The organism is Pseudomonas sp. GD03862, from assembly GCF_029840855.1.
Classification (GTDB): domain Bacteria; phylum Pseudomonadota; class Gammaproteobacteria; order Pseudomonadales; family Pseudomonadaceae; genus Aquipseudomonas; species Aquipseudomonas alloputida.
In genome coordinates, this window is the sequence record NZ_JAOCDI010000001.1 from 57,672 (window position 1) to 115,342 (window position 57,671).

The following is a 57,671-nucleotide window of genomic DNA, read 5'->3' on the forward strand; positions in this document are numbered from 1 at the left end:
GCGGCAAGCCAGGCTACTTCGTCGCGCCAACACTGTTCACGCATACCGGTCCCGACATGCGCATCAACCGGGAAGAAGTGTTCGGACCGGTCGCCAGTGTGATTCGCGTCACCGATTACGAAGAAGCGCTGGCCATAGCCAATGACACCGAATTCGGTCTTTCTGCAGGCATTGCGACCACCAGCTTGAAGTACGCCACACACTTCAAGCGGCACGCCCAGGCCGGAATGGTGATGGTCAACTTGCCTACGGCAGGTGTTGACTATCACGTGCCGTTTGGCGGCCGCAAAAACTCAAGCTATGGCCCACGAGAACAAGGACGTTATGCACAGGAATTCTTCACCACCGTGAAGACTGCCTATGTAGCTTCTTGAGTTCCAATAGCCTTGCGCCGGCGGGCGCAAGGCCTCTGTCGACCACATCCCCACGCCCTGAAAGACGGCCTGGTGGGAAAGTGTTGCCGAAAGTAATGACGTACCTCAACTTAATTACAATCAACGAGGCGTTCCATGAAACTTGCACTCTCTCTACTTTCGCTTGCGCTATCGACTTGCTTTCCCATGTCGGCCGCCGATGCCGAAGAACTGACCGGCACATTGAAGAAGATCAAGGACAACGGGGCAATCGTCTTAGCCTACCGTGATACCGCAATCCCATTTTCGTATGTCGGGATTGGGCAGAAACCCATGGGGTACTCATGGGATATCGCGTTGGCCATTGCCGAACAGGTGAAGAAAGAGTTGGGCATGCCAGACCTGCAAATACGCTCCAACCTGGTCACGGCACAGACACGCATCCCTTTGTTACAGAACGGTACTGTCGATCTTGAGTGTGGTGCCACCACCAACAACTCTGAGCGGCGTATGCAGGTAGACTTCTCGACGGACATTTTCGCAGTCGGCATCCGTCTTCTCACGCGCAAGAGCTCCGGCGTGATCGACTATCCGGACCTTGCTGGCAAGAACGTGGTAACGGCCGCCGGGTCGACATCTGAGCGCCTGATCAAAGCGCTCAATGCTGATAAAGATATGCGCATGAATGTGATCTCGGCGAAAGATATTGGCGAGGCTTTCATCATGGTCGAGTCGAACCGAGCGTCGGCGTTGATGATCGACGATGTGCTTCAGGCAGGCCTGAGAACGCGGGCAAAGCAACCGGACGACTGGGTCATCACGGGGACGCCGATCTCCTTTGAGAATTACGGCTGCATGCTGCGCAAGGATGACCCGCGATTCAAACGTGTGGTCGATAGGACCATCAAGGAGCTCTATTCGAACAAAGCCATCGAGCCGCTGTATGCGAAGTGGTTCACCAGCCCAATCCCACCCAAGTCCATGAACCTGAACTTCCCGATGAATGATGCGCTGAAGGTGTTGTACAGCACGAATCAATAACTGTTGTGCATGGACCGGGCGAGCAGTGCCAGTATGAACGTCTTGAAGCCGCCCGCGGGGGCATTTTCCACGTCGGACTGGCGCTGATCACACCTGTGGTATCAATCTGTTAACCCGGCCTTTTCCAGCACCTTGTCCAACCAGGATTGATCCAACGCCCCAGTTGCAATTTCAGCTTTTACCCGCTCTTCATGGGCTTCATGAGCGCGGGCCTGGGACAGCACCTGCTCGGCTACCGCCTGTGGGAATGCCACGACGCCATCTTCGTCACCGACGATGATGTCGCCAGGGTTCACCACCATGCCTCCAACTGACACCGGTACGTTAATTTCGCCTGGGCCGGTTTTGTAGGGGCCGCAATGCACTACGCTGCGCGCATAGCAGGGGCTGGAGCGGAAGGAATCCACATCGCGAATCGCGCCATCTACGATGAACCCCACGCAGCCGCGTTGTTCGGCGTACAGCTTGATGAGTTCGCCGATCACCGCATTGTTGGTGTCGCCTTGGGCGTCGATCACCAGCACGTGGCCCGGTTCAAGCAAGGTCAGGGCCTTGTAAATGTACAGATTATCTCCGGGACGAGTCTTGATGGTCAGTGCGGTACCCACCAGCTTGCCCGTCATGTTGTAGCGGGTAAGGCCCCGAGCGCCGATGTGGCGACCAAGGTTGTCGCTGATGTGCGGGGTGACTACCGAAGCGAACGCTTCAATGAGCCAGGCGGGGGCCAGAGCGGGTGAAGCGAGGATTCGGGACCCGGGTAATGACATGCTCAATCTCCTGGATGAAGGGTAACCATCGTGATGTGCGGCGATGTTAGGAGAGAAAAGCCTTTGCTTTTAGCGATATTTTTTTATAAAAAATAATCGCCTCAGGTGATGATAAGTCGGTTGAAATCACACGCATGCTGGGCGAGGCGCGTCACTTCCACCGCCAACCCCTGATATCGGTCGGCCCTATGAACACAGACATAATTGATGGTTGGTAGTGGCTGCTGCGTGTGAATCACCTTCAAGCGCCCTTGGCCGATCAGTGTGTCCATGCAGGCGAGCGGCAGGTAGCTGATGCCCACACCTGAGATGGTCAGGCCAACTTGTGCAACGAGGTAGTTGCTGGTCAGGGTCTTGCCCAAGCGGATGTCATGCTCGGCCAGCCAGCGCTCGTAGGTCCGGCCAGTCCCGGAACTGCCGCCCTGAGTCAATACGGTGAAGGTCGACAGAGTGTGTAGGTCGATGGCGCCTTCGCCTGGATACAAGGCTGGTGCACACATCCATGCGTTTTCAACGGCCTGCAAGGGCGTGCTGATGAAGCGCGGATCATGGAAGATGTCGGGCACCACGATGAGGTCGAGCTCATCGTCTTCCAGCCGACGCAACAGGTCGGTGCTGAGTTCAATGGAGGGCTCCAGATCTACCCGTGGGTAGGTCTGATGAATGCGCTCCACCAGGGAGGGCAGCCAGGTCAGCGCGGTGAGTTCCGTCACCCCAAGGCGAAACCGCCGGATCAAGGTTTCCTTCGAACTGATGCGTTCAAGCATGTCGTCACGCCGGCGGAGCATATCCACCGCGCAGCCATGCAGTTCGATGCCCTTCTGTGTAAGCCGAGCACTGCGCTTAGAGCGATCGAAGATCGATACACCGAAGGCGTCCTCGAGCTCCTGTACCCGCTTGGAGATCGCCGACTGCGACATATTCAGTTTAGCGGCCGCGGCCTCGAAACTGCCCAGCTCGACAATCCAGTAAATGGCTTCGATCTGCTTAAGAGTGATCACGTGTGTTCCTCGGCGAGACTGCTGTAGGACGAGTGGGGTGCTAATTGTCCACCAAAAGTGATGATTAGAGTTGAGTTTTTGTCGCTTTTTTTCTTCTATTGCCGTGCCTAGATTACCCGCCGAATTACAACAACAAGGGTGTGCAGATTATGTCGACCGCTGAAGTGGCCCATGCCAAAGGGCGCAGCAGTTACCGCTGGATCGTTGCCGGAATGATTTTTTCCATCTACACCATCGCAGCGGCGGACAGGGCCAATCTGGGTGTCGCGCTACCATTCATCCGGCAGGAGTTCGAGATGAGCAACGCCCAGGCTGGCGGGCTCATGAGCCTGTTCCTGCTGGCCTACGCACTGGCGCAGATTCCGGCCGGGCTGGCGTTCAGCAAATATGGCGTCAGCCGTATCCTGCCCGGGGCAATGATCATGACCTCTGCGCTGACCGGTCTGGTCGGCACGGCAGGCTCGCTGTTGGCATTGAAGCTTTATCGCCTGGGCCTGGGCGTGGCGGAGGGCCCATTACCGATCAGCATGACGACCACCATCAACAACTGGTTCCCGCCTCGGGAAAAAGGCATTGCGTCAGGGATCTTTTTGTCGGCGGTGAAGTTCGGTCCGGTCATCGTACCGCCCCTGTGCGCCGTGATTATCTCGGTGTGGGGCTGGCGCGAGGTGTTCTACTTTTTTGCGGTACCCGGGATCCTGCTATCGATCGCCTGGTATTTCATGGTCGCTGATCACCCCTCCAGGAGCCGCTTCGTCAACCAGGCTGAACTGGATTACATCAGCGACCCGACGGCGGTCGGCGGCACCCAGGCACGCGCTCGCAGCAATGCCGGGCGAGCCACAGCAGTTATCTTCCGTCGGCTGGATGCCTTCATACGTCGCCGCGAAGTTTCGCAGCTTGAAACCCGACGCGAGGTTTTTGGCTCTTGGCAAATCTGGGGCAGCGCGCTGAGTTACTGCTTCCAGTTGGGTGTTTCTAGCGTGCTGCTGGCCTGGATCCCGACCTACCTGATGACCGTCAAGGGCTTCTCTGTGATGAACATGGGTCTGGTTTCGGCGGCCCCGTGGGTCGGCGCTGTGCTGGGCAACCTATTGGGCGGCTACTGTTCGGACCGCTGGCTGGCCGGGCGTCGCAAGCCCGGGATGCTGCTGTCGGCGCTGGGCACCTCGGTGATGATGTACCTTTTGATCAACTCGCCGGCTGAGCCGTTGGCGTATGGGCTGCTGCTGATGACCACGGGCGTGGTGCTGAGCCTGGGCTTTTCGTCCTATATGGTCTACCCGATGGCGCTGGCCAGTAAACAGACGTTTCCGATTGCCAATGCCATCGTCAACATGGTTGGCCAACTGGGCGCCGCAGCCACGCCATTCCTGACCGGTCTGTTACTCGACAGCTATGGCTGGAGTTACGTCTTCTCCTACCTGGCGATCGGTTCGTTCGCCAGTTTCGTGTTGCTGTTGACCATCATCGAGCCGGCGCCCCGCGCTACCGCATCCTGAATCGAGCCGGTACCGACTCCCGCCATTTAATTACCGTTCCAAGGAGCTGCAGATGACTACCGAAGACAAAGAACTGGTCGCGTTGTTCGAAGGCCTCGACACCCCGGGCGTATCCGATGCCATGGACAAACTGGGCTTGCCGGGGCACTGCTTTGGCGTGATGCCGTTGGTCGACTACAAGCAAGTGGTGGTCGGCCCTGCATTCACCGTCCGCTATGTGTCTGCCAGTGTGCCGCCCGGGACCGTGGGTGATTTCATCGAGGAGGTGGGCGAGGGCGATGTGGTGGTGATCGACAATGACGGCCGCACCGATTGCACCGTCTGGGGCGACATCATGACCCAGTACGCCGGCTCGCGGAAAATCGCCGCGACTGTGATCGACGGCGTATGTCGGGATGTCAACAAGGCATTGGGTGATGGCTACCCGCTGTTCACCAAAGGCCGATTCATGCGCACCGGCAAGGACCGGGTCGAGGTGGGCGCGGTCAACGAGCCGGTGTCCATCGGCGAGGCGCGGGTGTGCCCCCGGGATATCGTCGTGGCTGACGCCAATGGCGTGGTAGTGGTGCCACGCGGACGTGCCCGTGATGTTGCCCAGCTTGCCCGCCAGATCGAAGCAGTTGAAGCCGATATTCGCGCCGCGATCAGCCAGGGTAAAACTTTAAAGCAGGCCCGCGAAGACCTCGGTTACCACACCCTACAGCGCAAAGGGTAAGGCCACGAGAGCCTGCCGCAGGCAGGCCCGCTCACTCAGGCAGGCGCGCTTCAATACAGGCGAGCCTCCTGTTTTCCCCGCGACTAATTGCGTCAACACTGCGTCGTCCTGCATAGCTGAAATGCCGGGATTGAATAGCAGCCATTTGTTCATCCCAGTAGAATTCTGCAGTCGCGCGATGCGCTTTGCGCGCAACAGTGCCCCTCGAAACACGTTGGCGAGGGTACTCACCCGCGTCGATCTTCTCCGTACATGAAGGCCGTTTGTGAACGCTCCTCTACGCCTCCCCGGACCCGTCGGCATCATTTGCCTGGGAGTACTCCAGATCATGGTCTGGGGTGGGTCCTTCTTTATTTTGGCGGTGATGGGTGAGCCCATCTTGCGCGAGACCGGCTGGGATGGCCACTGGGTCTATGGAGCGCTGTCGCTCAGCTTAATGGTGTCCGCACTGCTTGCGCCGCTGGCCAGCCGCCTGGTGGTTCGCTACGGTGGTCGCCTGCAGATGGCCGCGAGCGGAATCGTGGTGGGGGCGGGGCTGTTGATCGTAGCAAACGCTCACAGCCTGCAAGTGTTCCTGCTCGCCTGGGTCGTCATTGGCGTCGGCATGGCCATTGGTCTTTACGAAGCCCTGTTTGCCACTCTCGGCGCCTTGTACGCCGAGCGGGCGGGCAGGGCTATCACTGGCATCACCTTGATCTCTGGTTTCGCCACCACCATCACCTGGCCGTTGGTGGCGTTCGCAATAGAGCAGTTCGGCTGGCGAGTTACCTGTACCGCTTATGCGGTGATGCTGATTGTCGTGGTCGCGCCTCTGTACCTCTGGGTACTGCCTGCGGGCCCGCACGGGGCCACAAGCAAGCCTGTGGCGGCGGCGACTGATGTCAGCGTGGAACGACGTCAGTACCTGCTGCTTATGTGGATCTTCGCGATTGGCGCAATCATCATGACTGCGGTTTCAGTGCAACTGGTGGCAGTGCTGCAGGGGTTGGGCCACAGTCTGGCTACGGCGATCGCCCTGAGTGCGCTATTGGGGCCCAGCCAAGTGGCTTCGCGCGTGCTGCAGATAGTCGCCCGCAAACGTCACCCGATTTGGACCGCATTGGTGTCTTCAGTGCTAGTGGCCGTGGGCGTGGCACTGGTTGCGCTGGCGCCTGGCGCAACGGCACTGGGGCTGTTGCTTTACGGCTGCGGCAATGGCCTGCGGGCCATTGTCCGGGGTTTGCTGCCCCTTGCGCTGATGCCGCCGGCGCAGTACGTCGCGCTGATGGGCAAGATGTCGCGGCCTTCGCTCATCGGTCAGGCGCTGACGCCGCTGGTCGGTGGCTACCTACTTCAGCACTTTGGTGCCATGGGTGTGCTAGCAACGCTCGCCGCCTTGGCCGCCGTCAATGTCGTGCTGGTGCTACTGGTCATGCGGTCACTGCCGGGCCGGCCTGCGTGAGCGCCAACCATCAAGGAGTCAATTGCAATGTCACAATTGGACCGTGAAGAACTCCTAATCGATGGGCCGGTGGGCAAGCTCCACTTGCTGCTCGACCATCCATCAACTTCACCGAAAGGGGTGGTTATCGTCAGCCATCCGCAGCCGTTGTTGGGCGGCAGCCCTCGGCACATCGTGCCAGTGACCCTTGCCAGACAGTTGTGCGCCTGTGGCTGGCTGGTGGTGCGGCCGAGTTTTCGCGGCGTGGGGTTAAGCGAGGGCAGTCATGATGGCGGCATCGGTGAGACTGCGGACAGCCAGGTGGTGCTCAAGCACATGGCGGGAATCATGCCAGGGCTGCCCATCGCCTTGATCGGTTTCTCCTTCGGCGCCTATGTGTTCGCCAGGCTGGCCAGCGCAGCGGCGGGAGAGTTTGACGCCTTGGCCCTGCTGGGGCTGCCGGTCGGCGATGTACCAGGGGGCCGCCATTACCCGGCGCCGGACCTGCCCGACGATTGCCTGCTGGTGCACGGCGGGTGTGACCAGATGGCACCCCTGGTCAGCCTGATGGACTGGGCCGCTGGCGAACACCGCCGCGTATCGGTATACGCCGGCGCCGACCACTTTTTCAAAGGCTGCCTGAGCCGGGTCGGAGAAGAAGTCTGCCGCTACCTGCAGGACAAACGGCCCGAACGCCCGGCTTAGACGGCCATGCCTGCCAGGCATAGCTGTTAGACCTGTGGCCCCTCTTCCCCCAAAACGAGGCTATGCAAAGCTGTACCCGAGTTGGCAAAACAATAACAACATGGGTAGCGATCATGAATGCAAACATGAGCACGGCACGTCCGTTGACGCGCAAAGAGCGTACAACCGCAATTGTGGGTGTGTGTTCCGGCAACTTGGTGGAGTGGTACGACTTCTTCATCTACGCCTACACGTCGATCTACTTCGCATCACTGTTCTTCCCTGCTGGCGACCAGACCAGCCAACTACTGGCAACGGCCGGTATCTTTGCTGTCGGCTTCTTTATGCGCCCGCTGGGTGGCTGGATTTTCGGCTATATCGCCGATACCCGTGGGCGCAAGATCTCGATGATCATCTCGGTGTTCATGATGTGCGGTGGCTCGCTGATGATCGCGGTCATGCCCACTTATGCCACGGTAGGTGTCGCAGCACCCGTTCTGCTAGTGATAGCCCGCCTGATGCAAGGGTTGTCGGTGGGCGCAGAGTACGGCACCGGCGCCACTTATATCAGCGAGGTATCCCGCGCCGGGCGGCGATCGTTCTACGGCTCGTTCCAGTACATGACGATCATTGCCGGGCAACTGCTGGCGCTGCTGACCGTTGCGGTGCTGCAACTGGTGCTGTCGGAGCAGGACCTCAAGGCTTGGGGCTGGCGGGTGCCGTTCCTGATTGGCGCGCTGGCTTCGATCGTAGTGGTGATCCTGCGCCGTACCATGCGCGAGACAGCCACTGAAGAAGGAATGAAGAGCAAAGAATCTGGCTCGCTCCGAGGCCTGATGCAACACCGTCGCGCGGTGCTGCTCACTTTCACCATCACCATTGGCTGCTCGCTGTACTTCTATACCTTTACCGCTTACATGCAGAAATTCCTGGTAGTGAGTGTCGGCATCCCGGCCCCCACAGTGAGCATCATCATGGCTTGTGCATTGGTGATCTTCATGCTGGCGCAGCCGGTGTTCGGCATGCTCGCTGACAAAATCGGCGTGCGCCGCAACATGATCTTGTTCGGCCTGCTATCCACCTTCCTGGTAATCCCGTTGCTGTCTGCGATCAAGACAGTGCAGGACCCGCTCGCAGCCTTTGGGCTGGTGCTTGCCGGGTTGCTGATCGCAGCCTTCTATACCCCGGTCACCGGTGTGCTTAAGGCAGACTTCTATCCGCCGACTGTGCGCGCGCTGGGTGTGGGCTTGCCTTACGCAGTAGGGGCCGCGATGTTCGGCGGTTCGGCCGAGTATGTGGCGCTGTCCTTCCGCTCTGTGGGAATGGAACAGTACTTCTACCTGTACGTGGCCGCGATCGGCGCCATCACCCTGGTGTCGGCCCTGCTGATGCCAGATCTTGGCAAACACGGTTACCTCGATGGGGACGGCAAGGTCGAAGAGAACATCGGCGTACGCAAGTTCATGGGGCGTAAATCCCTGCCTACCCACCCCAGCCATTGAGGCAAGGCGAGCATGACTACTGAAAGGAAGAAGATCGTGCGCTTCGACGTCTGGTATCACCCGGTGATGGCTCAGATCCTCGAAGCTTCGCCCGATGTCGTGCTGCAAACCGTCGCCCGTGACCAGCCGCCTGCCGTCATCCTGCAGGCGCTGCGCAACTGCCAGGTGTATCAAGTACCCTCGGCGCGGGACGAGCTCCCGCGGCAGTGGTGTGTCACCGAAGCGCTGCTCCGCCAGTTGCCTGACCTGCTCTGTGTCTCGACCAATGGTGCAGGCTTTGACACAGTGGATGTCGAAGCTTGCACTCACGCGGGTGTCCTGGTCGTCAACCAATCGGGCGCCAACGCCCAGTCGGTGGCCGAGGCCACGGTGGGGTTGATGCTCGATTGCGCGCGGCGGATCAGCGAATCGGACCGGCGCCTGCGCCGGGATCGCGGGTTTTCTCGCGAAGACCTGATGGGTAGCGAGTTGTGCGGCAAGAGCTTGGGTCTCATCGGTATCGGTGAGATTGGTACACGTGTCGCACGCATAGCCCAGGCCCTGGGCATGCAGGTGCTGGCCCATGATCCCCTGCTGAGCGCGGAACAGATCGACCAGCGGGGCGCTACCAGTTGCACGTTGCAGAGCCTGTTACAGCACAGTGATGTAGTCTCACTGCATTGCCCACGTCTGGCTTCGACTTTGAACCTCATGAACGCGTCGGCTTTCGCAGCGATGCGCAAAGGGGCGGTATTCATCAATACTGCACGTGGCGGCTTGCATGACGAGGTCGCCCTTTATGACGCGTTGGCCTGTGGCCATCTTGGCGCAGCGGGAATCGACGTTTGGGACCAAGAGCCGCCTGCGTTGGATCATCCTCTGCTTGGCCTTGAAAACGTGGTCGGCCTCTATCACACCGCAGGCGTCACCCGCGAGGCCCGCAAGCGCATGGGCACGTGGGCGGCAGACCAGATTCTGCAGTTGCTGCGCGGGGAGCCGGGGCCACGCATGGTCAATCCGCAGGCGTTTGAAGCGTTCCGGCAACGGCTGCAGGCCAAGAACCACCGCGATACCTGATGCCGCTTGAAGCTGGCTCTGGCGGGCGCTGATCCGCCAGAGCATGTCCTCCCCACCTTGGTGTCCCGCTTATGGCCTTATCGCGGGCTGTCACATTCAAGGCAGTTTGTCAGGCGGGGCATTCCTCGGGCTGGAGCAAGGCATTGCACATCCGCAAGATGTGCTGCTCGATCCAATTTTCATCGAAGGCCGTATTGCCTACCCGCAGACTGTTGCCGCTTTCGATGATCGCCAAGATGGCAACGGCAGTTCGGTCAGGGTCGCTCACGCAGTACCTGCCGATAGCGCACCCCCCCTCGATAATCTGGCGCAGTGGCTCGGCCAGTTGCCCCATTGCCCGCTCCAGCCAGAGCCTGTGGCGGTCGTCCAGGTGCCTGACTTCGTGACGAAGGACCATCTCCTCCTGGGGAAGGGCCACTTGCCGTGCCAGCGCAAAACGCACATAAGCATGCAGATCTTGAGATTGGGCGCCGTTTTCCCAGGCCTGCTTGCGGCGTTCGATGATGTCGAGCACTACATTGAGCAGCAGATCCTGTTTGCAATCGACGTGATGGTAAAGGCTGCCGGGAAGAATGCCGACGCGCAGGGCCAGCTTTCTCATGGTCATGGCGGTATAGCCAATCTCGACCATCAGTTCGGTTGCAGCCTGGGTCAGGGAGGAGGGACAGGCACGGGCAGCTTCAAGCATAGGCCGGCAACCTCGAAAGTGCGCGCAGCACCCGGCAGAGCAGGCGCTTGCAGTGGCGCCGGGGCCGGGATGTACCAGTGAGCAGATACATGGGGCACCTCTCTGGATAGGTGCCCCCGATACCGCTCACCGCTGCGCGTCAGAACAGAGGTGGTGTGCGGTGCCGGGAGCGATAACGGAGGCTTCAGCCGGCTTGGAGCAGCATGGCCCGGGCGCGAAGGATCACGGGCGCGTCGACCATCTGGCCATCGAGGGTGAATACGCCGGCGCCAGTTTCAGCTTGTTCAACCACCCGCTGCGCCCAGTCCAGCTCGGCAGCCGAGGGCTTGAGCGCGGCGTGAATCACGTTGACCTGACCTGGATGGATGCACAGAGCGCCGGCAAAGCCCATGTCCCGGGCGAAACGCACCTGGCGCTGCAGCCCGTCGGTGTCCTGAATGGCAGGGAACACGCCGTCCAGCGGCGCGGCAAGCCCGGCGACACGGCTGTGCAGCAGCACCGCATAGCGGGCATGGTCCAGTACCTGTTCGGCAGCGGCACTGCCAGTGTTCAGCCCGAGATCAAGGCCCAGGTCCAGGCTGCCGAACGACAGACGGTCGACGCCTGGCACCGCCGCCAGGAGGGGCAGCGCGGCAAGGCCCTTGGCACTTTCGATGATTGGCCATACCGCTTTGCCAGTGGCATGGGCACGTTCGATCTGGCCGACGGTTTCCGCTTTCGGCAGCAGGATGCCAACGACGCCGGTGTGGCGCTGACACAGCGCCAAGTCGGCCTCATGGGCCCAGTGGCCCGGCGCGTTGACGCGCACAAGCACTCGGGCCTGGGGTCGATCGCTGAGAAACTGCTCAAGGTTGTCGCGCGCCTGTTCCTTCAGCGCCTCTTCAACGGCATCCTCAAGGTCAACGATGACTCGATCTGCGCCACTGACCAATGCCTTGGGTATGCGCTCTGGGCGGGTAGCTGGCACGAACAGCGCGCTGCGTACGATCTCTGCGTTCATGGGCGTACCCCCTGGACGAATTCGATTTCGCCAAACTGCGCCTGACCGGCCTGATTACCCGCCCAGACCTGCGCCTTACCGTCACCGGTCAACCGCCCGCCGACTTGGAACGCATCCGGGCAGATCAGCGGGCGCACACCGCGATAGCTGAAGCGGCGGACGTTCAGTTGCGGGTTCGCGCGCACGAAGGCGCGCAGGTTCAGGGTAGCGATCAGTGGACCGTGGACCACCAGACCCGGGTACCCTTCGGTTTCGGTGACGTATGGCCAGTCGTAATGGATACGATGTCCGTTGAAGGTCACCGCCGAGTAGCGGAACAGTAGCGTCGGATCTGGCTGCACGCTTTCGCTCCAATCGCCGTGGGGCATCGGCTCGGTGCCGCCAAGCTTGGGCGGTGAGGGCTCGCGGTAGACGATGTCCTGCTCTTCAACAAATGCCCGCTGCCCGTCCTGTACATATTCATGCTGCACGGTGACGAACATCAGGGAGCCGGTGCGCCCGTGCTTCTCCTCGACATTGAGGATGGTCGAGCGGCGGGACACCTGAGCATCGATCCGCAGCGGGCGGATGAACTCCAGGCGCCCCCCGGCCCACATGCGGTTGCGGTTGTCTGCCGGGGGCAGAAAACCGCCCCGCGCCGGATGGCCATCGCCACCTAGGCCGACCGCTTCGACAGGCTCTTGGAAAAACGCCCAGTGCCAGAGTGCGGGTAAGGCATCACCAGGGGCGGGTGCCGGCTCGCTCAAAGTGGCAGCTATGCGCTTGACCAGGTTATGGCTGATGCAGTCATGGACAGTCTCGCTACGGCCAATCCATGTTTGGGGTGCAGGTGTACTCATTTTTTATTGTCCTTTACAGCGTCGAAGTCAGTTCCGGTACGATCTCGAACAGGTCGCCGACCAAACCGTAATCAGCTACCTGGAAGATAGGTGCTTCTTCATCCTTGTTAATCGCGACAATGACCTTGGAGTCCTTCATGCCGGCCAGGTGCTGAATAGCGCCGGAGATACCCACTGCAATGTACAACTGCGGCGCTACGATCTTGCCAGTCTGACCGACCTGCATGTCGTTGGGCACGAAGCCTGCGTCTACCGCTGCGCGCGAAGCACCAACCGCAGCGCCGAGCTTGTCGGCCAGGCTATACAGGTGGCTGAAGTTTTCACCGTTGCCCATGCCACGACCGCCCGACACCACGATCTTGGCGGCCGTCAGTTCGGGACGGTCGGACTTGGCCAGTTCTTCGCCGACAAATGCCGACAGGCCTGCATCTGCAGCGCCTGCCAAGGCCTCGATTGGCGCGCCGCCGCCTTCTGCCGGTACGGCCTCAAAAGCGGTGGAGCGCACTGTGATGACTTTTACCGCAGCGCTGGACTGGACGGTGGCAATGGCGTTACCGGCGTAGATCGGACGCTTGAAGGTGTCAGCGGATTCGACCGAAATGATCTCGGAGATCTGGTCGACATCCAGCAGCGCAGCTACCCGTGGCAGGAGGTTCTTACCGTTGCTGGTGGCCGGGGCCAGCACATGGCTGAAGTCGCGACCTAGGTTGGCCACCAAGGGTGCCACGTTTTCCGGGAACTGATGGGCGTAGGCGGCATCATCAGCCAGCAGAACTCTGGTCACCCCAGTGCACTGCGCGGCAGCGAACGCCACACCGGCTGCGTCCAGTCCGGCTACGAGCACCACGATGTCAGCACCGATCTGGCGAGCGGCGGCTAGGGTGTGCAGGGTAGGGCCGGCAAGGGTGCGATTGTCGTGTTCAGCAACTACCAGAATGCTCATCAGATCACCTTCGCTTCGTTCTTCAGCTTTTCGACCAGTTCGGCCACCGATTTGACCTTGATGCCTGCGCTGCGGGCAGCCGGGGCTTCAACCTTCAGGGTCTTGTTGGTGGAGGCGAGGGAAACCCCCAGCGCGTCTGGAGTCACAGTTTCCAGCGGCTTCTTCTTGGCCTTCATGATGTTCGGCAGCGACGCGTAGCGTGGCTCGTTCAGGCGCAGGTCGGTGGTGACGATGGCTGGCAGGTTCAGCGCAACGGTCTGCAGGCCGCCATCGATTTCACGGGTGACGTTCAGCTTGTCGCCAGCGACTTCGACCTTGGAGGCGAAGGTGCCCTGGGCGTAGCCGGTCAGCGCGGCCAGCATCTGGCCGGTCTGATTGTTGTCACTGTCGATAGCCTGCTTGCCGAGGATCACCAAGTGCGGCTGCTCTTTGTCGACAACGGCTTTAAGTGCCTTGGCGACGGCCAGAGAGCTCAGTTCGTCAGCGGCTTCGACCAGGATGGCGCGGTCGGCACCCAGGGCCAGGGCGGTACGCAACTGCTCCTGGGCAGCGGTCGGACCGACGGAGACAACGACGATCTCGTTCGCGACGCCTTTTTCCTTCAGGCGTACGGCTTCTTCCACGGCGATTTCGCAGAAGGGGTTCATGGACATCTTGACGTTTGCAAGGTCGACGCCGGAGTTGTCCGCCTTGACGCGAACCTTGACGTTGTAGTCGACCACTCGTTTGATTGCGACGAGCACTTTCATAGGCAGGGATACTCTGTGTTTAAGCGATGGCAACGGGCGTGAAAAAAGAGGGGTCAGATGACCCCTGAAGCGCGCAGTTGCTGAATACGTTCAAGGGGCAGTCCGAGCCCGGTAAGGATGCTTTCGCTGTGCTGGCCCAGCGCGGGGACCGGGTCCATGCGCGGTGCATAGGCGTTGCTGGTGGCGGGCGGCAACAGGCTGGGTACTGAACCGGCGGCGGTGTCGATCCGCCGCCAGCGGTCGCGGGCCTGCAGTTGCGGATGGGCCCAGACACCCTGCATATCATTGACCTTGGCATTGGCGATGCTTGCCCCATCGAGGCGCCCGATGACCGTGTCGAAGTCCAGCGCAGCAAAGGCCTCGACGATCAGTCCGCGCAGCGCATCGCGATTGGTCACGCGCTTGAAGTTGGCGCTGAAGCGGTCATCACTGGCCAGTTCTGGTTGCTGCAGCACCTGTTCACAGAAAAGCTGCCACTCCCGCTCGTTCTGCAGGCCAAGCATGACTGTGCTCCCGTCACCTACCGGGAACGGGCCGTACGGATAGATGGTGGCGTGCGCCGCGCCGGCACGTGGCGGTGGTGCGGCACCTTCGTAGGCGTAGTAGAGCGGGTAGTTCATCCACTCCACCAAGGCCTCGAGCATGGACACTTCCACCTGGCTGCCGATGCCGGTCTTTTCCCGCAACAGGACCGCCGAAAGGATACCGGTATAGGCATACATGCCAGCGGCGATATCAGCGATCGAGTTGCCGGCCTTGGCCATCCCGTCTTCCCCCGGCCCACCGGTGACCGACAGGAAGCCGCCTTCGCTCTGAATCAGCAGGTCGTAGGCTTTTTTCTGTTCATAAGGGCCGCCCGCGCCATAGCCGGAGATATCGCAGACGATCAGCCGCGGGAATCGCGCGTGCAGCGCCTCGAAGCTCAGTCCCAGGCGAGCGGCCGCACCCGGTGCCAGGTTCTGCACCAACACATCGGCCTGCTCTAACAGTTGGTCGAGAATATCGCCGGCGATATCCTGCTTGAGGTCCAGGGCCAGGCTCTCTTTCGAGCGGTTGGTCCACACGAAATGCGAGGCCAGACCGTTGACCCGCTGGTCGTAGCCCCGAGCGAAGTCGCCACTGCCGGGGCGCTCCACCTTGATGACTCGGGCGCCCAGGTCGGCCAACTGGCGGGTGCAGAAGGGCGCCGCGATCGCGTGTTCGAGGCTGATGACGGTAATGCCGTCAAGGGGGCGTATGGGCTGGCTCATGCTGGTTGTCTCTCTTGTTATGGCAGGCCCCCGTGGTTAACGGGGGCGGTCCGGATCAGAACGAACGTGGCAACTCCAGGAGGTGTTCGGCCACGTAGGACAGGATCAGGTTGGTCGAGATTGGCGCGACCTGGTACAGGCGGGTTTCACGGAACTTGCGCTCGACGTCGTATTCGTTGGCAAAGCCGAAGCCGCCGTGGGTCTGTAGGCAGGCGTTGGCCGCCTCCCAGCTGGCCTTGGCGGCCAGGTACTTGGCCATGTTGGCGGCCGCCCCGGCGTTGCGCCCGCTGTCGTATTCGGCGCAGGCGCGCCAGCGCATCAGGTCGGCGGCTTCGATCTCGATATGCGCCTCGGCGATGGGGAACTGCACGCCCTGGTTCTTGCCGATCGGCCGGCCGAACACCTCGCGGTCACGGGCGTACTGACTGGCTTTCTCGACAAACCAGCGGCCATCGCCGATGCATTCGGCGGCAATCAGGGTGCGCTCGGCGTTGAGGCCGTCGAGGATGTAGCGGAAGCCTTTGCCTTCTTCACCAATCAGGCTACTGGCCGGGATTTCCAGGTTGTCGAAGAACAGCTCGTTGGTTTCGTGGTTCACCAAGTTGGCGATCGGCTGCACGCTCAGGCCGTTGCCGATGGCCTCGCGCAGGTCGACCAGGAAGATCGACATGCCATCGACCTTTTTCGTGACCTCGGCCAGCGGGGTGGTGCGTGCCAGCAGGATCATCAGGTCGGAGTGCTGCACCCGCGAGATCCACACCTTCTGACCATTGACTACATACTTGTCGCCCTGGCGAACGGCGGTGGTCTTGATCTTGGTTGTGTCGGTGCCGGTAGACGGCTCGGTCACGGCCATCGATTGCAGTCGCAGTTCGCCGCTGGCCAGCTTGGGCAAGTAATAGCGCTTCTGCTCTTCGCTGCCGTTACGCAGCAAGGTGAACATGTTGTACATCTGGCCGTGGATGGTGCCGGAGTTGCCGCCGCAGGCATTGACCTCTTCAAGAATTACCGAAGCCTCGGCCAGGCCCAGGCCGGAACCGCCGAACTCCTCGGGAATCATCGCCGACAGCCAACCCTCGTCGGTCATGGCTTTGACGAAGGCTTCAGGGAAGCCCTTTTCCTCATCGATCTTGCGCCAGTACTCGGCGGGGAAGTCGCCACACAGCGCACGCACACCCTCACGAATGGCATTGAGTTCTTCGTTGTTGTTGTCGTTCATCATCATTCTCCAAATCGGGGCGGGCCGGCAGCGTCATCGTGGTTCGGCCGCCGACCGGCCCTTTAACACGGTCAGATGGGCTGGAAACCCAGAGCAGCGCGGAAGCGGTTCTTGATGTAATGACCATCGCGCGGCGGCAGTACCCGTGGGGGGTTCTCGGCCTTGATTTTTACCGTCGCCAGCTTGACACCATCACGGGTGGCGAAACGCTCGCGCAAGGCATGTACACCGTCCATCTCACGGATTTCCTGAGTCCAGGAAAAACCGCAGGTTTCGGCGACCCGGTCCAGCTGGATGCCGAACCCGGCGTGGCTGACCTGCATGCCGGTCTCACCGAAGTGGCCGTTATCCAGCACCACGATGGTCAGGTTCTTGGGCTGCTGCAGGGCAACCGTGGCCAGGGCGCCAAAGCCCATCAGCAGTTCGCCGTCACCGGTGACCACCACCACGCTTTTGTCCGGCTGCGCATTGGCCAGGCCCAGCCCCACGGTGATGGCGCTGCCCATGGCGGCCCAGAGGTAGTAGTTGTTGTCGTGATCGCCCGCGGCCATCACATCATAGGAGGCCGAGCCCAGACCTGTGACCACAAGCACATCGTTGCGATCGGCGAGCAGGGTACGGACGACTTCACGGCGGCAGAGCACGTGGTTGGCGCTTACTTGACCCATTTCTTTTCTCCGATCAGACGCTGGCCAAGCAGCAGGGCAGTGGCGGCATCGCCATTGAAGGCCATGGTGGCGGCACCATGGAGAAGGGGCGCCACATCCTCAGGCTTGTCAGCGCGCCAGGTCATCACCTTCATCAGGTTTAGAGAGGCTTCGGTGGCTTGGCCCATGGGGTTCTGCCAGGCATTGAACTCCGCCCAGTCGCCGCGCATGGTCACCACCATCAAGAGTGGAAAACCGGCGCAGTTCTGCAGGGCAAGGGTGTTGATGCAGTTACCGACGCCGCTTGACTGCATCAGCAGAGCGCCGCGCTCTCCGCCCAGCCAGGCGCCGGCCAGGTAACCGATGCCTTCTTCTTCGGTGGTGAGCACAACGGCCTTGATATCAGGGTCGGCGTAGGACATGCGGATGGCTGCCGAGTGGCCGGCATCCGGGACGAACACGACGTGTTTGACGTCGTGGGCCTTAAGGACACGGAACACGTCCTCTTGCCAGTTCTGTTCAGCTTCTTGCGATGACATGGGTATCTCCCGGCAGTGCTGCTTTTGTTTTTCCACATGATGGGGGGAGTTGCTGTGCACGACGACTACCGTTTTTTTCTTTGAGATATGCCGGGTCGGCATAGGTTGGCCCGTGGGATGGCGGGTCAGCGTTCCGCGCGACCAGCTGCCGCATAAAGTCAGGCATGGCTCGCGCAGGAGAGGTTGCCTCTATAGAAAGCGGGCATAGCTGATAGACACATGCAGTGCTTATGGGCCGCAGGCGAAGACGTTAGGTTGTCCACTCGGTTGCGGCCGTGCCGCTGTCGAATCAAAACAACAATAAGATCGAGGGTTGTCCATGATGCTTCGTTACCTGCGCACACTCGCCGGGTGGCTCACTGCTGAGCCGCCATTGGCCGATACGCCATCCTCGCCCTGCCGGTTCCGGCACCTTGCACTGTCCTACTTCGTTCCGTAATGCACTGCTCAGGCGGTGACGGATCCTATTGCTTGAATACAGGTGCTCAATGAGACTCAAATTACCGTTGGCGGGCTGGATACTGCTGGCCATGTTTCTCGGCGTGGTGATCGGCTACGTCATTTTTCTCACCAGCCCGGACAAAGCCGCTGCTGCCCATACTGCCGGTTACATTTCAGTGATCTCGGACGTGTTCCTGAGGTTAATCAAGATGCTGATCGGGCCGCTGGTGTTTTCCACCCTGGTGGTGGGCATCGCCCACATGGGCGATGCCGGTGCGGTAGGCCGGGTGTTCGGCAAGGCCATGATGTGGTTCTTGACGGCCTCCCTGCTGTCGCTGGCGGTCGGTCTGATGATGGCCAATATCCTGCAGCCGGGGCTGCATCTGGCGCTGCCCTTGCCGGACGTCAGTGAAACCACTTCGCTGCAGACCTCGGCCTTTACCCTCAAGGCCTTTGTCACCCACCTGGTACCCAGGTCATTCGCCGAAGCCTTGGCCAACAACGAGATCCTGCAGATCGTGGTGTTCTCACTGTTCTTTGGGGTCGCCCTGGCGGCGCTGGGGGAAAAAGCCAAGGGCCTGGTACGCCTGACCGATGAACTGGCGCAGGCCATGCTGCTGATCACTGGCTACGTCATGAAGCTGGCGCCCTTGGCTGTCATGGCGGCCATGGCTGCCACGGTGGCAGTCAATGGCTTGTCGATCCTGGCCACGTTCGCCGTGTTCATGCGCGACTTCTATCTGGGCTTGGTCTTATTGTGGGTGTTGCTGGTGCTGGCCGGGGCGATGTTCCTGGGTCGGCGGGTGTTCGCCTTGCTGGCACTCATCAAGGAGGCGTTTCTGCTGGCGTTCGCCACAGCCAGTTCCGAATCGGCCTATCCGAAACTCCTCGCGGCGCTGGACCGCTTTGGGGTCAGCCGCAAGATTTCCAGCTTCGTGATGCCCATGGGTTACTCCTTCAACCTCGACGGCTCGATGATGTACTGCACCTTTGCCGTGCTGTTCATTGCCCAGGCGTACGGTATTGAGATGACCCTCGGCACGCAAATCCTCATGCTGCTGACCTTGATGCTGACCTCCAAGGGGCTCGCCGGGGTGCCTCGGGCATCATTGGTGGTGATTGCCGCGACGCTTGTTCAATTCGATATTCCCGAAGCGGGGCTGCTGCTGATTCTGGGCATCGACACCTTCCTCGACATGGGGCGCTCGGCCACCAACGCCGTGGGTAACTCGATCGCCACTGCGGTGGTTGCCAAGTGGGAAGGGGAGTTGCAGGAGCCGGACGTGCAGTCGGCCCCCCCGCGCGCCACTGCCTCGGGCGCAGAACGGCCAATGGTTTGAGGTCAACGCTTGCCCCACGTTTGAAGTATCCATCTAGGCTGGCCTCACCCCGGGGCCAGCCCGCTCCGTATCAAATGGGTTCTAACTGCTATGCTCAAATGCTATAGCTGGTGCCCCAGGCCGTCTTTAGACTGTCAAATACGCCGCTCCAGCGGCACTCCCTTCCCTGCAAGTGGTTGATCGATGGACGTAACGCAACTCAAAACCCTGATCCATGTGGCGGAGCTTGGCAGTTTGAGCAAGGCGTCGGATCGCCTGCACGTGGCGCAACCGGCATTGAGCCGGCAGATCCGGCAGTTGGAAAAGGAACTGGGCGTCTACCTGTTCGAGCGCCACGGCCGTGGCATGGAAATCACCGCAGCGGGGCTGGAGGTGCTTGAGCGGGCCACCCGAATCATGAATGAGCTGGAGTCCATTCGTACCTCGGTAGCCGGCGGGCGTGCGGCCTTTCGCGGCATGGTCGCCATCGGTACCACGCCGACGATCGCCGAGATCGTCACGGTTCCGCTGGTCAAGCGCATCAGCGATACCCACCCGGATCTCTCCATCCGCTTTTCATCGGCTTTCAGCGGCTATCTGCTGGACTGGTTGCAGCGGGGCGAACTGGAACTGGCCATCTCCTACGATCCGCAGCCCCTGCATACACTGCGCATCGAACCGGTGATGATGGAAAACCTGGTACTGGTTGGCCCTCCCGATTCTGGGCTGAATCTCGATAAGGCGGTCCCTTTCGCACAGTTGGCCAGGGAACCGATGGTCTTACCCAGCCCCCGTCACGGGCTACGCAAGATCATGGACCAATGTGCCCTGGAGCGCGGCTTCAAGGTCAGCACTAGCGTCGAGGCGGATTCATTCGGCGCGATGATCGACCTTGTGCGCAATGGCTTTGGTTACACCGCGTTGCCCTTGGCCTCGATCTACTCGCGCTTGAACGACGGCACGCTATGCGCGGCACCGCTGGTAGACCCTACGCCCATGCGAAAACTGGTGCTGGTGCTGCCGGCCGATCGCCAGGTGAGCCCGGCTACCCGCTATGTCGGCCAGACTTTCGTCGACATTGCCTCGGAGCTGGTGGCCGAAGGTATCTGGGCTGGGCATATGCTCTGACGCAGCGAGCTATTCAATTGAGGCATAACTGCTAGAGGGGACCGGGTCTGGCCGCTATCCAGGTGAGGGCGTAGCTTTGCTCGGGAATAAAAGTCAGTGCGCTTTCGCTGACTTGTAAAATAATAGATCCCAGAAGGTACCCCCCCATGATGCGCGTTTCATCGCCTTGCGTTTTGTCGCCCGCTTTTTCCCACCACGACTCCAAACCGATCAATCGAACGTAAACCGACGCTGTCGTTCCTGCCTTGCGTTTGCCTTAGATCTGGAGTTACCCCATGCACGCCAACAATAACAATCCCGCTGCGCCTGATATCCGCAACCTGACCAACCGCCAACGGATCCGCGCCATTCTCGGTGCCTGCTCCGGCAACCTGGTGGAGTGGTACGACTTCTTCATCTACGCCTACACCTCGATCTACTTCGCGGCCTTGTTCTTCCCTAAGGGCGACCAGACCACGCAGTTGCTGGCGACCGCCGGAATCTTCGCCGTGGGCTTCTTCATGCGTCCGTTGGGCGGGTGGATCTTCGGCTACCTGGCCGACACCCGTGGTCGCAAGTTCTCCATGATCATCTCTGTGTTCCTGATGTGTGGCGGCTCGCTGATGATCGCCGTATTGCCCACTTATGAGTCCATCGGCATGGCAGCACCGGTGCTGCTGCTGGTAGCCCGCTTGATGCAGGGGCTCTCGGTCGGTGCTGAATACGGCACCGGGGCCACCTACATCAGCGAAATTTCCCGCAAGGGCAAGCGCTGCTTCTTTGGCTCGTTCCAGTACTTCACCATCATCGCCGGCCAGTTGCTCGCGCTGTTGACGGTGGTGGTGCTGCAAAATGTGCTGCCAATCGAGGAGCTCAAGGCCTGGGGCTGGCGGATTCCGTTCTTCATCGGTGCGGTCAGCGCGCTGGTAGTGGTGTACCTGCGCCGCTCGATGCTTGAGACCGCCCATGCCCAGGGCGCAAAACACAAGGAAGCCGGCTCGATCAAGGCACTGATGAAACACAAGAAAGCCGTGCTGCTGACCATTGCCATCACGGCCGGTTGCTCGCTGCATTTCTACACCTTCTCCACCTACATGCAGAAGTACTTGGTGGTGTCGGCCGGCTTCGACCCCTCGACGGTCAGCTTCATCATGACAGCCGCACTGGTGGTGTTCATGTGTCTGCAGCCGGTGTTCGGGATGATGGCCGACCGGATCGGCTCGCGTAACAGCATGATTGCCTTCGGCCTGCTGTCGAGCCTGTTGATCGTGCCGTTGCTCACGGGCCTGAAGAGCGTCAACAACCCGTACGAGGCTTTCGCGCTGGTCATGCTCGGGCTGCTGATTGCAGCGTTCTATACGCCGGTGACCGGCGTGCTCAAGGCTGACCTGTATCCCGCCACCGTGCGCGCACTGGGGGTAGGTTTGCCTTATGCACTGGGCAATGCGCTGTGTGGCGGCACGGCCGAGTACGTGGCGCTGTCGTTGCGTGGCGCAGGGGTAGAGTCGTATTTCTACTACTACGTGGCGGCCATGAGCGCCATTACCCTGCTGGCTGCCGTGCTCATGCCTGACTTGCGCAAGCATGGTTACCTGGATGGCACCGGTGCGGTGGAGGAGCACACCGGCCTGCGCAGTGGCCCTGCGTACTCCAACGCTCGGGGCTGAGCTCGGGCCCGGGCAGCCTTGGTGGTTGCCCGGATATCTTCATGATCGTACTGCCCGGTGCTGCAGCGTCCTCAAAATGCTCGATCGATTGCTGGAGGAGGGGAACGAAGCTTTGGCACATGAACCAGCCGCATTTGAGCTAGAGCGGAAGGGAATGAAAGCTGAGCGAAGTACACTTTCGGGCGACTGTATTGTCCGCTCGGCGGCAGCCTTGCAGCCAGAGGGCGTAACCATCCAGTGGCGAGAGAATCGACTCAAGCTGGCAAGCCAATGGTCTCGTCTACATCCAGAGCTCGAGTTTCGGCATAGGCGTAGAAAGTCTGGATCGCGCGCAGATGTGAAGCTGCCGTAAGTAAGCGCAGTACCTCCGCTTGGATAGAGTGAACTGCGCCAATCGCGAAATGGGTGGAACGCCCCAAAGTCCCATATTCCTTAGGCCAAACTGTTGCCGCTGACCGAAAACCGACCCAGTTTCGCCCGTTGTGATGACTGAACCCCTGAATGGCTTGGGCGCTCATGGCGCCCGAGCTTAGAAAATGTTGATTGGAAACTCGGTGATCAGCCTAACCTCATCGATGTCAATGTACCTGTAGCCGCTGGTTGCGCGGTGAGTCGATTGCCTTAGGCGAAATGACATATCGCGCGCCGGCCCGGACTGGATCACGTACTTGATGTCGGAATTTCTCTCCCAATGCTTGTTGTCCTTGTCGGTGTCATACACGTATCGAGCGGTGTAGTAGGGGTTATGACTGTGCGAGTTATCCATTCCATCCCCCCTGACATACCTGGTCATAAAGCTAAGCCCTGGTATGCCTAGAGCTGCGAAGTCGTAATCGTACCTCAGTTGCCACGACCTCTCTTTCGCTTCCGTGAACGTTGCGTACTGAACCGCGTTGCCTATTGTGATGGTGCCGCCCATGGTGCCTAACCCGACCCAGTCTAAGGGTTCGTCACCGTTGATCCTCTGGTGAATGACTGAGAGCGTGTGGCCACCGGTGGTGTAGGCAGTGGAAAATGACCAGGAGGTATTGTTTATAGGCCCCGCGAGACTTTTGCCATAGTTCAACGTACGGTAAATGTTGAAGTCGAAAGCTATTCTTTGGCCTTCGTCAATGGCGTAAGTGTATTTAGTGTTGCCATAGTATTGATGCCAGGCATCTTCCAGCTGACCTGCATAGAGGGCTAGCGATAGATTTCCTTGTTGGTAGCGGCCACCAATAAAACTAGCTGAGTCATAAGTGATCGCAGTACCTCCACGTTTGAGGGCGTAGTCGGTTGTGAATTTATCGTCGCTGTTGGAGGAGTCAACCCCGGTCTGTTTCGTGTAGTGGCCTGCCTCCAGGGTGAAATTGTCAAATTCGTTGACGTTCAACTGAAGCCCCGTGGCGGCGCTGGGAAATAGACGAACAGTATTCACTGCCAGGACAGGTGTCATTGGCATCTGTTCGCCGTACTTCAGCGTACTTTTTGATGCTCGAAGCTTCAGAGCGGCACCAACCCTGGAGTACTCATCGCCAGGCTTGCCATCGCCGTCGATGGGTAACAGTCGCAAGCCTGCGGTACCGCCTCCTGCGCTAAACTTGAGGCCTAGGATTGCATTGGCATCTACCCCAAGACCGACTGCTCCGGGTGTAAAGCCGGACTGAAAATCCAGAAGAAAGCCTTGGGCCCACTCCTGTGCGTATCCATTTCTTTCGTTAACGGGCTTGAAGGCGTTTGTCCCGGTGGCACTTGAACTGCCGTTACGGAAATCTCGATGGAAGAAAAAATTCTTATGGGTAAGCCGGAGTTTTGCATCATCAAAGATTGGGTATTCCGCTGCATTTGCCTGAAACGAAGAGATGCAGAGAGCGCCCATCAGCATTGTGCAATGGCGTGACATTTTATGTACCTTCCTTATTGTTGTTGTTTGGAGAGGTAACGCATTTTTATGAGGATTTTATGGCCAGGAATTGTCGTTTGAGTTTGCTAATCCATTAGTGTGCGCGTGCGCAATATCATGCAGGCATGCACGCATGCCTGCGGCATTGAGGTTGTAATAACGACCCTCTAGTACCCAAATTTAGGTTTTGATCTCAAAATGATCGAGGCAACTCGAGCCAGCGTTCACCCAGCAGGTTTGCCAGCATGTCATCGGTCAGTGGTGCAAAAGAGTAGAGGCGGATATCTCGATAGTAGCGTTGCATCGGATATTCCAGGTCAAAGCCTGCTCCGCCCATCGACTCCATGCCAACCCTCACCGCTTCGTTGGCAGCTTTGCTGGCGGCAAGCTTTGCGATGGCGCTGGAAACCTCGATGTGTTGATGACCTTGCTCCTCCGCAATCGCAGCCATTTGGGTCGTGAGCCATGCCTGCTCTAGTGCGACACCGGCATATACCAGCCGATGCTGCAGCGCCTGGAACTGACCGATGGGCCGTCCGAATGCTTTACGATCTTTGGCGTACTCGACTGCCAGTTGCTGAGCGCCTCGACCAATGCCAACAGCGACCGCAGCGGCGTTCAGCCGCTCAGCGTTGAGCGTGCTCAATACTTGGATGAAGCCCTGATCTACTTCGCCCAGCACTGCGTCATCCGAGAGCTTTACGTCGTCGAAGGCAACAGAGCAGGTGTCGTAGCTGTTGATAGCGAAGGTATTGATCTCTGTTGCCGAAACGCCAGGTGCTGACTTATCGACGAGGAACATGGTTACGCCGCGCGAGCGGTGGTCGCCGGTGCGAGCGAGGACAATGAGCAGGTCTGCGTGGATCGCGCCACTGATCCAATATTTGCCACCGGTTAGTCGCCAACCGTCATCGACTCGCTTGGCCTTGGTGCGCATTGCCTGCAGGATGTCAGTGCCACCACTTTCTTCAGTCAGGCAGAACGATGCTTTGATCTCGCCGGCGCAAAGTCTCGCCAGGTACTGATCTTGCTGCTGTGGCGTCCCGTATTGGCTGAGGAGTCGAGTAGCCATGAACTGAACGACGCCGAAGACTGCCATGGAGGTTGCCCTCCGACCTAGCGCCTCCAAGGTCAGAACTTGGAGCTTAGGCGTACCACCGGATCCTCCAAATTCTTCGCCAATACCCACGCCCCAGACGCCGAGCTCAGCCAGTGCTTTATGCAGGTCGAAATCAAATTTCTTGGCATTATCCAGCTTCTGTACATGCTCAACAGGTGCAACCCGCTTGATGGTACCTTCCACTGCATCGCAGAACAGTTGCTCTTCTTCGGATAGGTTCAAAAACATCCTACTCTCCTGGGCTTCTTATTGGTTGCAAAGGAGCCGGGGCTATGTGCCTTCCCGGCTGCTGGAGTGGAAATCGGTCAGTCAGGCTTACCGACAGCAAGGGCATGCTTAGGCATGAGCGTGAGCATGCAGAGCGCTGCGATCACCATGATCATGCTGATCGCATACATGCCCGCGTGATCCTTACCCGTCAGTTCGCGCGCGAGGCCTATGATCGAGGGCGCTGCAAAACCACAGAGCGAGCCTAGCGAGCTGACCAATGCAATCCCAGCCGGCGCGCTTTTGCCTTTGAGGTATGTCGCTGGAATTGCCCAGCAGACGATGATTGCCCCACTGAACCCGAACGCTGCTCCACCCAATAGGGCCAGGGACAGGGGAAGGGAGGTAGAAAGGGTAGAGAGGGATAGCATTGCTGCCCCGAACAAGATGCTGATGCAGTAATGCATTCGTCGCTCGCGTCGCAGGTCAGAGCTGCGACCGATCAAAATCATCCCAAGGGCGGCGCAGGTAAAGGGGATCATTGCGTAGAGCGAAATATGGGTGATGCTGGAAACGCCGAGCTTTTGGATAGTAGTCGGCAGCCAGAAATTGAACGCGTAGGTGCCGAGAGCAGAGCTGAAATAGAGGAATGCCAGGACATACACTTTCGGGTCGGTGAGAGCGCTGAATATCGCCTCGCCACTGTGTGGGTTGACTGCTTCTGGGTCGAGCGTTGACTTGTCATGAGCCATGAGCTCTTGATGTAAAGCCTTCTCCTCGGTGCTGAGCCAGTGCGCCTGCTCGGGTTTATCGCAAAGCAAAAGGAAGCATGCGATCCCGATGAAGATGATGGGTACAGCTTCCAGCAAGAAGAGCCACCGCCATCCCGCCAGGCCAGAAACACCATTCATTGACTCCATGATGATGCCTGAAATTGGGCCGCCCAGGATGGGGGCAACAAGCGTGGCAAGCAGAAGGGTGCCGGTCACTCGACCGCGCATATAGCTTGGGAACCAGTAGCTCAGATAGAGAATCACGCCTGGGAAGAAGCCAGCTTCAAAGATCCCAAGCAGCAAACGCAAGATGTAGAGCTGCTGGGCGGTTGTGACAAGCATGGTGGCGGCCGATGCAAGCCCCCAGAGCACCATGATTCTCGTCATGGTTTTTCGGGCGCCTATCTTGTCTAACAGCAGATTGCTTGGGATCTCAAATAGGGCATAGCCGATAAAAAAGATGCCGGCCGCAAAGCCGTATTGGCTTTCCGTCAAGCTTAGGTCGGGGAGCATCTGAAGCTTCGCATAGCCGATATTCACCCGATCAAGGAAGGCGAAGATGTAGGCGACAAAGATCAGAGGGATGACGCGCAGTGCTATTTTTCGAAAAAGCACACGATTGATTGCGGTTGCTTCAGCAAGGCTCCAGCTGGAGGCGTCGATCGTCGATTTCATGGTGAGTCCAGTGTTGTTATTGTGCGGACTTCGAATGAAAGGCGCGCGTGGACGCCTTTCACCATTTAGGTCTTACTCAGCATTGACGGTATTTTTGAGTGTCCCGATTCCCTCCACTTCAACTTCAACAACATCACCAGGTTTCATCCAGAGTGGCGGGGTACGGAATGCACCCACACCACCGGGGGTTCCAGTCGCGATCACATCCCCCGGCAAAAGCTCGGTGAACGTTGAGATGTACTCGATCAACTCAGGAATTTTGAACAGCAGATCGTCAAGACCTTCACGCTGTACTACCTCGCCGTTCAATCGCGTTTCCAGGACGAGGCTGTTGATATCGGTGATTTCCTCCTTGGTGACGAGCCAAGGGCCAAAGCTACCGCTCCCGACAAAATTCTTTCCCGCAGTGAACTGAAGGGTGTGTCGCTGCCAGTCACGAATAGATCCGTCGTTGAAGAGGCTGTAACCGGCTATATGCTGCAGAGCGTTCTCTTTTGAGATGTGCCGACCCGCTTTGCCGATCACGATCGCCAACTCACCCTCAAAGTCGAAAGCGGTGGATGCCTTGGGCTGGATGAGTGGCTGGTCGTGCCCAACCTGGGCGCTCGCGAATCGCGTGAACAGGGTGGGGTGCTTTGGTACTTCGCGGCCAGTCTCGACAATGTGCTTGAGGTAGTTCAGGCCAACGCACAGAACCTTGTCGGGATTTGGAATGACTGGAAGCCATTGAGCCTGTTCTACGCTCAGAACCGGCGCGTCGCGCAGCGCAGCGAGTTCAGCTAAACCGTCACTGGACTCTAGAACGGAGCGCAAATCGGAATAACATTGACCGAGCACTGCGCCGGCGTCCGAAACGGTGTCGCCATCAACGACACCGTACGAACTGCGCCCGTCATAGAGGAAGGATGCAATTTTCATGGACAAAATCTCTCAGGACTAACCCAGGACAATGAGAACGTGCCCGTCGTCGACAGTATCGTTTTCTACGACCTTGATCTCTTTAACGACGCCCGAGTCATCGGCCTCTACCGGGATCTCCATCTTCATGGATTCCATGATGATGACTTCATCGCCGAAGTTGATCTCCTGCCCCACCTGAACGTTGATCTTCCAAATGTTGCCGGCCATGGGTGCTTTGATTTCGCTCATCAGCTAAATCCTTTCTAATTGTCTGGGGTTAAACCGGGTAGATGCCGTTGCGGCGATCGATGCGAGGAATTTCACGGCGGCTGTACAAGGCAAAGCGCTTGATCAGCTCGTCACGCAGGTCGTCCGGATCGATAACCGCTTCGAAGGAGAATTGATCCGCAGGATCGAACGCGTTGATGTCCTTGGCGTAGGCCTTCTGCTTCTCATCGATGAACGCAGCTCGCGCTTCGCCTTCCAGGGCCTGGATCTCGTTGTAGTGGATGGCGTTGATGGCAGCCTCTGGGCCCATCAGAGCCGGCATTGCACCAGGCAAGGCGAGCTGTGCGTCTGGCATGGTCGGACCACCCGACATACCCAGGTAGCCACCGCCGTAACCTTTGCGAACCATGACGGAGATTCGAGGCACCTTCGCTTCACAGACCGCATGCAGCAGCTTGGCGCCGTGACGGATGATCCCCGCTTTTTCTACGGCGCTACCGATCATGTAGCCACTGATGTCCTGCAGGAAAAGCAGTGGAATATTGAAGGCGTTGCACGCCCAGATGAAACGGGTAGCTTTGTCTGCGCTGTCGTTGAACAGAACACCGCCTTTGTTCTTCGAGTTGTTCGCGATAATGCCGACAGGGCGGCCGCCCAGGTAAGCAAACGCGGTGTAGATCTCTTTGGCAAAGAGTGCCTTCACCTCAAAGATCGAGCCTTCGTCGACTAGCGATTCAATGAGCTCTCTCACCTCAAACGGACGGTTCTGGTCTGCAGGAACGATTTCGGTAATCGAGCGTTTGGAGGACGGCTGTTTTGGTTCGCGCAGAGGAGGAAGCTGGCTGTTGTGGCTTGGGAAGAAGCGGAGGTAGTCAGCAGCTGCCTTGAGTGCTTCTTCTTCATTTTGAGCCAGGTAGTCGCCGAGCCCGCTCATGGCGCAGTGCATGCGAGCACCGCCCATTTGCTCTTCGGTTACCTTTTCGCCGATTGCCGCTTCAGCCAGGCGCGGAGAGCCCAGGTAAGCAGTTGCCTGTTTGTCGACCATGATGACCAGGTCGCACAATGCTGGCACATAGGCAGATCCGGCAGGTGATGGGCCGAACATGACGCAGACCTGGGGCACTACACCCGAGATTTGCACCTGCGTGTAGAAAATGTTGCCCCATGCGATCCTTCCGAGGTAGCAATCGAACTGGCTGTCGATACGAGCGCCAGCACTGTCCACCAGGTAGATGATTGGCATCTTGGCATCGACAGCAATTTCTTGCATACGGACGATTTTGCGGAAGGTGTGGTAGCCCCAGGTGCCCGCTTTGACTGTCATGTCGTTTGCGATGACAGCGACTTCTTGGCCGTTGATCTTGCCAATTGCCGTTACCACCGCGTCGCCAGGCATGCCACGAGATGCGCCAACCAGCAGACCGTCCTCAAGGTATTCACCGTTGTCGAAGAGGATGTTGAGACGATCGCGGACCAGGATCTTACCTTGAGCCTGGTGTTTTTCTTTTGCTTTGTCTGAACCGCCGGCGCGTGCAATTTCGACGCGACGTTGCAGTTCTTTTACGTTTTCGTAGCCGCTCATGCCTTCACCTCTTTCTTGGCAAAAAATTTCTCGATACCGCGACGTAGCTCTTCGGAGCACATGAACGCAGGGCGCAGGCCGCGGGCCAGCTCCAAGCCTTCAATCAGGCCAACGGACGAGATTTTGTTGAATGCGTGCTTGCCCCGACGGACAGTGGCAGGCTCCAGATGTGTGAAGGTTTTCACCAGCTGGTCTACCAGAGCGTCGATTTCATCAGCCGTGGAAACCTGATTGACGAGGCCCATGCGATAGGCCTCCTGAGCATCAATAGTGCGACCGGTAAGGGCCAAATCCAGGGCGTTGCGCTCTCCCAAACGCCCTAGAAGCGCTGGAAGAATGAAAAGCGGGAAGAGGCCAATTTTCACTTCCGGAGAGCCGAACTTGGCACCTTCGGTGCAATAGGCAAAGTCGCAGGCAGCGACCAGGCCGCACGCGCCAGCCATTGCGGGGCCGACGACGCGGGCAATTACTGGTTTGCTCAGGGTCGGAATTACGCTGAATAGGCGCTGCCAAGGTTCACCTGTTTCCCACAGCTGAGTACCGCCTGCGTCAACAGTGGCAAGAAACTCGTCGAGATCACCGCCGGAGGAGAAGCAATCACCTTCACCTGTGATGACGATGACTCGGATGTCCTGCTCACCATCCAGCTGTATCAACGTATCGACCAGATTGCTGGCAGTCGCGGTGGCAATCGCATTTCGCTTGGCAGGATTGCTCAGGATGATGGTGGCGCGTGGGCCTTGGCGCTCGACCAGGAGCTGCGTTGTGCTCAAGGGATTCTCCTTTTTGTTTTACTAACCGTTGTTAGTTTTCGAGAATATAGCTAGGCTTTGTTTCCAGCACAAGCCTGGTCGTCGTTTTTCAGCTTTCCGTCGCGATGCCCATAGATAGCGGCGCGCAAGCAGAGACGGACGTATCGATGCTAGTGACTTACAACTGTTAGTTTTAGGAGATGATCGTGACAGAACAAAAACTACTGATCGCGAATCGCGGCGAGATCGCATGCCGGGTGATTCGCTCCGCCAAAGCTCTCGGAATTCCTACCATTGCGGTGTATTCCGAAGCAGATGCCGAATCTCAGCACGTGAAGGCTGCAGATGAGGCGTTTCTCATTGGCCCGTCCAAAGCGGCGGAAAGCTATCTAGATGCGGAGAAGGTGTTACGAGTTGCCAAAGAGAACAGTGTAACGCTGGTACACCCCGGCTATGGCTTCCTGTCTGAAAACACCGATTTCTCCGACGCTTGCGCTGCTGCCGGTATTACCTTCATTGGCCCAACCGCAGAAGTGATCAAGGCAATGGGGGACAAGCAGCGCTCCCGTCACTTGGCCATCAAGGCGGGCGTACCTGTGCAACCCGCGGCAGAGAACGTTACTGCCGAAGATCCAGAAACGCTGATCAACGCCGCCCGAGTGGTGGGTTACCCGCTCCTGGTTAAAGCGTCAGCTGGAGGTGGCGGTATCGGGCTGAAACCTGTTCACTCACCTGCTGACCTGGTTGAGGCGGTCGCTGCAACACAGCGTATGGCTGAGCGTGCTTTCGGCGACGGTACCGTCTTCCTGGAGAAGCTGATTGAAAGTGCTCGCCACATCGAAGTGCAGGTATTTGGCTTTGGCAACGGTGAGGCTGTGCACCTCTTTGAGCGCGATTGTTCGATCCAGCGCCGCTACCAAAAGGTGCTTGAAGAGTCTCCCGCGCCGAACGTGCCGTCGGATGTCCTGGCGCACATGGCGGAAGCTGCCGTAAACCTCGCCAAACTCTGCCGATACGATGGTGCCGGTACCGTAGAGTTTCTCTACGACGACAAATCGAAATCGTATTTCTTCCTTGAGATGAATACGCGTATTCAAGTAGAGCACCCTGTCACGGAGGCTGTGACTGGGGTAGACCTGGTTGAGGCTCAAATTCGTCATGCGCTGGGGGAGGGCGTGGAGGCTGAGCTGAAGCAGCAATCGATCAAGCGCAATGGGCACGCCATTGAGGCCCGTCTCTACGCGGAGTCTCCTGAGAAGAAATTCATGCCTGCTCCAGGCCTGATCGAAGCGCTCGAGATGCCTCAGGTCGAGGGCGTTCGGATTGATGGCGGGTTCGTTGCCGGTGATCGAATCACGCCTTTCTACGACCCGATGATCATGAAAATCATCGCGCATGGGAAAGACCGTGCAGAGGCAGTTTCTCGCCTCAAAAAAGCACTTTCCGAGCTCAAGATTTCCGGCCTGAAAACCAATCGTCAGTTCCTGCTCCGCGTGTTGGCTGAACCTGCGTATCTCGAAGCAAAGGTTCACACTCGCTTCATTGATGAGCACAGCGAAAGCCTGTTCGCTGTCGCCGCAGAACAACAAGCTTAAGAGGAGATCGTCATGGCTGTTACCACACCCAACGTGCCGGGCATTGAAGGTCTTTCTGAACTGGCGTCGCGCTATATCAACGTTGAATCACTCCCTTGGAAGCCTACGCCAACACCTGGCATCGACATGAAAATTCTATTGCAGGATAAGGAAAGCGGCCTGCTCACTGCATTATTCCGTTGGGCGCCTGGCACCAAGCTTCCTTTGCATGAGCATGTCGAGGTGGAGCAGACCTACGTGCTGGAAGGCAGCATCGTAGATGACGAGGGTGAGGTGGTCGCAGGCGACTTCGTTTGGCGTCCTCGCGGTAATCAGCATCTGGCCCGATCGCCCAATGGGGCGCTGGTGCTTTCCTTCTTCCTTCGCCCGAACAAGTTCCTGGAAGGCGTACACGCCGGTCAGAATCTGGAGTAAACAAATGAGCGACCTGCCAAAGAAAATCTTGATCAACGAAGAGGGGCCCCGTGAAGGGTTCCAGATCGAAGCCAATCCTATCCCGCTGCATCGGAAGACTGAGCTGATTGAAGCGCTCGCTGAGACGGGCCTGAAGCAGATTGACTGCGTTTCTTTCGTCAATCCGAAGCGCGTTCCAGGGATGGCGGACGCTGATGAGCTAGCGGCTGCCATCAACAAGAAGCCTGGCGTGCGCTACACCGGTCTTTGGCTGAACCAGCAAGGGCTAGAGCGTGCTTACAAATCTCAGCTTGATATCATCGGAGCGATCCGGGTAACTGCGTCCGAAGCGTTTTCAGTCAACAACACCAACAAGAACATCGAGCAGACGCTCGATGAGCAGCGCGCTTGGCTGAAGTCGTACGCAGAGCATGATGTTCCGGTTGAGTGGGGCTACGTCATGACTGCTTTCGGGTGCAACTATGAAGGCTATATGCCCATCCCCCAGGTTGTCCGAATGGTGGGAGAGGTGCTGGATCTGGCGACCGAAGCCGATGTACAGCTCAAGGGTGTGTACCTTGCTGACACCGTTGGCTGGGCAAATCCATTGATGATGGAACGGACGATTGGCGCCATTCGCGAGAAGTGGCCCGACCTGGCGTTAGGTCTCCACCTTCACGACACTCGGGGGACAGGTTTGGCGAATGTGTACGCCGCGCTCAAGCTGGGCGTTGCGAAATACGACAGTTCCTGTGCGGGGCTGGGTGGCTGCCCATTCGCAGGCCATCGCGGTGCTGCAGGGAACATCTGCACCGAAGACCTCGTATTCATGTGTGAGGAGATGGGGATTGAAACTGGCGTCAATCTTGACGCCTTGATCGAAGTCGCAAATCTTGCAGAGGATATCTTCGGCCGTCAGCTGCCGGGCAAGGTCATGCACGGTGGAAGCTTGGGGCGCTACAAAAAGGCGTAACGTAAGCAGGATGTAAAAAACCCCACCTTCGAGGTGGGGTTTTTGGTTCAGCTGGATTTAAATCCTACCATTCTGAGCGACAGTTCGATGTGTTGCCGCTCCAGCTCCTCCAGCCCGAGCTTCCCCCCCGGCTGATACCAGGTGCAGATACCGGTCAGCATGGAGATCAGTGCTTTGGTTGTGAGGTTGCAGTCAGAGACATTGAAGATTCCTTCCTGCACGCCATCCTCGATGATTTGACGAACCCGACGCTCGTACTCTGAGCGCAAGCGGGTCACCATGCGGTAATTGTCCTCATCCAGGCTGCGAAGCTCCATATTGCCGATGAAGACCTCCTTGCGGCGCTCAGTATGGAAATGCAGATGCACGCCTACCATGGCCTCAAAACGCTGATATGTGGATGGCTGAAGGTCCACCTTTTCGGTGAATTCCATCAGCAGATCGCGCATCACGGCCTTGAGGACTGTGGCTAGGAACTCTTGCTTGTTGCTGAAGTAGTTGTAGAGGGAGGCAGCTTTGATGCCGACCTGCTCCGCAAGGGTTCTCAGGGTCATCGCCTCGTAGCCGTACTTGGCAATCAAGTCCACGCCAGCGGTGTGAATGGCCAATTCGGTGACTTCTCGTTTCGCGCCTACAGGTCGCATCAGGTAAATGTCTCTTTAAGAATGGGAGGGCGGCTCAGCGGGTCAGATAGCCACCATCCACAGGAACCATCGCGCCAGTAATATAGCTTGCCAGGTGCGAGGTCAAGAACACGGCCGGCCCCACCAGCTCGTGCGGTTCCCCCGTACGCCCCATGGGCACGTGACTGAGAAATGCCTCAAGCTTGCCAGGATCTTGCCGTGTTTCTTGCGACATAGCCGTCGGGAACGAGCCTGGCGCGAGTCCATTTACACGGATACCGTCAGCGGCCAGTTCGGATGCCAGTGCCTTGGTAAATTGCAAGACCGCCCCTTTGGACGTCACGTAGCTGGACAGTGAGGCCAAGCCGGATGTGTAGCTGTGGATGGAGCCTATGTTGAGAACCGAGCCTTTCGTTTCTTTCAAGTGCGCAAGGAAGGCATGGGTGACATTGAACATGCCAGTTACATTCACTGCCAGGGTTCGACGCCACTGCTCCGGGCTCTTTTCGCTGGCGAATGGGGCACGGAAGAGCAGGCCCGCATTGTTGATCAGCGCCGTGATACTGCCGATTTCACGCCTTATGAGATCTGCGAGATTGTTGCAAGCGGCCTCGTCACAGATATCGAGGGCAAAGGCATGAGCCTTACCACCTTCGTCGCATATGGCTTTGGCTGTCCCTGATGCGGTGTTCATGTCAATGTCGGTCACGATGACGGTCGCGCCGGCGATGGCAAAACCATGGGCGAGGGAAGCGCCATTCCCTCGGCCGCCTCCCGTGATCAGCACGATTGCATCATCGAGGCGTAGTGAAAGGTCTAGCATGGTGAGTCCTCATCTTGTTTTTGGTATAGGAAACTAACGTCCGTTAATTTTATCTCCTTTCGCCTGAATTACAAGGTATTCGGGCTATAGAGGCCCTTTATTTCCGCCTGCCCCCCGTTCCTGTAGGCATTTTTGTTCTAAAGATCCAGCGTTTCCCCTATTGCAAACTAACGTAGGTTAGTTATTCTGGGCGTCCAGACGGCTCGGACGCTGCGTGAACATCTGCGCGCTGAGGAGCCTCAAAACAATTACAAGAGGATTTTTCATGTCTAGCCGTATGCTGCTGGGTGGTCACATCACCCACAATGCCAAGCGTTTCCCGAGCAAAGTGGCCCTGATCGATAAGGTCGGACGCACGACCTACGCAGAGTTCGAGTCCGGTGCCAACCGAGTAGGCCACGTGCTCCTGGCGCAGGGTGTTTCACATGGAGACAAGGTCGCCTTCCTTGCCAGCTCGAGCCGCCAATGGGTCGAGGCGTTCTACGGTGTCGTCAAGATCGGTGCCGTAGCCGTGCCACTGAACTATCGGGAAACGCCTGAGCAGATTTCCATGATGCTTGAGGACAGTGGCTCAAAGGTGCTGTTCGTATCCGAGCAACATGTTGAAGCCTTTGGGGGATTGCTGGAAACGCTGCGATTTCCCGTGGTGAATCTGGAGTCGCTGGATGCGTTCAAAGCAGGTTATGCAGACGCTCCCCACCCGACAGACCGCCTGAGCGAACATGATCCTGCCGTGATTCTCTACACCGGTGGCACGACCGGGCGATCCAAAGGCGTGCTGCTGAGCCATTCCAATCTCTTCTGGAACTCGCTCAACGAAATCATCGACACAGACATGGTGGAGGGCGATAACACGTTGATCGCTACGCCGTTGCACCATTCTGCAGCGCTCAATTGCTGGTTGCTCCCCCACTTGTACCTCGGGGCTACCGCTACGCTGCTTGAGAAATATGCCACTGAAGAGGTGCTGTGCGTCATCAATAAAGAGCGCGTTACCAACACCTTCATGCCGCCCTCGCTGGCACGAGAGTTCGTCTTGCACCCGCTCGCCAAGGAGCTGGATGTGAGTTCCATGACCCGGTGGTACGTAGGCAGTGGCATTCTTACCGCAAACGACCGCAGCGCCATGAAAGCATGCATCCCTGGCGTGAAGATTTACTACCAGTATGGCCTCACTGAAGCTGGCCCTATTGCGACGGTGCTCAAGGAGGAGGATTACGACCGCGCTCGTGGATCGATTGGTCGGGCCTTCCAGAACATCGAGGTGGCTATCGTTGACGACAAGGGCAACATTGCACCTCCAGGCGAGATTGGCGAGATCGTCCTGCGGGGTCCTACCATCATGTTGGGCTACCACAACCGCCCCGATGCGACGGCTGATGCGATTGACCAGGATGGTTGGCTGCACACTGGCGACCTTGCGCACATGGATGCCAACGGTTTTGTGTACTTCTACGACCGTCTGAAGGACATGATCAAAACCGGCGGGCTGAATGTCTATTCCCAGGAAGTCGAGGCCGTGCTGGCAAAACATGATCACGTTCGCGAAGTTGCAGTGATCGGTCTGAACAACGAGCGCTGGGGTGAAGAGGTTACCGCGATCATCGTGCTGCACGATGGGGTGGTCGGTGATCCTGAGCTGCTCGTCGCGCATGCCCGGGAGCACCTGGCTAGTTACCAGCTGCCGAAGCGTGTCGAATTCATCACCTACGCGGATATGCCGTTCAACCACAACGGCAAGATTCTCAAGCGCGAACTCCGTCAACGTTTTGAGCCGCAGGGCTGAGGATAATCATGGCTATCGACTTCGAAAAACAAGGTCGTGTCGCCCTGGTGACGATCAATCGTCCTCAGGCCATGAACGCCATTGACCTGAACACGCATCTGGCCTTCCAGGAAATCTGGTCGCGGATCAATATCGATGACGAGATCCAGGTTGTGGTATTGACGGGGGCCGGCACCAAGGCTTTCTGTTCAGGTGCCGACATCGGTACCTTCTTGCCCTATCTGCGCGAGAGGGCGGTCAAGGAGCTCGACGATGGTGACTTCTGCGGTATCAACCGCGGTTCGCCGACGACCAAACCGATCATTGCCGCCATTAACGGTCTTGCCTATGCCGGAGGGCTTGAAATCGCGTTGGCCTGCGACCTGCGCATTGCTGTTGATTATGCCAAGTTCGCGCTTCCGGAGCCGCGGTGGGGTGTCATTGCCGGTGCCGGTGGCGTCACTCGATTGTCCCGAGTGGTCTCCAGCGCCCTGGCGACTCAAATGGTGCTGACCGGCGAGCCTATTGGCGCCGAGCGAGCGCTCGCAGAAGGATTGGTGAGTGAGCTCACTACCTCGGATAACCTGCTGCCGCGTGCTTTGGAAATTGCTCACAGCATCACCAAAAATGGCCCTCTGGCTGTGCGGGCGTCGTTGCAAGTGATTCGACGCGGCGCTGACTGCGGTCTTGACGCTGCGTTGGAATTGGAGCGCACGGCTTTCCGTCGAATCCTTCTGAGCGAAGACTTCAAGGAAGGTATTGCAGCGTTCACCGAAAAACGCGAGCCCGCTTACAAGGGGCGGTGAAGCACTGGACATAACGGGCGCTGCATGGGGTGAGGGTGGGCAGGTCGCCTCCCACCTTTTGCCTGTCCATGCGCGCGCCAGGGAGGCGAGTCTAGATGAGTACACCGGCAGAAAAGTTAGCCGCCATCTTCGCTTTGGAGGAGGTGGAGGCCAATGTATTCAAAGGTGAGAGCCAGGACCTGAGATTGCCTCAGCTTTTTGGTGGACAGGTATTAGGCCAGGCAGCGATGGCGATGACGCGTACGGTGCTGGCAGATAAAAAACTGCATTCCCTGCACGGGTACTTCGTACGTCCAGGGCGCGCGGACGCGCCCGTGATGTATGAGGTTGAGACCGTTCAGGACGGTCGAAGCTTCAGCCGCAGGCGGCTCACAGCCTGGCAGGATTCGAAAGTCATTTTCGTTGGAGATGGTTCATTTCATCGTGTTGAAGAGGGATTTCACCACCAGCACTGCGCGCCTGAGGTCGCCGTTCCGTCTGCCTTGCCGACGGAGCTGGAACTCCTGGCCGGGGATGCTGATTTGATCGAAGAGATCAAACGTCGCCACGAAGCCGCCAATGCGCTGGAGATCCGACCGGTCGATCCTATTGACCCTAGCGCTCCCAAGGCTCGTGCGCCGCAAAAGAGTTTCTGGTTCAGGTTTGCGCAGCTCACCACTCGCGATACTGACGTTCATCGAAGCTTGCTGGCTTATGCCAGTGATACGGCCCTGCTGATTACGTCTTTGCTTCCGCATGGCGTTTCCGATATGCAGCGAGACATGCGGGTTGCCAGTCTGGATCATTCGATTTGGTTCCACGGCGATTGCGTCGTGGACGAGTGGCTCCTGTATGTCAATGACAGCCCTTGGAGTGGGGCGGGCCGAGGCCTTTCGCGCGGCTCGATTTTTGACCAGCAAGGGCGGCTTATTGCCTCTGTTGCACAAGAAGGACTTATTCGGAAACTCTGATTTCTCTATCAGCGGCCTCACGTTTGGGGTCGCTATTTTTTGGCATGCTCAAAACGCTCTTCTGACTCAAAAATAATAATTGGTGCCTAGAGGGCACCATTCAAGAAGGGAAACAAAAAATATGAGATTTTCTGCGCCTGAGATTAAGTGCGCGAGCACTGCGTTTGCCCTGTTTTTAAGTGTGCCTGCAACCTGTATCGCAGAGACAACCTCTACTTCAATGCCATGGATGTTGGGTACCTGGGGTGGCCTGAGAGACGAGCTACACCAGAAAGGTGTCGACTTCGACCTCAATTACAGAAGTGACAGTGCGTACAATGCGCACGGTGGCTACGACAAGGACAAGAAACTCGCCTACGCCGATCAGTACATGTTTTCGGTCAGTGCTGACTTGGACAAACTGCTAGGCGCATCTTCTTCAAAGTTTGTCATGACGCTAATTGATCGTAATGGCGAGGAGTTGGCCAAGGAGCGGTTGACTGACCCGCGATCAGGTTCATTGACCCAGACGCAGAACGTGTATGGGCGCGGTAGTGTTACGCGGCTGTCTCAGCTCTACCTCGAAACCCGCTTGGGAAAACCTAACTCGTATTTCAGAATGGGTCGATTCGGGCCAGAGGAATTCGGTCAGTTTGATTGCGATTTTCAAAACCTGATTTTTTGCGGTAATTCAGGCGGGAACTGGCATGGGGATGACTGGTATAACTTCCCGATCGGTCAGTGGGCGACCGCAGTCAAATATCAGTTTCTTGATGATGTCGCTGTCCAGGCTGGAGTCTTCGAGCAGAACCCGACCCTTTTAGAAAATGACAATGCCTTCAAAGTGAGTACCCGTGGCGCGGAAGGTGCTCTCATACCCGCTGAGGTCATTTGGACGCCTAAACGCGCGTTGTTTGGCCAGCCCGCGGAGTTCAGGCTTGGCGCTTTCTATAACACCACTGACGCCGATGACCTGCGCTACAACGCGGATGGCCATGAGCATGCGTTCGAGCCCGACACTCGCTACCAGTCGCATCGGGGGCGCAAAGGTTGGTGGTATGTCGCGCGCCAGACGGTGGGCCATGTTGGCGGAGATCAGCACCGCAAGATCGAGGTCTTTTCGGAAGGGTTCTGGAATGATCGCGATACTGGATTCGTCGCCAGGCATTACAACATCGGTCTTATCATCAATGGCCCGTTTGTCTCTCGTCCCGACGACTCGATCGGAGTCGCGATCGGGGGGTTGAGCGTTGCCTCGAATGTGACGGCACACCAGCGCCATGTAAACATCTACAATCAGGTCACCCGCTACGATGACCCGCGTTTTACCCCCGTCCAGACGGACGAATACAGTAGCGAGATCTACTACGGCGTGAAGATCACGGACTGGTTGTCCGTGCGTCCCAACGTGCAGTACATCGTTCACCCTGGCGCAGTGGATGAGGTCGATAACGCGTTCTTGCTGGGCCTCATGGTCAGAGCGAGTTTCTAGCCTGTAGCTTCTGGCTGGGTTGCCCAGGGGCCAAGTGCAGTTCGTGCAGGGCCCCTGATGCTTGCAGGATCATTAGCCTTCAACAGGTGCAGATTGTTGCAGATGGCTCAAGAAGTTCTGAAGCTCTCGGCTCCTTCCCATGCCCTTGCGTAAAATGATTCCATAGGGCGGTAAACCTTCGATAACGTACCCGGTGAGGACAGTGATCAGCCCTGTACGGACGTGATCATTGATCACTGCTTCGCTTAACACCATGACCGCATCCGTCAATTGCACGAGCTGCAGCATCGCCCAAATGGATGAGCACTCGATCGTTTTGGAGGGAGGTAACAGATCCCTGTCCGCCCACCAGCGCTCCACGGCTTTTCGCCCTGGGCTCGCCGCTGGTTGAAGGAGCCACGTCCATTTTTGAATGATGTCCTCCATCTTCGCAGGGGCGTGCGTTGCCAGTGGGTGTCCACTTCGTACAGCCATGACCAGACGATCGTTACCGAGGGGTTCAAATTCAAATCTGGACCTATCGCCTGGGGTGCCTAGGCGTGCAATCGCCACATCCAGCCGCTCCTGCTCCAGCATCTCTATCAGCACGTCGCTGGTGTCACTCATCATCCGGATTCCCAGATGAGGTGAGGCGCTTTTCATGGTCGCGATCGTCGAGACCACCCGATCGAGTGCACTACCCATGACGACACCTACGGCTAGATGGCCGTAGCCGCCCTCCGCTCTGGCCGTCAGGTCTTCTACGCAGCGATCAAGGCTATTGAGCGCTGAATGGGCGAATTTCAAGAGTTCTTCGCCCACCGGGGTGGGCACGACGCCTCGAGGTTGGCGTTCGAACAGTGCGCACCCAAAAGCATCTTCTACTTCCTGAAGCATCCGGGTAAGGGTGGGCTGGGACATGTTGAGTGTCTCGGCGGCCCGATGCAGATTCTGGCAGTTGCCCAAAGTCGCCAACATGAAAAGGTGTCGGTACTTTAACCGCTTGAAAAGGCTATAAGTTTTGGCGCTGGGGCTGGCAAGGGAAGGATTCATGGCATTTGGCTATTTTATTTTGTGATTCGGTTTTTGTATCAATAAAGCAAAAAACTCTATTAGTCAAACATCGCTGCGATCGCTACGTTGTAAGTGTGTGCGGCAGTTTGGTCATGCCAAGGGCCGACTGCATTATTCACCGATGCACATTGCTGGATTGCTAATAACAACAAGGAAAAGCCACCTATGTCGTCACAGCCTCGCTCCATCGAACAGCGTCTTGAGCAACTGGAGGATCGGGAAAAAATCAAAGAACTTAAATACCGATACGCCTTTCATTTAGATAATGGTTATGACCCTGATAGCATTGCCGCCTTGTTCTCGGAAGACGGAGAATGGATCATCAAAGGTGTGGGGGGGGATGTACGCGGTCAAGGTGCAATCCGAGAACACTGTAAAAATTTGAGCAAAGGCATTTTGTGGAGCCAGCACGACATATTTGCGCCGCGCATTGAAATCAGTGATCAGGGCGATCGTGCGGTTGCACACTTCAATCTCGTCTGCTTGTTGACAATGCGCACTGACGTTGCGGACGCCAAAGGCGAAGCATTTCTGCTCGCTGGAAACTACACCGACCATTTAGTGAAAGTAAATGGGGAGTGGTTGTTCCAATCCATGACCGGAACCATCGAGCAGTCATCCCCTTGGGCAAAGGGCTGGGTTGAAGCCCCTTTCAAAAAAGAGTCTTGGTAAGACGAACCCTATCGTGGCATGCATTCGCAGAGGCAAAAAATGACGTTGTTGACTCCCTACGATCTATCGGGCACTCAATTAACCTCGCGCGTCGTAATGGCGCCAATGACCAGGTCAAGAGCCAAGGACACTGTGCCCAATGCCAGCACCGCGGCGTATTATCGCCAACGCGCCGGTGCAGGTTTGCTCATCACAGAAGGGGCGCAGATAACCCAGGAGGGTCAAGGCTATCTCTTCACGCCTGGCATTTTCTCTCCAGAACAGGTCGCTGGCTGGAGGCGAGTTACCGACCAGGTTCACGAAGCGGGCGGTAAGATTTTTATTCAGCTCTGGCACGTTGGTCGTATCTCTCATACGTCCTTGCAGCCCAATGGCAACGCTCCAGTTTCGTCAGTCGATACCTTGGCCGAAAACACTACGTGCTACGGCTATACCGCCGATGGTGAGCCGGGTCAGGTTCAGGTAACGCGCCCGCGGGCGTTGCCTGCCGCTGAGGTAGCCAGGGTGTCGCAAGACTTCGTCAAGGCAGCTGAAAATGCAATCCTTGCAGGGTTTGATGGTGTCGAGATTCACGGCGCCAACGGCTATATCTTTGAGCAATTCATCAATGGCGGATTGAATACGCGCACTGACGCGTACGGCGGCAGCATTGAGAACAGGTTGCGTTTCTTGTTGGAAACGGTAGATATGATTTCAGCAGCGATTGGCAGTCACCGAGTGGGTCTGCGGGTGGCGCCTTTCGGGCGTTTGTCAGCCATGCCAGCGTTTGCGGATGAGCGTGAAACGTGGCTGGCGGCGGCGGCAGCATTGAGTTCGCGAGACCTGGCTTATGTGCATTTGAGTGATCAGGATTCACTCTGCGGAAACCTCATGAACCGTGAATTTGTTCGCGAGTTCCGGGAGGTCTACCGGGGCACATTGATGTTCGCGGGATCGCTGACACAAGAAACTGCCCAGGCCATGCTGGATGATGGGCTTGTCGACCTTGCTGCTTTCGGTCGCCCCTATATCTCCAACCCCGATCTGGTAGATCGATTCAAGCGCGGCTTGCCGCTCAGCCCGTTTGACCGTGCGACTTTCTATGGAGGAGGGGATGAAGGATACATTGACTATCCGCCCTATGGCGGCCATTCCTGACGTGTCCACCTGGGCCTGAATGTAGCCTTGATGAAGGGGCAGTGGGTATCCGTGCCCACTGCCTTTTCCTTTCTAAGGCCGGATTCGGCCGGGGCGCGGGCTACGCGCTTAGCGCGATACGGTTTCCGTATCTAAATTCGCATTTTTTCCATTGGTCATGCATCGCAGAATTGGTTAGGTTCGGTATCGGCAACCAAAATACAACATGAGGTTCGTTCGAACCCTCCAGAGCCGGAGCAAGATGCTATGCCTGCGCATGATGTGATCGATCTCTCTTACCCTGCCATCTCGAGTGAAGCAGCCAGCTTCCTCGGTAAATCTCACAAGCTGTTCATCGAGGGTCAGTGGCAAGACGCCCAGAGCGGGGCACGAAGAAAAGTATTCGACCCGGCTACGGGAAAAGTCATCGCTGAGGTTGCGGACGGTGATCAAGCCGACGTCGACAAAGCTGTCAGCGCTGCTCGTAAGTCATTCGACTCCGGTGCCTGGCGCAAACTTTCGGGCTCTGAAAAAAGCAAGGTGCTCTGGCGGATTGGCGACCTGATCGACAAATACTCGCAAGAGCTGGCAGAGCTTGAAGTTCTCGATGAGGGGTCGCCCTATGGCATTGTCAAAGACGCCTATGTGCGGAACTCAGCCGAGCATTTCCGCTACTATTCCGGGTGGTGCACCAAGCTTAACGGGCTGTCCGTGCCTGTAGGCTTGGCCGGCGAGTGGCATGCCTACACGACCCATGAGCCAGTCGGCGTCGTTGGGCAGATCATCCCTTGGAACGTCCCTCTGCTAATGGCTGCCTGGAAACTGGCTCCTGCGCTGGCTGCGGGTTGCTCCATTGTGCTCAAGCCAGCGGAGGACACGCCTCTCACCGCGTTGCGTCTGGCGGCCATTTGTGAGGAAGCAGGGCTTCCGCCTGGCACGCTGAACGTAGTGACGGGGGATGGCCGGTGCGGCGCTGCCTTGGTTAACAGTCCTTTGGTGGACAAAATCGCCTTCACTGGTAGTACCGCAACCGGCAAAGCAATCGCATCGACAGCAGCCAAGACACTCAAGCGAGTAACCCTTGAGCTGGGTGGCAAGAGCCCTGTCATCGTCTTCCCGGATGCTGACCTGTCTACCGCCATTCCTGGTGTTGCTCAAGCCGTCATGCTGAACAGTGGTCAGGCCTGTACTGCAGGTTCCCGACTTTATATCCACGAAGATGTATACGACGATGTCATCAACGGTGTCGCTGAATTCATTTCCGAGATGAAGCTTGGGCATGGGCTGAATCGGGCAACGCAGATCGGCCCTTTGATCTCCCAGCGCCAGCTTGGTCGCGTCAGTGAACTCGTCCGTACCGGTGTCAGTGAAGGTGCGAAGGTGATCTGCGGTGCCAGTGAGATGGACGGGGAGGGGTTCTTCTACAAACCTACTCTGCTCGCCAACGTCGATCATCGAATGACGGTTTATCGAGAAGAGATCTTTGGCCCGGTGATCTCCGCGATGAAGATCTCCAACCAGAACCTCGACGATCTGGCGCGTGAAGCCAACAACACTGAGTACGGACTGGCAGCCAGTATCTGGACACAGAACATCACCCAAGCGCATGCGCTCGCTGCGCGCATCCGGGCAGGGATCATCTGGATCAACAGTCACAACCAGATAGATCCATCCCTGCCCTTTGGCGGTTTCAAGGAGTCTGGCATTGGTCGGGAAATGGGCCTTAGCGGGCTCGAGCATTACACCGAGACCAAATCGGTCGCAGTGCTGCTGAAGAGCTAAACACTTGCCCGCCCAACGGGCCACACGAACCTCATTAAGACTGCGTCGCAATAGGCTCTCAGATCACCCGCGTATGGTGGTCTGAGCGCTGCTCTGTGTACGATCCCAAAGCGCGAAAAAAACAATAGGTGCGCACATGCAATTCCAAAAAGACGTCACCGATCAAGTGAGCACACTGGTTCTGTCTAAGCTACCTCTCTGGTTTGGCGGTTTACTCTTGGTGCTCGCCGCTCCGTTACTCGTGGGTGGGGTATACCTTGCCTGGCTTGGCGGATCCTTGTTCTACCTGCTTACCGGAGTTCTGCTCGTTGTATCGGCCTACGGATTCTTTCAGCGTAAAAAGCTGGGTGTCTGGGCTTATCTGGGTCTCACTGCAACCACCATCATATGGTCGATCTTCGAAGTCGGGCTCCAGTTTTGGCCGATGGTGCCACGCCTGGCAGGATTCCTGCTCCTTCTGATTCCTGTACTGCTGCTGGCCTCGAAGGTGGGTTTCACGCAGCGTCGGAAAGTGTGGGTGGGAGCTGCCGGGGTCACGTCAGTGCTGCTGGTCGCCGGCTTCATCGCGATGTTCTTCCCACATGGCGTTATCCAGGGGCCGGCTCGTCCTGCGGTCGCTAGTGGCGCGGCCGATAAAGCTGTAAACGGCAACTGGCAACATTATGGACGTACGCCGACTGGAACGCGCTTCGCACCGCTTGAGCAGATCACCCCAGAGAACGTTTCCAACCTTGAGGTGGCGTGGACGTTCCGTACCGGAGAGATTGCTGATGCAGGTTCTGAAAACCAGAACACTCCGGTTCAGGTGGGCGACACGCTTTACATCTGCACCCCTTTGAACAAGGTCTTCGCGGTGGATGCGAACACCGGTAAGGAAATCTGGCGCTACGATGCCAAAGTGCAAAACCAAAAGGTCTGGAACCGTTGCCGCGGTGTCAGCTATTACGACGCCACTGAGGTCTCTGATGCTGTGCGCAGTGCCTCGACCGTGGTTCAGGATTGCCCGCAACGGGTCATTCTCTCCACGCTCGATTCGCGGCTGATCGCTCTCGATGCCAAGACAGGACAAGAGTGCCAAAGCTTCGGTATGAATGGCCAGGTTAGCCTCAAGCAGGGCATGGGCGAGGTAAAACCCACCTACTACATGGGCACTTCTCCCGTCACTGTCGCTGGCAACCTCTTGATTGTCGGTGGCTGGGTCTACGACAACCTGGAAACCAAGGAACCGTCTGGCGTCATCCGCGCGTTCAACGCTGCCACGGGTGAGCTGGAGTGGGCATGGGATTTGGGCAATCCATCGATCACCAAGTATCCACCACCGGGTGAAACGTACACCCGCGGAACGCCCAACATGTGGTCGACTGCTGCCTACGATTCCAAACTGGGGCTTGTCTATGTCCCGTTAGGCAACTCTACCCCTGATTTCTGGGGCGGGCATCGCTCTGAGGCGGCCAATCGCTACGCGTCCTCAGTTGTCGCGCTGGACTACAGGACTGGGCGAGAGCGCTGGGCTTACCAGACTGTGCATCACGACATCTGGGACTATGACATTCCTTCGCAACCCGCTCTGTATGATGTCCCGGATGGCAATGGCGGTAACCAACCTGCGTTGATCCAAACGACCAAGACCGGCAACATTTTCATGCTCAATCGGGAGACGGGTAAACCAATCACTGAAGTGGTCGAGCGAAGCGTCCCGCAACAAGAACTGGCTGGCGACAAAACTGCGCCGACCCAGCCCTTCTCGGTGGGCATGCCTTACATCGGCCAGGAAAAACTGACTGAGCAGGACATGTGGGGCGCCACAATCTACGATCAGTTGCTCTGCCGCATCCAGTTCAGATCGTTGCGATACGAGGGTGCCTTCACACCACCAGGCACCACTGCGAGCCTTCAGCACCCTGGTAATTTTGGCGGTATGAACTGGGGTAGTGTCTCTATCAACGAAGATACTGGCGTAATGGTCGTCAACGACATCCGGATACCGCTTCGCGTGCAGCTGATCCCGAGCGAACATCATGAGACCAATGGCAACGGTAAGCCCCACTCGGAGTTCGCTCCTATGCGTGGCACGCCATTCGTTGTGACCAACTCGTCCTTTGTCTCCCCGATAGACGTTCCGTGCCAGGCACCTCCTTATGGGACTGTGACCGGTATTGATCTCAAGACGCGGAAGGTCATCTGGCAGCGTCCTGCAGGCACCGTCCAGGATACTGCAATCGCGGGTGTCAAAGTCCGGGCGCCTTTCCCGATTGGCATGCCAACCATTGGCGGTACCGTTTCGACGCGTTCAGGCCTGGTCTTCTTTGCAGGCACTCAGGACTATTTCCTGCGGGCGTACGATCAATCCACCGGCGAAGAGCTCTGGAAAGCTCGCATGCCAGTGGGTTCGCAAGCGACACCTATGACCTTTGTTTCACCGTCTAGCAATCGGCAATTCGTGGTTGTCAGTGCCGGCGGTGCACGTAGCTCAACGGATCGAAGCGATCTGTTGATCGCCTACGCGTTGCCTAAACAGCAGTAACAAGCCGTCGAGGTCACCTCAACCCTGAGGTGGCCTCGACGGACCTGGCGCCGCTCCATCCCCGCCTTCACGCAGCCTTGACCCTGGATTGCGTCAACATTGATCAAGGGTGTACAGCTCCCCGCCGATGCCCACTCATTCTGTCCTGTCATTCCTGAATGTTTGGAATCGGAGCCCGATTATCTTTTCCTCGATCCCTTTTAGAGTAGCGCTCTGATGACTGGGCGCAGCAGCCGGCTGAAACTCACCGGCCTTCAGGCAGGTGGTCAGAAGGCCTTTGCCGTTTGCGTAAGCGCTTGCATAGCCCTGGTCTCCCACTCTCATTGGAGGACATTTCGTGGAAAACGCTATTCAACAGCTTATCGATCGTGAAGCCATTCGCGATCTCAGAACGCTTTACGCCCATCACCTGGACGGTAACAACATCCAGGCCCTAAGCGAGGTCTTCGCGGCGGACGCTGTGGTTGAGGTGACTGTCGGAAAAATGGAGGGGATTGAGGCGATCAAATCCGGTTTGCAGGAGGCCTTTGCACTCTACGACCGGGATAACCGGCGCAGCTTCCCGTTCATGCACGCAATCACCAATCACTGGATCAAGTTGACCGGGCCTGATACTGCCGAGGGGCGCTGCTACCTCATCGACTTCGAGACTGCTTCAAAGCCTGATCCAAACCCGTTACTGCTTCTAGGGCTGTACGCCGATGAGTACAAGCGAATCAATGGCGAGTGGCGCATCACGCGTACTCGATTAGAGGTCGTCTGGCCTGATCGCAGCAACCCTGAGCAAGTATCCGGCCAAACGGAAGGAGCGTGAATATGCACATGCCCTTGAAGCTGAGCATTCTTGACTACTCTCCGGTGGATGAGGGACTGCTTCCTGTCGATGCGCTGGCGGCTAGCGTGCGCCTGGCTCAGCTTGCGGAGGAAAGCGGATTCCACAGGTTCTGGGTCTCGGAACACCATGGTGCTCCAGCGACTGCCAGCAATTCCCCTGAGATCCTCATGTCGCGTATCGCATCGGCAACCAAGACGATCAGGGTGGGCTCCGGTGGGGTGCTGCTACCTAACTACAGCAGTTTGAAGATTGCCGAGAATTACCAATTGCTTGAAGCGCTGTTCCCTGGGCGCATCGACCTTGGATTCGGTAGAGCCCCTGGGGCTGACAGGCGCACGAGCATGGCGCTCAATGATGAAAAAGGCGAGTCGATCCCCTATGGTCGCAAAGTTGCCGACTTGCTCGGGTTCGTGACCGGGAACCATATGCCCAACTCGCGCTATGAGGGGATGCGCGCGCATCCAGAGACCCGCAACAAACCTCAGCCCTATGTTCTAGGTGCCTCGGGGGCGACGGCGGAAGTCGCCGCGCAGGCAGGCCTGGGGTTCACCTTTGCGCATTTCATCAATCCTCGTGGCGATGGGCCGCATGCAGCTAGTGCGTATCGCCAGGCTTTCAAACCGACTGATTTTTTACAATCACCTTCGGTGGTCGTAGCCGTATTTGTAGCAGTCGGAGATACGCCTGAAGAAGCCAGGGATTATGCGGCGGCCTTTCACCTCTGGCTTACCTACGCAGAGAGTGCCGGCCCGTTCGATCGGGTGCCATCAATCGAGAGTACACGTGCCCATCACTGGTCATCGGATGAGTTGGCGATTCGCGAGCGCAACAAAGGGCGGCTCATCTACGGGACAGCTGATCATGTCGTGGTCCAACTACGTGAGCTGGCAGATGCTTATGGTACTGATGAGGTCATGATCAACCTCATGATGCCAGGTGAGACCTCCCGGCTGAATGCATTGACCAGCATTGCCCATTGGCTGAGGAAAAGTGAGGTTGTGAGTCATTCGCTCGCTCAGGCAGAGGAATGCAAGGAGAGGGCGCATGACGCCTGATAGCCTTCCGATTGAAGCCCTCTCACCGTCAAATCACATAGCGCTGCATTTGGCCCATCGTTGGTTCGCCTTCCTGGAAGCACCTGGAGGTGACCTCAATGAACACCTGAAAATGTTCCATCCGAACGTTCTTCTATCCGGTCACCGGATGCACCATGTGTTCGCCCAGGATCATCAGTCACTTGTGGCTTGGTTCGCATCGATACCGGATAAAATCAGCGCCCATCACATCATCCACTCAAATTACTCGACTGCAGAAAATGGCGATGGTCTGTTGAATATGGTTGTCGCTTACCAAGCGCCAGGGAAGGCGGGTATGCAAGGCTCGATCATCAGTTATGAAACGCGAATCGAGTTCTCGCCGGGGGCGCCGCGCTTTATCTCCCTCGACAAAACGCCGATCCTCTCGAACAAAAGGTCAAGCTATGAAACCTCATGGTCGACCAATCGTGTCCTCGCGCGCGTTCATGCAGAGCTGGGAGGACTAAATGGAGTGAGTGATTCAGTCCGGCGTGCCCTCGGAAATGAGGTGCGTCACCTTTCCGCCCAAGTCGTCGCCTCGGAAGGAAGCCCTGCATACGATGCGGTAGTGACCGCAGTAATGGGTGAGCCAGCTGGAGTGCGTGTGGTAAAGCTTCGTCTTACGGACGATGTCGCGCGCTCAATGCCGTCCATCAAGGACGCTCGGGTCATCGACTTTGGTGATACGCCTCTTTGAAAACAGTCCGGTTCGGGGGCGCAGCTACAGGCCAGAAGTGGTATGCGCCCCACTATGCTCTAAGGTGAACAGCAGCCACATTCCAATTTTTATAGCTCATCGATTGTGGTCTTCACAAGGCTGTCCTGCGCTTCAAGCTGATCCTCCCTTCACCGCCTTGCCAAACATCCGGACTCCTTCAAAGGATTCGGAACATGCCAAGCGCCCGTAGTCTCCGTTTCTTTGCAACCTGCCGCTCAACGGCTACAGCGCTATGCGCAGGCATATTCACCCGCACGGAGTCTTGTCTGATTTTTATATTGGAATACAGGGATGAAATGACTGGAATTCCAGCTGATTAATCAAAATCAGGACGAGCATTAGAATTCCCCCCAAGCGATGGCGACTGGGGTCTGTTCCGGTCGACATCATCATTCGCGCCAAATTTCTACATGACCGTCCAGGCGAGCTTGGGCCTTCAGGCTCTTGCTTGCACGCGTGTGCGCAAGCGGTTACGTACCGGAGTTTCTATGAACAAATCGTTTTCTCGGGCCGCGTTAGGGGTCTTGCCCCTTTCTGCTGCATTACTGCTGACGGGCTGTGATTCTGCGCAGGATCAAGCGGCGAGTCCTGCAGCGCTTAAAGTGGGGTACTACGCAGTCCGGGAAGCTCCGCTGACTTTGAGTACCGACCTCCCTGGGCGAACCTCCGCATTTCGCGTCGCTGAAGTTCGTCCGCAAGTTGCGGGCATTCTGGAGCGCCGATTGTTCACGGAAGGCACTGAGGTCAAACAAGGCCAGCAGCTGTATCAAATCGACCCGCGCACGTACGTGGCTCAGCAAGCCAGGGCTGAGGCCAATCTGCGCAGCGCGCGCAATCTGGCCGAGCGTTATGAGCGTTTGCTGAAAGCGCGCGCGGTGAGTCAGCAGCAACATGATGATGCCGTGGCTGCGTGGAAGCAGGCTGAAGCCGACAAGCGTGTGGCCGACATCAATGTCCAATACACCAAAGTGCTTGCACCTATCACGGGTCGCATTGGCAGATCCGCTGTTACTGAAGGTGCGCTTGTGACTGACGGTCAGGCCGCCGCTATGGCAACGGTGAATCAGCTCGATCCGATTTATGTCGATGTCACTCAACCCATCACCCGTATCCTTGCCCTCAAGCGCGCACTGAAGTCGGGTGATTTGAAAACCTCGGGCACTGACCAGGCTGAGGTCAGTCTGACCTTGGATGACGGCAGTGCCTACCCGCTTGCCGGCACCTTGAAATTCTCCGAGGTGAGTGTTGACCAAGGCACCGGCTCGGTGACTTTGCGCGCTGTTTTTCCCAATCCTGAACGTGCTCTGCTGCCTGGGATGTTTGTCCATGCCCAAGTGAAAGAGGGGGTCCGCGAAAACGCCATTCTGGTGCCTCAGCAGGCCATCGTCAGGGACAGTCGGGGTGTTGCGACTGTATGGGTGATCACGGCTGACAATCATGTAGAGCAGCGCGATCTCGAGACTGTGCGCACGGTAGGGAACGCCTGGCTGGTAGACAGTGGTGTAAGGCCAGGTGAGCGGGTTATCACCGAGGGGCTGCAGTTCGTCCAAGCGGACTCGGTCGTCGAAGGGCAGCCTGCATCGAACGTCCACGTGAACACCGCTTTGACGGCAAACTGAGAGGTCGACAATGTCTCGTTTCTTCATTGATCGGCCAATTTTTGCTTGGGTGATCGCGCTCGCGATCATGCTCGGTGGAGCCCTGGCGATCCACAGCCTTCCTGTCAATCAATATCCCAATATCGCGGCGCCGGCCGTGCAGATTACCGTCACCTACCCAGGTGCCTCTGCGCAGACTGTTCAAGATACGGTGGTGCAAGTCATCGAGCAGCAGCTGAACGGCCTGGATGGCCTGCGTTACATCAGCTCGGCAGCAAACAGTGACGGTAGCGTTGAAATCACCGTGACTTTCGACCAGGGCGTCAATCCTGATATCGCGCAGGTTCAAGTTCAGAACAAGCTTCAGCTTGCGACGCCTAACCTGCCAGCGGAAGTGCAGCGGCAAGGGATCCGTGTGGTGAAGTTCCAGGTGAACTTCATGCTGCTGGTCAGCATTTATTCGAAGGATGGAAAGCTGAGCTACGGTGACCTGGGCAACATCATCGTGTCGAGCTTCCAGGATCCGCTGTCCCGTACCCAAGGGGTGGGTGACTTCTTCGTGTTTGGCTTCCAGAATGCGATGCGGATCTGGCTTGATCCCGCCAAGCTCAATAGCTACCAGTTGATGCCCAGCGATGTCACCGCCGCTATCTCGGCGCAGAACGTCCAAGTCTCGTCCGGGGCTATTGGCGGACTGCCGACGCGTAAAGGTGTTGAGCTGAGCGCGACGGTGATCGGTAAAACCCGGTTGAAAACCGCTGATGAGTTCAAGGAAATTTTGGTCAAGGTGCAGCCGGACGGTTCTCAGATTCGCTTGAAGGATCTGGGCGAAGTGGTGCTGGGCAATGAAACCTACTCCTACGACGTCAACTACAACGGTAAACCTGCAGCCGGTATTGCGTTGCGCTTGGCCACCGGCGCGAACATGCTGGAGACCGTCGAACGCGTAAAAAATACTGTCGACCAGCTTAAACCTTACCTGCCGCCCGGCGTAGAAGTGGTTTACCCCTACGACACCAGCCCCTCGGTGAAAGCCTCGATCGACTCGGTGGTGCATACCCTGTTCGAGGCAGTCGTCCTGGTCTTCCTGGTCATGCTGCTGTTCTTGCAGAACATGCGTGCGACCTTGATTCCAACCCTGGCGGTGCCGGTGGTGCTGCTCGGTACCTTTGGCGTGCTGTACGCCTGTGGGTTCACTATCAACGTGATGACGATGTTCGCCATGGTGCTGGCGATCGGGCTGCTTGTGGACGATGCCATCGTGGTCGTGGAAAACGTCGAGCGACTGATGGAAGAAGAGCATCTGTCGCCACGTGACGCCACCTACAAATCGATGCAGCAAATCTCCGGAGCGCTAGTAGGCATCGGCTTGGTGATTAGTGCCGTGTTCATGCCGATGGCTTTCTTTGGCGGCTCCGCAGGGATCATCTACCGGCAGTTCTCCATCACGATCATCACCGCGATGGGGCTCTCTGTACTGGTCGCGTTGGTTTTCACCCCGGCACTCTGCGCAACCATGCTCAAGGCGCATGCCGGTGGTCAGAAGAAGCAAACCGGTTTCTTCGCGTGGTTCAACCGCGTCTTCGAACGAAACACTGATCGCTATGCGTCCTCGATTTCCAGGATCTTGCGCAACCCCAAACGAACCTTTGTGATTTATGCATTGCTGCTGCTTGGCGTCGTCGCCATGTTCAGAAATCTGCCGTCTGCCTTCCTGCCGGATGAAGACCAAGGATTGCTGATTGTGCAGATTCAGACACCGCCCAACAGCAGTGCTGAACGCACCCAGACGGTCATCGATAAAGTTCGAACGTATCTGTTGGAAGAGGAGAAAGACGGTGTCGTCTCCGCGTTCAATATCAGTGGTTTCAACTTCGCGGGTCGCGGGCAGAACTCTGCCGTGATCTGGGTGCGACTCAAGCCGTTCGAGGCGCGTACTGACAGTGAAAACTCAGCCTTTGTCATTGCTCAGCGGATAACGCGCTTTGCCAGCACTGTCCGAGATGCGAATGTCGTATCAATCGTCCCCCCTGCCATCATGGAAATGGGTAACGCGACGGGCTTTGATCTTTTCCTCCAGGACAACGGTGCTCGAGGCCATGCTGCGCTGATGGAGGCGCGTGATCAGTTGCTCAAGCGCGTGGCCAAAGAGCCTGCGCTGGCCATCGTCAGGCCTAACGGGCTCGCTGATGAGGCTCAGTACCAGGTGACCATTGATGATGAGAAGGCGCGGGCACTGCAGGTTTCGATCGAGTCGATCGATGACACGATGTCTGTTGCTTGGGGTTCCACCTACGTCAACGACTTCGTCGACAAGGGGCGTGTGAAAAAGGTGTATGTCCAAGGTGAAATGGACGCTCGGATTTCGCCGGAAGACTTTGACAAATGGTACGTGCGAAATGCGGCTGGGCAGATGGTGCCATTCTCCTCGTTCGCCAGTGGTCAGTGGGTCTATGGCTCGCCCAAGCTGGAGCGCTATAACGGCATTCCTTCTGTTGAGTTGCTGGGACAGCCAGCACCGGGCTACAGCACAGGGGATGCCATGGCAGCGATTGAACGGGTCGCTTCGCAGCTGCCAAATGGCTTTGGAGTGTCCTGGACTGGGCTTTCTTATGAAGAACGAGCGGCAGGTTCTCAAGCGATCACACTGTATGTGCTTTCACTGATGATCGTGTTCCTCTGCCTTGCAGCTCTTTATGAAAGCTGGTCGGTGCCCGTATCGATCATGCTCGTTGTGCCGCTCGGGGTGCTTGGTGCGGTCGCCGCAACCCTCGGGCGAGGCCTTTCCAATGATGTGTTCTTCCAGGTCGGCATGTTGACGACCATGGGGCTTGCAGCGAAAAACGCCATCCTGATCGTCGAGTTCGCAAAAGACCTCTACGAAAACCAGGGCCGCACTCTGGTGCAGGCTGCAACTGAGGCAGCGCGTCTGCGGCTGCGTCCAATCATCATGACTTCCATCGCGTTCGTGATGGGTACGTTGCCTCTTGCACGCGCTTACGGGCCGGGCAGTGGCAGCCAGCATTCGATTGGTACAGCGGTGGTCGGAGGTACGCTCGCAGCAACATTCTTGGCCATTTTCTTTGTGCCGTTGTTCTACGTGGCTGTGACGAAAGTGTTCAAGTCAAGGCAACGTGGGGCTGTGCGCGTAGCTATCCACGAGGGCGCTCATCATGACGCATAAACCCCTGCTGTTGGTGTTGGCGATGACATTGGGTGGCTGCAGCCTGATCCCCGATTATCAACGGCCCGAGGCCCCGGTTCCCAGCACCTTTCCTGAGGGCGCCGCTTATGCGGCCCCATCTTCAGGAGGCGTAGCGAGGATCGATTGGAAAACCTTCTTCAAAGACCCCGCCTTGCATGAGCTGGTGGATTTGGCTCTGTCCAACAACCGCGACCTGCGCAAAGCGGCACTGAATGTGGACGCATACCGCGCCCAGTACCGCATCCAAGGGGCGGCGCTGCTGCCTGAGATTGGCGTTGACGGGCGCACTAGGCGCTCCCGAACCCCGGGCGACCTTTCAACAACGGGTCAACACATCACCTCGGGAGATAACAGTCTTCAGGTAGGGCTGACGAGCTACGAGCTGGACGTTTGGGGCCGAGTACGTAGCCTTGATCAGAGTGCGCTGGAAACGTATCTCGCGAGCGAAGAAACGCAACGGAGCGTGCAGTTGGGCTTGGTCGCCAACGTTGCGATCGCTTATTTCACATGGCGCACGGATCAGCAGCTTCTGGAGGTTACCCAGTCGACACTGCAAAACTACAGGCACAATCTGGATCTGGTACAAGCCAGCAGCGAGGCAGGTACTGCGTCGGACCTCGATGTGCGACAGGCAAGGACGCTCGTAGACAGCGCACGCGGGCAGGTTCAAGCATTCACCCGCCAGGTTGCCCAGGACGCGAATGCTTTGCGGCTGTTGCTAGGGACGAATATGCCGGCAAACCTGAGCGGCGTAGATCTGGACAAACCCTTGCTCGCAGACATACCAGCAGGTCTACCCGCGGAGCTGATACAGCAGCGCCCGGACATCCGTGCTGCCGAGCATCAGCTGCTTGCGGCCAATGCAAATATTGGCGCTGCTCGTGCGGCGTTTTTCCCGAGCATCACGTTGACCGGGGGCGCAGGGACCGCCAGCAGCCGACTGAGCGGCCTGTTTGATGCAGGTTCGGAAAGCTGGAGCTTTGCCCCTCAAATCAATCTGCCCATTTTCAATGGCGGGCGACTCAAGGCGAGTCTGGACTACGCGAAAATCCAGAAGGATATTGGCATTGCAAACTATGAGTCGGTAATCCAGACCGCCTTCCGCGAAGTGGCGGATGGCCTGGCTGCGTTGGGAACCTGGGGGGAGCAGATAGAGAGCCAGCGTGACCTGGTGCGCACCTTCGAGGCATACAACCAGATGGCGCAGCAGCGCTATGACGAGGGGGTGGATAGCTACCTGGCTCTGCTTGATGCCCAACGTCAACTCTTGTCTGCACGGCAACAGCTGTTGACCGACCACCTTGCTCAACAGACGTCCCAAGTCCAGCTGTACAAAGCGCTGGGGGGAGGGTGGTCTGATGTCTCCCAGAAACCACCTGTAGCACAGCAGTAACACTCCCGATCTCCTTTGGTGGGAGTCTCTTTAAGGCGCCTAAGGGGCGCCTTCTTTTTTGCGCGCTTTCGCTAGGGTAATCCGTCCATACAACGCCCACGCCCGGGAAGGGTTCAGTGCGATTCGAGCGAGCAGAATTAACCTTCAGGCTAATGCTTAGCAGGCTAAGCATCGGTATAGTCAGCGCATCCCCGATTAGCGAAGTGGTTAACTCGTGTCTGCACATCACTCTTTGGCTAAAGCTCGCTTGCTTGTTTCCCTGGCCATTTTGAGCGCGCTCGTAGGCAGTACAGCCCCATCCCCCTTGTACGGTCTTTATCAAGCGAACCTGCATTTTTCGTCGACAACCCTGACCTCGCTTTTTGCCGTTTACGCCATCGGCGTCTTGCTGGCATTGGCAGTCCTGGGAAGGCTTTCCGACCGCTTGGAGGATCGCCGCTGTGTCTTGGTACCGGCACTGTTTGCCGTGGCGGCTGGGTCATTGGTATTCGCATTTTCGACGGAGCTTGATGGGCTCTTCCTGGGACGCTTTTTGGCCGGCGTAGGTACGGGTGCACTTACCGGCAGCGCCAATGCGGCGCTGGTTGGTTTTGATGCTCAAGACCGCAAGCGGCATGCAGCGGTATTGGCCACCGTTTCCTTCACGTCCGGCGCAGCCTTGGGGCCGGTTCTGAGCTCAGCTGCCATCGCCGTTGATTTTTACCCTACGCTCAGTCCCTTTGTACTTAACGCTTGCCTGGCCATATTGACTGCAATTGGCTTATGTCGCGTGCAGTGGAGCGGGGAGGTTGTGCATCACATTCCCAAAGCAAGCGACGGCAGTGTGCGCTTGACCCTTGACGAACAAATGCGAGGTAGCTGGCGGGCGTTCACTCGGATCTCATTGATCCTGGTGGTCGCCTGGTCAGTTGGATCGGTTTTCGTCGCATTAGGGCCTTCGATGATCATCAGCACGCTGACGGAGGTCTCAGCGCACAGTCATGCCTCGGCGGGTTTACTTGTTACCGCGTTCCAGGCGACAGCGGGGATAACGCAATTCTTCTGCCGACGCGTCAGGCCTGAACTCGCCATGGGCAGTGGTGGGGCGTTGATATGCGCGGCCTGGGTGGGGTGCCTGGTCGCCTTGTACGTACATCAGCCATCAATCTTCGTACTCTTTACTGTCCTCGCAGGGGTGGGATATGGCGCGACGTTCGTGGGCGCAATGGGTGTTTTCACATCGCTTGCTCCTGGTACTCACAGAGCTGCTTTGGGATCGCTTTTCTATCTCGCAGGATATTTGGGGAGTGCGATCGGCATCATCGGTATGGGCGCGTTGGTGGATGCCTTAGGTATGGAGAACGCCTCAGCGGTAATGCTGGGGGTAGTCGCCATGTCGCTGGGGTATCTGTTATTGGGCAAGGACAGGGTGGTAGTGCCTAAGGAGTAGCGCGCTGCGGCCCGCCAAGGCAATGCCGCTGAGGCAGGTAAACCTCACATCGAAAATTCGGTGTCCGGGCGCTTGCAAGGCAGCAGCAGGGGCTGTGTATTTCTGTACAATTTCACCATTAGGGTGCGTAAATTCCACCCCTTTCAGCTCAGGGCTCCATAATGGCGGTTAACACGTTTGACGGAATCAGGGAGTTTGTCACCTCAGCTCAAACGCTCAGTTTTACTGCGGCAGCGCTGGAGCTTGGAGTGACCAGCTCTGCAGTAGGTAAAAGTGTTACTCGCCTTGAGGCCCGACTCGGTG

Annotated in this window: 51 protein-coding genes (2 of these 51 cut by a window edge); 30 read left to right on the forward strand and 21 right to left on the reverse strand. The window is 57.7% G+C overall.

All coding sequences use genetic code 11. The annotated features are described in order from the left end of the window. Positions 1 to 374: the end of an aldehyde dehydrogenase family protein gene (locus N5D53_RS00265; protein ID WP_279839039.1), read on the forward strand. 1,072 nt of this gene lie to the left of the window's left edge; the window shows 374 of its 1,446 coding nt (coding positions 1,073-1,446); the start codon falls outside the window, past its left edge; it ends in the stop codon at positions 372 to 374. A 135-nt stretch (positions 375 to 509) separates the two neighbouring features. After that, positions 510 to 1,394, forward strand: coding sequence for a transporter substrate-binding domain-containing protein (locus N5D53_RS00270; RefSeq protein ID WP_279839041.1), 885 nt, complete (start codon positions 510 to 512; stop codon positions 1,392 to 1,394). Positions 1,395 to 1,495: 101 nt separating this feature from the next. On the opposite strand, the gene N5D53_RS00275 is transcribed toward N5D53_RS00270, so the two are convergent. Together N5D53_RS00275 and N5D53_RS00280 are read right to left on the reverse strand one after the other, a co-directional pair. Further along, a complete protein-coding gene (locus tag N5D53_RS00275; protein ID WP_279839042.1) occupies positions 1,496 to 2,161 on the reverse strand; it encodes an RraA family protein in 666 nt (221 codons plus the stop codon). Positions 2,162 to 2,262: 101 nt separating this feature from the next. Beyond that, a complete protein-coding gene (locus N5D53_RS00280) occupies positions 2,263 to 3,162 on the reverse strand; it encodes a LysR family transcriptional regulator (protein WP_279839044.1) in 900 nt (299 codons plus the stop codon). Positions 3,163 to 3,311: 149 nt separating this feature from the next. On the opposite strand from N5D53_RS00280, the gene N5D53_RS00285 reads away from it, so the two are divergent. The 6 genes from N5D53_RS00285 (at position 3,312) to N5D53_RS00310 (ending at position 10,041) form a co-directional block, all read left to right on the forward strand. Continuing rightward, positions 3,312 to 4,664: an MFS transporter gene (locus N5D53_RS00285; protein ID WP_279839045.1), complete on the forward strand. Its 1,353-nt coding sequence runs from the start codon at positions 3,312 to 3,314 to the stop codon at positions 4,662 to 4,664. Positions 4,665 to 4,716: 52 nt separating this feature from the next. Next, a complete protein-coding gene (locus tag N5D53_RS00290) occupies positions 4,717 to 5,379 on the forward strand; it encodes an RraA family protein (RefSeq protein ID WP_279839047.1) in 663 nt (220 codons plus the stop codon). Positions 5,380 to 5,644: 265 nt separating this feature from the next. Beyond that, positions 5,645 to 6,820: an MFS transporter gene (locus tag N5D53_RS00295; RefSeq protein ID WP_279839049.1), complete on the forward strand. Its 1,176-nt coding sequence runs from the start codon at positions 5,645 to 5,647 to the stop codon at positions 6,818 to 6,820. Positions 6,821 to 6,847: 27 nt separating this feature from the next. Next, positions 6,848 to 7,504, forward strand: coding sequence for an alpha/beta hydrolase (locus N5D53_RS00300; protein WP_279839050.1), 657 nt, complete (start codon positions 6,848 to 6,850; stop codon positions 7,502 to 7,504). Positions 7,505 to 7,629: 125 nt separating this feature from the next. Then, on the forward strand, positions 7,630 to 8,985 hold the full coding sequence (locus N5D53_RS00305) for an MFS family transporter (RefSeq protein ID WP_279839052.1): 1,356 nt from the start codon (positions 7,630 to 7,632) through the stop codon (positions 8,983 to 8,985). Between the two features lie 12 nt (positions 8,986 to 8,997). Next, positions 8,998 to 10,041: a hydroxyacid dehydrogenase gene (locus N5D53_RS00310; protein WP_279839054.1), complete on the forward strand. Its 1,044-nt coding sequence runs from the start codon at positions 8,998 to 9,000 to the stop codon at positions 10,039 to 10,041. Between the two features lie 109 nt (positions 10,042 to 10,150). Here N5D53_RS00310 and N5D53_RS00315 read toward each other — a convergent pair whose 3' ends face one another. From N5D53_RS00315 to N5D53_RS00355, 9 genes are all read right to left on the reverse strand, one after another. Next, positions 10,151 to 10,729: a TetR/AcrR family transcriptional regulator gene (locus N5D53_RS00315; RefSeq protein WP_108078663.1), complete on the reverse strand. Its 579-nt coding sequence runs from the start codon at positions 10,727 to 10,729 to the stop codon at positions 10,151 to 10,153. Between the two features lie 184 nt (positions 10,730 to 10,913). Continuing rightward, entirely contained in the window at positions 10,914 to 11,729 is an 816-nt protein-coding gene (locus N5D53_RS00320; protein WP_108078664.1) for a CoA ester lyase, read from the reverse strand. Continuing rightward, the gene (locus tag N5D53_RS00325; protein ID WP_279839061.1) at positions 11,726 to 12,568 is read right to left on the reverse strand and encodes a MaoC family dehydratase N-terminal domain-containing protein; all 843 of its coding nucleotides are present in this window, start codon (positions 12,566 to 12,568) and stop codon (positions 11,726 to 11,728) included. Before N5D53_RS00325 ends, N5D53_RS00320 begins: the two co-directional genes overlap by 4 nt. A 13-nt stretch (positions 12,569 to 12,581) precedes the next feature. After that, positions 12,582 to 13,511 carry an FAD-binding protein gene (locus N5D53_RS00330; RefSeq protein WP_279839063.1) on the reverse strand — a complete coding sequence of 310 codons (930 nt, stop codon included), beginning with the start codon at positions 13,509 to 13,511 and terminating at the stop codon, positions 12,582 to 12,584. After that, complete coding sequence (locus tag N5D53_RS00335) at positions 13,511 to 14,260, reverse strand: electron transfer flavoprotein subunit beta/FixA family protein (protein WP_279839066.1); 750 nt, start codon at positions 14,258 to 14,260, stop codon at positions 13,511 to 13,513. Before N5D53_RS00335 ends, N5D53_RS00330 begins: the two co-directional genes overlap by 1 nt. 53 nt (positions 14,261 to 14,313) lie before the next feature. Continuing rightward, complete coding sequence (locus tag N5D53_RS00340) at positions 14,314 to 15,510, reverse strand: CaiB/BaiF CoA-transferase family protein (protein WP_279839068.1); 1,197 nt, start codon at positions 15,508 to 15,510, stop codon at positions 14,314 to 14,316. A 55-nt stretch (positions 15,511 to 15,565) separates the two neighbouring features. Continuing rightward, entirely contained in the window at positions 15,566 to 16,729 is a 1,164-nt protein-coding gene (locus tag N5D53_RS00345; protein ID WP_279839070.1) for an acyl-CoA/acyl-ACP dehydrogenase, read from the reverse strand. 71 nt (positions 16,730 to 16,800) lie between these two features. Continuing rightward, positions 16,801 to 17,397, reverse strand: a complete 597-nt coding sequence (locus N5D53_RS00350; RefSeq protein ID WP_220633668.1) for a thiamine pyrophosphate-dependent enzyme — start codon at positions 17,395 to 17,397, stop codon at positions 16,801 to 16,803. Next, complete coding sequence (locus N5D53_RS00355; protein WP_047602690.1) at positions 17,385 to 17,915, reverse strand: thiamine pyrophosphate-binding protein; 531 nt, start codon at positions 17,913 to 17,915, stop codon at positions 17,385 to 17,387. Before N5D53_RS00355 ends, N5D53_RS00350 begins: the two co-directional genes overlap by 13 nt. A 488-nt stretch (positions 17,916 to 18,403) precedes the next feature. Between N5D53_RS00355 and N5D53_RS00360 the strand changes: the two genes are divergently transcribed. The 3 genes from N5D53_RS00360 (at position 18,404) to N5D53_RS00370 (ending at position 22,449) form a co-directional block, all read left to right on the forward strand. Next, positions 18,404 to 19,696: a dicarboxylate/amino acid:cation symporter gene (locus tag N5D53_RS00360; RefSeq protein WP_279839078.1), complete on the forward strand. Its 1,293-nt coding sequence runs from the start codon at positions 18,404 to 18,406 to the stop codon at positions 19,694 to 19,696. A 183-nt stretch (positions 19,697 to 19,879) separates the two neighbouring features. After that, positions 19,880 to 20,803: a LysR substrate-binding domain-containing protein gene (locus tag N5D53_RS00365; RefSeq protein ID WP_279839079.1), complete on the forward strand. Its 924-nt coding sequence runs from the start codon at positions 19,880 to 19,882 to the stop codon at positions 20,801 to 20,803. A gap of 275 nt (positions 20,804 to 21,078) precedes the next feature. Further along, complete coding sequence (locus tag N5D53_RS00370) at positions 21,079 to 22,449, forward strand: MFS family transporter (protein ID WP_279839081.1); 1,371 nt, start codon at positions 21,079 to 21,081, stop codon at positions 22,447 to 22,449. Positions 22,450 to 22,978: 529 nt separating this feature from the next. Here the strand turns inward: N5D53_RS00370 and N5D53_RS00375 are convergent. From N5D53_RS00375 to N5D53_RS00405, 7 genes are all read right to left on the reverse strand, one after another. Next, on the reverse strand, positions 22,979 to 24,331 hold the full coding sequence (locus N5D53_RS00375; protein ID WP_279839083.1) for an OprD family porin: 1,353 nt from the start codon (positions 24,329 to 24,331) through the stop codon (positions 22,979 to 22,981). Between the two features lie 193 nt (positions 24,332 to 24,524). Further along, positions 24,525 to 25,679: an acyl-CoA dehydrogenase family protein gene (locus tag N5D53_RS00380; protein WP_047602694.1), complete on the reverse strand. Its 1,155-nt coding sequence runs from the start codon at positions 25,677 to 25,679 to the stop codon at positions 24,525 to 24,527. Positions 25,680 to 25,756: 77 nt separating this feature from the next. Further along, complete coding sequence (locus tag N5D53_RS00385; protein WP_273255270.1) at positions 25,757 to 27,106, reverse strand: MFS transporter; 1,350 nt, start codon at positions 27,104 to 27,106, stop codon at positions 25,757 to 25,759. Positions 27,107 to 27,178: 72 nt separating this feature from the next. Next, a complete protein-coding gene (locus tag N5D53_RS00390; protein ID WP_279839089.1) occupies positions 27,179 to 28,024 on the reverse strand; it encodes a fumarylacetoacetate hydrolase family protein in 846 nt (281 codons plus the stop codon). An 18-nt stretch (positions 28,025 to 28,042) separates the two neighbouring features. Then, positions 28,043 to 28,255, reverse strand: a complete 213-nt coding sequence (locus N5D53_RS00395; RefSeq protein WP_047602697.1) for a biotin/lipoyl-containing protein — start codon at positions 28,253 to 28,255, stop codon at positions 28,043 to 28,045. A gap of 28 nt (positions 28,256 to 28,283) precedes the next feature. Beyond that, positions 28,284 to 29,816 carry an acyl-CoA carboxylase subunit beta gene (locus N5D53_RS00400; protein ID WP_273255272.1) on the reverse strand — a complete coding sequence of 511 codons (1,533 nt, stop codon included), beginning with the start codon at positions 29,814 to 29,816 and terminating at the stop codon, positions 28,284 to 28,286. Further along, positions 29,813 to 30,589: an enoyl-CoA hydratase/isomerase family protein gene (locus tag N5D53_RS00405; RefSeq protein WP_273255273.1), complete on the reverse strand. Its 777-nt coding sequence runs from the start codon at positions 30,587 to 30,589 to the stop codon at positions 29,813 to 29,815. Before N5D53_RS00405 ends, N5D53_RS00400 begins: the two co-directional genes overlap by 4 nt. Before the next feature lie 185 nt (positions 30,590 to 30,774). Here N5D53_RS00405 and N5D53_RS00410 point away from each other — a divergent pair, with 185 nt between their 5' ends. The 3 genes from N5D53_RS00410 to N5D53_RS00420 are packed head-to-tail and all read left to right on the forward strand — an operon-like array spanning position 30,775 to position 33,529. Continuing rightward, positions 30,775 to 32,163, forward strand: coding sequence for a biotin carboxylase N-terminal domain-containing protein (locus tag N5D53_RS00410; protein WP_279839095.1), 1,389 nt, complete (start codon positions 30,775 to 30,777; stop codon positions 32,161 to 32,163). Positions 32,164 to 32,175: 12 nt separating this feature from the next. After that, positions 32,176 to 32,577: a cupin domain-containing protein gene (locus tag N5D53_RS00415; RefSeq protein WP_108078675.1), complete on the forward strand. Its 402-nt coding sequence runs from the start codon at positions 32,176 to 32,178 to the stop codon at positions 32,575 to 32,577. A 4-nt stretch (positions 32,578 to 32,581) separates the two neighbouring features. Continuing rightward, the gene (locus tag N5D53_RS00420) at positions 32,582 to 33,529 is read left to right on the forward strand and encodes a hydroxymethylglutaryl-CoA lyase (RefSeq protein ID WP_108078676.1); all 948 of its coding nucleotides are present in this window, start codon (positions 32,582 to 32,584) and stop codon (positions 33,527 to 33,529) included. Between the two features lie 47 nt (positions 33,530 to 33,576). Here N5D53_RS00420 and N5D53_RS00425 read toward each other — a convergent pair whose 3' ends face one another. Next, on the reverse strand, positions 33,577 to 34,173 hold the full coding sequence (locus N5D53_RS00425; protein WP_108078677.1) for a TetR/AcrR family transcriptional regulator: 597 nt from the start codon (positions 34,171 to 34,173) through the stop codon (positions 33,577 to 33,579). Between the two features lie 34 nt (positions 34,174 to 34,207). After that, positions 34,208 to 34,975: an SDR family oxidoreductase gene (locus N5D53_RS00430; protein WP_047602704.1), complete on the reverse strand. Its 768-nt coding sequence runs from the start codon at positions 34,973 to 34,975 to the stop codon at positions 34,208 to 34,210. Between the two features lie 265 nt (positions 34,976 to 35,240). Between N5D53_RS00430 and N5D53_RS00435 the strand changes: the two genes are divergently transcribed. The 4 genes from N5D53_RS00435 to N5D53_RS00450 all read left to right on the forward strand — a co-directional run bounded on the left by N5D53_RS00435 (position 35,241) and on the right by N5D53_RS00450 (position 39,967). After that, on the forward strand, positions 35,241 to 36,761 hold the full coding sequence (locus tag N5D53_RS00435; protein WP_279839099.1) for an AMP-binding protein: 1,521 nt from the start codon (positions 35,241 to 35,243) through the stop codon (positions 36,759 to 36,761). An 8-nt stretch (positions 36,762 to 36,769) separates the two neighbouring features. After that, positions 36,770 to 37,546: an enoyl-CoA hydratase-related protein gene (locus tag N5D53_RS00440; RefSeq protein WP_047602706.1), complete on the forward strand. Its 777-nt coding sequence runs from the start codon at positions 36,770 to 36,772 to the stop codon at positions 37,544 to 37,546. 95 nt (positions 37,547 to 37,641) lie between these two features. Then, positions 37,642 to 38,496, forward strand: coding sequence for an acyl-CoA thioesterase II (locus N5D53_RS00445; protein WP_279839103.1), 855 nt, complete (start codon positions 37,642 to 37,644; stop codon positions 38,494 to 38,496). A 220-nt stretch (positions 38,497 to 38,716) separates the two neighbouring features. Beyond that, on the forward strand, positions 38,717 to 39,967 hold the full coding sequence (locus tag N5D53_RS00450) for a carbohydrate porin (protein ID WP_279839105.1): 1,251 nt from the start codon (positions 38,717 to 38,719) through the stop codon (positions 39,965 to 39,967). 72 nt (positions 39,968 to 40,039) lie between these two features. On the opposite strand, the gene N5D53_RS00455 is transcribed toward N5D53_RS00450, so the two are convergent. After that, positions 40,040 to 40,999 (reverse strand): LysR substrate-binding domain-containing protein, encoded by a 960-nt coding sequence (locus N5D53_RS00455; RefSeq protein ID WP_273255278.1) that lies wholly within the window; start codon positions 40,997 to 40,999, stop codon positions 40,040 to 40,042. Between the two features lie 186 nt (positions 41,000 to 41,185). Here N5D53_RS00455 and N5D53_RS00460 point away from each other — a divergent pair, with 186 nt between their 5' ends. The 12 genes from N5D53_RS00460 to N5D53_RS00515 all read left to right on the forward strand — a co-directional run. Further along, entirely contained in the window at positions 41,186 to 41,692 is a 507-nt protein-coding gene (locus N5D53_RS00460) for a nuclear transport factor 2 family protein (RefSeq protein WP_279839107.1), read from the forward strand. Positions 41,693 to 41,731: 39 nt separating this feature from the next. Beyond that, complete coding sequence (locus tag N5D53_RS00465; protein WP_180688106.1) at positions 41,732 to 42,829, forward strand: alkene reductase; 1,098 nt, start codon at positions 41,732 to 41,734, stop codon at positions 42,827 to 42,829. Between the two features lie 246 nt (positions 42,830 to 43,075). Beyond that, a complete protein-coding gene (locus N5D53_RS00470) occupies positions 43,076 to 44,590 on the forward strand; it encodes an aldehyde dehydrogenase family protein (RefSeq protein WP_273255280.1) in 1,515 nt (504 codons plus the stop codon). Positions 44,591 to 44,726: 136 nt separating this feature from the next. After that, on the forward strand, positions 44,727 to 47,114 hold the full coding sequence (locus N5D53_RS00475; RefSeq protein WP_279839113.1) for a membrane-bound PQQ-dependent dehydrogenase, glucose/quinate/shikimate family: 2,388 nt from the start codon (positions 44,727 to 44,729) through the stop codon (positions 47,112 to 47,114). 337 nt (positions 47,115 to 47,451) lie between these two features. Next, the gene (locus N5D53_RS00480) at positions 47,452 to 47,928 is read left to right on the forward strand and encodes a nuclear transport factor 2 family protein (protein WP_110743184.1); all 477 of its coding nucleotides are present in this window, start codon (positions 47,452 to 47,454) and stop codon (positions 47,926 to 47,928) included. Positions 47,929 to 47,930: 2 nt separating this feature from the next. Next, positions 47,931 to 49,004 (forward strand): LLM class flavin-dependent oxidoreductase, encoded by a 1,074-nt coding sequence (locus tag N5D53_RS00485; protein ID WP_279839116.1) that lies wholly within the window; start codon positions 47,931 to 47,933, stop codon positions 49,002 to 49,004. Then, entirely contained in the window at positions 48,994 to 49,722 is a 729-nt protein-coding gene (locus N5D53_RS00490; protein WP_279839117.1) for a hypothetical protein, read from the forward strand. The genes N5D53_RS00485 and N5D53_RS00490 overlap by 11 nt, the downstream gene beginning before the upstream one ends. A 509-nt stretch (positions 49,723 to 50,231) precedes the next feature. Beyond that, entirely contained in the window at positions 50,232 to 51,362 is a 1,131-nt protein-coding gene (locus tag N5D53_RS00495) for an efflux RND transporter periplasmic adaptor subunit (RefSeq protein WP_110743182.1), read from the forward strand. 10 nt (positions 51,363 to 51,372) lie between these two features. Further along, positions 51,373 to 54,525, forward strand: a complete 3,153-nt coding sequence (locus N5D53_RS00500) for an efflux RND transporter permease subunit (protein WP_279839120.1) — start codon at positions 51,373 to 51,375, stop codon at positions 54,523 to 54,525. Continuing rightward, a complete protein-coding gene (locus tag N5D53_RS00505; RefSeq protein ID WP_279839121.1) occupies positions 54,515 to 55,939 on the forward strand; it encodes an efflux transporter outer membrane subunit in 1,425 nt (474 codons plus the stop codon). Before N5D53_RS00500 ends, N5D53_RS00505 begins: the two co-directional genes overlap by 11 nt. 214 nt (positions 55,940 to 56,153) lie before the next feature. After that, the gene (locus N5D53_RS00510) at positions 56,154 to 57,368 is read left to right on the forward strand and encodes an MFS transporter (RefSeq protein WP_279839123.1); all 1,215 of its coding nucleotides are present in this window, start codon (positions 56,154 to 56,156) and stop codon (positions 57,366 to 57,368) included. 161 nt (positions 57,369 to 57,529) lie between these two features. Further along, positions 57,530 to 57,671: the start of a LysR family transcriptional regulator gene (locus N5D53_RS00515; protein WP_108078684.1), read on the forward strand. Its footprint extends 782 nt past the window's final position; 142 of the gene's 924 nt are visible here — the first part of the coding sequence; its start codon is at positions 57,530 to 57,532; its stop codon lies beyond the right edge, outside the window.

Coding starts and splice junctions, on each gene's coding strand:
- N5D53_RS00270 (WP_279839041.1), top strand. CDS start 510: ATGAAACTTGCACTCTCTCTACTTTCGCTTGCGCTATCGACTTGCTTT.
- N5D53_RS00275 (WP_279839042.1), bottom strand. CDS start 2,161: ATGTCATTACCCGGGTCCCGAATCCTCGCTTCACCCGCTCTGGCCCCC.
- N5D53_RS00285 (WP_279839045.1), top strand. CDS start 3,312: ATGTCGACCGCTGAAGTGGCCCATGCCAAAGGGCGCAGCAGTTACCGC.
- N5D53_RS00290 (WP_279839047.1), top strand. CDS start 4,717: ATGACTACCGAAGACAAAGAACTGGTCGCGTTGTTCGAAGGCCTCGAC.
- N5D53_RS00300 (WP_279839050.1), top strand. CDS start 6,848: ATGTCACAATTGGACCGTGAAGAACTCCTAATCGATGGGCCGGTGGGC.
- N5D53_RS00305 (WP_279839052.1), top strand. CDS start 7,630: ATGAGCACGGCACGTCCGTTGACGCGCAAAGAGCGTACAACCGCAATT.
- N5D53_RS00310 (WP_279839054.1), top strand. CDS start 8,998: ATGACTACTGAAAGGAAGAAGATCGTGCGCTTCGACGTCTGGTATCAC.
- N5D53_RS00315 (WP_108078663.1), bottom strand. CDS start 10,729: ATGCTTGAAGCTGCCCGTGCCTGTCCCTCCTCCCTGACCCAGGCTGCA.
- N5D53_RS00320 (WP_108078664.1), bottom strand. CDS start 11,729: ATGAACGCAGAGATCGTACGCAGCGCGCTGTTCGTGCCAGCTACCCGC.
- N5D53_RS00325 (WP_279839061.1), bottom strand. CDS start 12,568: ATGAGTACACCTGCACCCCAAACATGGATTGGCCGTAGCGAGACTGTC.
- N5D53_RS00330 (WP_279839063.1), bottom strand. CDS start 13,511: ATGAGCATTCTGGTAGTTGCTGAACACGACAATCGCACCCTTGCCGGC.
- N5D53_RS00335 (WP_279839066.1), bottom strand. CDS start 14,260: ATGAAAGTGCTCGTCGCAATCAAACGAGTGGTCGACTACAACGTCAAG.
- N5D53_RS00340 (WP_279839068.1), bottom strand. CDS start 15,510: ATGAGCCAGCCCATACGCCCCCTTGACGGCATTACCGTCATCAGCCTC.
- N5D53_RS00345 (WP_279839070.1), bottom strand. CDS start 16,729: ATGAACGACAACAACAACGAAGAACTCAATGCCATTCGTGAGGGTGTG.
- N5D53_RS00350 (WP_220633668.1), bottom strand. CDS start 17,397: ATGGGTCAAGTAAGCGCCAACCACGTGCTCTGCCGCCGTGAAGTCGTC.
- N5D53_RS00355 (WP_047602690.1), bottom strand. CDS start 17,915: ATGTCATCGCAAGAAGCTGAACAGAACTGGCAAGAGGACGTGTTCCGT.
- N5D53_RS00360 (WP_279839078.1), top strand. CDS start 18,404: ATGAGACTCAAATTACCGTTGGCGGGCTGGATACTGCTGGCCATGTTT.
- N5D53_RS00365 (WP_279839079.1), top strand. CDS start 19,880: ATGGACGTAACGCAACTCAAAACCCTGATCCATGTGGCGGAGCTTGGC.
- N5D53_RS00370 (WP_279839081.1), top strand. CDS start 21,079: ATGCACGCCAACAATAACAATCCCGCTGCGCCTGATATCCGCAACCTG.
- N5D53_RS00375 (WP_279839083.1), bottom strand. CDS start 24,331: ATGTCACGCCATTGCACAATGCTGATGGGCGCTCTCTGCATCTCTTCG.
- N5D53_RS00380 (WP_047602694.1), bottom strand. CDS start 25,679: ATGTTTTTGAACCTATCCGAAGAAGAGCAACTGTTCTGCGATGCAGTG.
- N5D53_RS00385 (WP_273255270.1), bottom strand. CDS start 27,106: ATGAAATCGACGATCGACGCCTCCAGCTGGAGCCTTGCTGAAGCAACC.
- N5D53_RS00390 (WP_279839089.1), bottom strand. CDS start 28,024: ATGAAAATTGCATCCTTCCTCTATGACGGGCGCAGTTCGTACGGTGTC.
- N5D53_RS00395 (WP_047602697.1), bottom strand. CDS start 28,255: ATGAGCGAAATCAAAGCACCCATGGCCGGCAACATTTGGAAGATCAAC.
- N5D53_RS00400 (WP_273255272.1), bottom strand. CDS start 29,816: ATGAGCGGCTACGAAAACGTAAAAGAACTGCAACGTCGCGTCGAAATT.
- N5D53_RS00415 (WP_108078675.1), top strand. CDS start 32,176: ATGGCTGTTACCACACCCAACGTGCCGGGCATTGAAGGTCTTTCTGAA.
- N5D53_RS00420 (WP_108078676.1), top strand. CDS start 32,582: ATGAGCGACCTGCCAAAGAAAATCTTGATCAACGAAGAGGGGCCCCGT.
- N5D53_RS00425 (WP_108078677.1), bottom strand. CDS start 34,173: ATGCGACCTGTAGGCGCGAAACGAGAAGTCACCGAATTGGCCATTCAC.
- N5D53_RS00430 (WP_047602704.1), bottom strand. CDS start 34,975: ATGCTAGACCTTTCACTACGCCTCGATGATGCAATCGTGCTGATCACG.
- N5D53_RS00435 (WP_279839099.1), top strand. CDS start 35,241: ATGTCTAGCCGTATGCTGCTGGGTGGTCACATCACCCACAATGCCAAG.
- N5D53_RS00440 (WP_047602706.1), top strand. CDS start 36,770: ATGGCTATCGACTTCGAAAAACAAGGTCGTGTCGCCCTGGTGACGATC.
- N5D53_RS00445 (WP_279839103.1), top strand. CDS start 37,642: ATGAGTACACCGGCAGAAAAGTTAGCCGCCATCTTCGCTTTGGAGGAG.
- N5D53_RS00450 (WP_279839105.1), top strand. CDS start 38,717: ATGCCATGGATGTTGGGTACCTGGGGTGGCCTGAGAGACGAGCTACAC.
- N5D53_RS00455 (WP_273255278.1), bottom strand. CDS start 40,999: ATGAATCCTTCCCTTGCCAGCCCCAGCGCCAAAACTTATAGCCTTTTC.
- N5D53_RS00460 (WP_279839107.1), top strand. CDS start 41,186: ATGTCGTCACAGCCTCGCTCCATCGAACAGCGTCTTGAGCAACTGGAG.
- N5D53_RS00465 (WP_180688106.1), top strand. CDS start 41,732: ATGACGTTGTTGACTCCCTACGATCTATCGGGCACTCAATTAACCTCG.
- N5D53_RS00470 (WP_273255280.1), top strand. CDS start 43,076: ATGCCTGCGCATGATGTGATCGATCTCTCTTACCCTGCCATCTCGAGT.
- N5D53_RS00475 (WP_279839113.1), top strand. CDS start 44,727: ATGCAATTCCAAAAAGACGTCACCGATCAAGTGAGCACACTGGTTCTG.
- N5D53_RS00485 (WP_279839116.1), top strand. CDS start 47,931: ATGCACATGCCCTTGAAGCTGAGCATTCTTGACTACTCTCCGGTGGAT.
- N5D53_RS00490 (WP_279839117.1), top strand. CDS start 48,994: ATGACGCCTGATAGCCTTCCGATTGAAGCCCTCTCACCGTCAAATCAC.
- N5D53_RS00495 (WP_110743182.1), top strand. CDS start 50,232: ATGAACAAATCGTTTTCTCGGGCCGCGTTAGGGGTCTTGCCCCTTTCT.
- N5D53_RS00500 (WP_279839120.1), top strand. CDS start 51,373: ATGTCTCGTTTCTTCATTGATCGGCCAATTTTTGCTTGGGTGATCGCG.
- N5D53_RS00505 (WP_279839121.1), top strand. CDS start 54,515: ATGACGCATAAACCCCTGCTGTTGGTGTTGGCGATGACATTGGGTGGC.